This window comes from Xylophilus sp. Leaf220 (genome assembly GCF_001421705.1).
In the GTDB taxonomy this organism is placed as follows: domain Bacteria; phylum Pseudomonadota; class Gammaproteobacteria; order Burkholderiales; family Burkholderiaceae_C; genus Xylophilus.
The window spans coordinates 113,054-168,815 of record NZ_LMKO01000002.1 but is presented as its reverse complement, the minus strand read 5'-3'; the positions used below and the strand labels follow the sequence as shown (position 1 = coordinate 168,815).

The window sequence follows — 55,762 nt, the reverse complement described above, 5'->3', positions numbered from 1 at the left end:
TCTCCACCATGCCTGTCTCCCGTCGTCGTCGCCTGTGTTTCGTGTCCGCTGCGCTGCTGGGGTCGGCCGCAGCGGCATCGGTGTCCTTGCCCGTCTTCGCGGCCGAGCCGTGGCCGTCGCAGTCGCTGAAGATGATCGTCGGTTTCGCGCCGGGGGGCGGCAACGACATCCTGGCGCGCATCCTCGCCCGGGAACTGCAGCAAAGCCTGGGCCAGCCGGTGGTGGTGGAGAACCGCGCCGGCGCGGGCGGCCTGATCGCCGGCGACGTGGTGGCCAAGGCGCCGAAGAACGGCTACACGCTGCTGCTGGGCTCGATCGGCGGCAACACCATCGCGCCGGTGCTGGCCAAGAAGGTCAGCTTTGATCCGCGCAAGGACCTGGCGGCGGTCAGCCTGGTGGCCGAGTCGGGCAACGCGCTGCTGGTCAACGCCAAGCTGCCGTACGCCAACGTCCGGGAGCTGATCGAGGCGGCGCGCAAGGCGCCGGGCACGATCAACTACGGATCGTCCGGCAACGGCTCCACCCTGCACCTGGCCGGCGCCCTGTTCGCCCAGCAGGCGGGGGTGAAGCTCACCCACATCCCGTACAAGGGCAACAGCCAGGCGCTGACCGACGTGGCCGCCGGCCAGATCGAGCTGACTTTTTCGGGCATTCCGCCGGCGATCCAGTCGGCCCGCACCGGCCAGACCCGCATCCTGGCGGTGACCACGCAGCAGCGGGTCAAGTCGCTGCCCGACGTGCCCACGGTCGCCGAGGCCGGCGTGCCGGGCTACGCCTTTGCCTCGTGGTACGGCCTCTTCACCACCGGCGGCACCGATCCGGCCATCGTCGAGCGGCTGGCCCAGGAGGTGAAGAAGATCGTCGCCAAGCCCGAGGTGGCCGCCCAGTTCGCGGCTCAGGGCGTGGAGCCGGTGACGAGCGATCCGAAGCGCTTCACCGCCCAGATCGACCAGGAGCTGACGCGCTGGGAGAAGGACGTGAAGACCTTGGGGATCACCCTGGACTAGCTTTTGGCTCGCCCCCAGGCTCCGCACTTCGTGTCGTCGCCACCCCCCTCGCCGGGGGCGATACCAGTGGCCCGGCAAAGCCGGTTCCACGGTATCCCTGAAATAGGGTTGCTTCATCCGGAACGGCCACCTGCGCAAGAATCCGTTTTCTTTCAAACCGAGACATTCCACGACCATGATCGACTTCAACCACGTCAGTTCGTACTCCTCCATCCGCCTGCCCGTGTTCGCGCGCAACGTGGTCTCCACCTCGCATCCGCTGGCGGCGCAGGCGGGGTTGCGGATGCTATGGAAGGGGGGCAACGCGGTGGATGCGGCGATCGCCGCGGCGGCGGCGATGACGATCGTGGAGCCGGTGAGCAACGGGCTGGGGTCGGATGCGTTCTGCATCCTGTGGGACGGCAAGGAGCTGCACGGCCTGAACGCCTCGGGCCGCGCGCCGCAGGCCTGGACGCCGGAATATTTCAGCCGCAAGTACGGCGCGGGCCAGGCCAACGGGCCGCGGCGGGGCGTGGATTCGATCACCGTGCCGGGCGCGGTGAGCGCCTGGGCGGCGATGTCGGAGCGCTTCGGCAAGCTGCCGTTCGCCGACCTGATGGAGCCCGCCGCCGAGATCGCAGAGCGGGGCTACCTGCTGCCGCCGGTGGTGCAGCAGAAGTGGGCGGCCGGCGCGCCCGAGCTGCAGTCGCAGCCCGGTTTCGCCGAGAGCTTCCTGCCGCGCGGCCGGGCGCCGAAGGTGGGCGAGCTGTTCCAGTTCCCGGCGGCGGCGCGTGCGCTGCGCAGCATCGGCGCCAGCGGGGGCCGCAGCTATTACGAGGGCGAGATCGCCGAGGCCATCGCCGGCTATGTGCAAAAGCACGGCGGCAGCATGACGAAGGCCGACCTGGCCGCGCACCGGCCCGAGTGGGTCAAGCCGCTGGCCAAGGACTACCGCGGCTTCACCCTGCACGAGATCCCGCCCAACGGCCAGGGCATCGCGGCGCAGATCGCGCTCGGCATTCTGGGCAATTTCGACATGGCGAGCCTGCCGGTCGATTCGGTGGCGTCGCAGCATCTGCAGATCGAGGCGATGAAGCTGGCGTTCGCCGACGTCTACCGCTACGTGGCCGAGCCGTCGAGCATGCAGCTGACGGCCGAGCAGATGCTCGACGATGCCTATCTGGCCGAGCGCGCCAAGCTGATCGACCCGAAGCGCGCGCAGGACTTCAAGGCCGGCAACCCGGTCAAGGGCGGCACCATCTACCTCACCGCGGCCGACGAGAGCGGCATGATGGTGAGCTTTATTCAAAGCAACTTCGCCGGCTTCGGCTCGGGCGTGGTGGAGCCGACCTTCGGCATCAGCCTGCAGAACCGTGGCTTCGGTTTCAGCACCGACCCGGCGGGCGCCAACGCCGCCAACCTGGTGGCGCCGGGCAAGCGGCCGTTCCACACCATCATCCCGGCCTTCCTCACCAAGGACGGCCAGCCGGTGATGAGCTTCGGCGTGATGGGCGGCAACATGCAGCCGCAGGGCCACATGCAGACGGTGGTGCGCATGCTCGACTACCAGCAGAACCCGCAGATCGCCTGCGATGCGCCGCGCTGGCGCTTCAACGCCGGGCTGGAGATCAACGCCGAGGCGGCGATGGACCCGGCGACGGTGCAGGGGCTGCAGGGGCTGGGGCACCGGGTCGAGGTGATCGACGATGCGTACCAGGATTTCGGCGCGGGGCAGTTCATCTGGCGGATGGGCGATCCGGCGAAGGAAGGGTATCTGGCGGCTAGCGATCCGCGGCGGGATGGGTTGGCGGCGGGGTTCTAAAGCTGGTTGCGGTGGGCGGTGCGGCCGGTCGAGGGGGCACGACCGACTGCTCGGCTGTCCTGCATGGCTCCCTCTCGCCCTGGGAGAGGGTGGGGTGAGGGCCGCGCCCGGCGGGTCATCCATTGACGGCTGTTTGGCCCGCGCCCGGCTGTCCGGACTTGCTCCCTCTCCCCCTGGGAGAGGGCGGGGGTGAGGGCCGCGCCCGGCTGACAGCCTCAGCTGCTGTCCGGGGAAACACTGCACGTGTTGGGCTCGGAGGCGGGGATTTCGCCCCCGCGGGCGAGTCACTTCTTTTGCTTCGCCAAAAGAAGTAACCAAGAAAAGGCGACCCCGCGTGCTGCGTCCCTCCGCTGCGCTGCGGGCAACCTGCGGTGCTCGCGSCAGGCGGGGTCCGCGCAAACTCGCTGCGCTTGTATGGTCGAAGGTGCTGGGGTGAGGAACGACGCTACGCATCGGCCGTTCACAGCGGACCGACAGTCTCAGGCGGGGTCCGCGCAAACTCGCTGCGCTCAGACATGCGCGGCCCTTTTTCCGCCTGCCGCTGCGCTCCTCGGCGCATCCCGAGGGGCTTGGGAGCGGGGGCCTTCGGCTGCTGCCGGCTGCGCGGCAGTGACGCCTGGGGGCGGAAGCGGCAACGGTATCGGTACCGAGGCGAATGTTTGAATGAAATGTGCTTCTAGCCGGCGTGCAGCGCCGGCTATCAGCTATTGATTCAATAGCGTCGCGGAATATCGGCGCGCCCTCCGTTGGCCGGCCAACCCTCACCCCAGCCCTCTCCCCAGCCCTCTCCCCGCGGGGGAGAGGGAGCAAGACAGTGGAGTCGCGTTGTTGGGGTGCTTGTCGATCACGGCATGCCTGCCGGGCGCGGCCCTCACCCCCGCCCTCTCCCAGAGGGAGAGGGCGTAAGACCCCCAGGCCGAGCGCAGCGATGGCCCGTGTGGACCCCGCTCCTGCACCCCCACCCCTCTGCGGCGTCGAGGAGCGCAGCGTGCGGCGGATCAGGGCCCGCGACTGTTTGAGCGGAGCGCAGCCGCCGCAGCGGGGTCGCCTTTCTTTGGTTCCTTTCTTTGGCGAAGCAAAGAAAGGGACTCGCCCGCGGGGGCGAAATCCCCGCCTCCGGACTTGAAACAGGCAACGCAGCGACAAGCAGCAGCGACACAGAAAAGCCGGGCGCGGCCCTCACCCCCTCCCTCTCCCAGGGGGAGAGGGAGCAAGTCGAGGGAGAGCCCCGCCAGCCGGCCCAGCACCACGCTCACTTCTGCGTCACCACGCCCTTCACGTACCAATCCATCTTCCACAGATCCGCATCCGACAGCACCGCCCCGGCGGCCACCCGCTCCTTGCCTTCCCGGTCGGCCAGCGGCCCCGCATACACCTGCTTGCCCTTCAGCAGCGCGTCCCGCTCGGCCGTGATCAGCGCGGCCTTGTCCTTCGGCACACCCGGCCCGAAGCCGGCGATGTCGGTGCCGCCGTCCTTCATCGAGATGAACGCGCCGTACGGCGCCGGCTTCCAGTTGCCGGCCTCGATGCGCTTCAGTTCGGGGACCAGGAACTTGTCCCAGACCCAGACCGACGAGCACAGCGTCGCCTTCGGCGCGAACTGGCGCAGGTCGCGGTGGTGGCCGGTGCCGTACACGCCGCGCTCCTGGGCGACGAGCTGCGGCGTGGGGCTGTCGACGTGCTGGCCGATCACGTCGGCGCCCTGGTCGATCAGGGCCATCGCGGCGGCGCGCTCTTTCACCGGGTCGTTCCAGGCGCCGGTGTAGATCACCGTCACCGTCGCGGCGGGGTTCATCTTCTGCGCGCCGAGGGCGAAGGCGTTGACGGTCCAGTTCACCACGCCGAACGGGTTGGCCGCGACGAAGCCCAGCTTGCCGCTCTTGCTGGCCGCGCCGGCGGCCATGCCGCAGAGGTACTGGCTCTCGTAGGTGCGGCCGTAGAAGGATTCGAGGTTCGCGCCGTTGGTGGTGCCCGAGCCGTTGAGGAACGCCACCTCGGGGTACTTGGCGGCCAGCTCCTTGAAAGCGTCGGAGTACCCGAACGCGGTGCCGATCACGATGTTGGCGCCGCGCTGGATGAACTTCTCGGCCGCCGGCTTGATGGCGGACGCGTCCTCGGGCACGCTCTCGACGAACTGGATCTTCTGGCCCATCGCGGCCTCGATCTTCGCCCGCGCCTCGTCGAAGGCCTGCGTCCAGCCGCCGTCGTTCTTGGGGCCGAAATAGATCATCGCGATTTTCGGCTTGCCCTTGAGGGTGAAGCCCGGCGCGGCCGCCGCCTGGGCCTGGGCCTGCAACGCGGTACCGAGCAGCGCCAGCGCGGCGCAGACGGCGGTGATCGTACGGGTTAGCTTCATCATCATGAACCTCGGTGGTGGGAGACAGGGAAACGAAAAATAGACAGGCGCGAGGACGGGGCGCGAACGCTCAATGCATCATGAAATTGATGCGGAAGACGTTGCCTTCCGGGTCGAGCAGAACGGCCTGGTACCAGTGGTAGTAGGTCTCGTACGGCGCCTTGACCAGCGTGGCGCCGGCGGCCAGCGCGACGGGCACCATGCGGTCGACGTCGGCCTGCGAATAGACGTCGATGTTGAGCAAAAACTTCACGCCGCGCGTGTCCGCGAAGTCGGCCAGCTGCAGCAGTTCGTAGGCCTCCAGCGCGTTGAATCCCAGACTGCTTTTGCCGGTGTCCAGCCCGCGGAAGATGGGCGAGCGGATCGACTCGATCTCGGCAAAACCGAACACCTGCTGGTAGAAGCCGCTGAGTGCGACGACGTCCTTCGCGAAGACGTTGACGTAGGAGAGGTGCGCCATTTCAGGCGGTCGCCTTCGTGCCACCGAAGGTCGTCTGCTTGACGAACTTCGAGGTCAGGTGGTCGCCCGAGGTGACCGGCGCGTACCTGGGCGACTCGCCCGGCGCGAGGCAGTGCGGCAGGCACTCGACCACCGCGTCGTAGTTGGGCTGGTGGAAGAACACCAGCGACTGGCGGCGGTTGGTGCCGGCCACCTCGAACGGCGGGTTCACCACCCGGTGCAGGGTGGAGACCCACTGGTCGTTGGTCCACTGCATCATCAGGTCGCCGATGTTGACCACCAGCCCGCCCTCGACCTGCGGCACGTCGACCCACTGGCCCGCCTTGTTGAAGACCTGCAGGCCGCGGTCGTCGGGCAGCACGATGGTCAGGCTGCCGTAGTCGCTGTGGGCGCCGGCGCGCAGCTGGCCGGGCAGCGGCGCCTCCTTCTGCGGCGGGTAGCTCAGCACGCGGAACATGCTGATGTGGTCGTCGATCTTGTCGTCGAAGAAGTGCTCGTCGAGCTGCAGGCCCATCGCGAAGATGCGCATCAGCGAGCGGGCCAGGTCGCTCATCGCGGCGAAGTACTCGGTGTACGCGGCCTGGAAGCCCGGCACGTCGGGCCAGGCGTTGGGCTCGAAATGGGCGCCGGCGGCGGGGCCGCGGTGGTAGGCGTCGTCGGGCACGTCGCTCGGGCCGATCGAGAACGACTCCTTCAGGTCGCCCGGTGCCTGCTCTTCCAGGCTGTACGACAGGCCCTCTTCGCCGACCGCGCTGTAGCCGCGCACCGCATCGTCGCGCGGCCGGTCGACCCGGCGCTTGTCGGCCAGCGGCAGCGCGAAGAAGGCGCGCGATGCGGCCGACACCCGCGCCACCAGCGCCGGGTCGATGCCGTGGTGGGTGATCACCAGAAAGCCGATGCTGCGGCAGGCCTCGTCGACCGCGCGGGCCACCGCGGCCTTGCCGTCGGGGTCGCCGGAGAAGTACGGGGCGAGGTCGATGATCGGTACGGACAGCAGCGTCATGTCGCGAATCCTTGGCAAGAAGCGAAAGGGAACGGAGGAAGAGGGGGGCAGGCCCGGCGCCGGGATGCCGCGCGCCTGCAGGTCCGGTATGCAACGTCTGTGCCAGTTGGACCAAATGGACAAACCGTGCGCAATACCCGGATGGAAGCCGCGTGACCGCCCGTCGGCGCGCGGAAAATTGGTGCGCCGGGCCTTACAGTGGTGCGCCGCACCGGGTACGGCCCGTGCAACGCCCGCAGGGCACGCCGGTGCCCGCACCGGCCCGATGGACCGCCAACCGACCACCGCCGACATGCCCAAGACCCCGAGCCTGGCCGCTGCCGGCACCGCCGCGAAACGGCCGCGCCCGGCCACCGCCCCGGCCGCCGCCAAGCCTGCGCGCAAGACGACCCGCACGCCCGCACCGCAAGCCGCGCCGGCACCCCGCAGCACCTCCGCCGCCACCGTCCGCCGCCGCGCCCGCCAGATCGAGGACAAGCGCGCCGCCATCCTGGGCGCTGCGCTGGGCCTGTTCTCGCGCTTCGGCCTGCACGGCACCAGCGTCGACCAGGTCGCCGCGCGGGCCGATGTCTCCAAGAGCAACCTGCTCTACTACTTCGCCAACAAGGAAGAGCTGTACGTCTCGGTGCTGCGCAACCTGCTGGCGGTGTGGCTGGAGCCGCTGCGCGGCTTCAGCGCCGAGCAGGACCCGCGCGCCGCGATCGGCGACTACATCCGCCGCAAGCTCGCCGTCTCGCGCGACAGCCCCGACGCGTCGCGCCTCTTCTGCCTGGAGATGGTGCAGGGCGCTCCGCTGCTGCGCGACGAGCTGGGCCGCGAGCTGCGCGACCTGGTCGAGCGCAAGTCGGAGGTGATCCGCGCCTGGGTGGCCGACGGCCGGCTGGCCCCCGTGGAGCCGCACCACCTGATCTTCGCGCTGTGGGCCACCACCCAGCACTACGCCGATTTCGGGGTGCAGGTGCAGGCGCTCACCGGCCGCACGCTGGACGATCCGGAGTTCTTCGAGGCCGCGGTGCAGAACGTGCAGCGCATCGTGCTCGACGGCATCGCCCGTGCGCCGGGCGCCACGGCCGACTGAAGCCCGATTTGCTATCGAAACCATAGCTGTTGGCCGGCGTGCGACGCCGGCCAGGGCTGCTTTTCTTTCTGATATTGGCAGGCACGACGGGCGCGCCGTCGCGGCGCCCGTCGCCCCGCGCGGGCCCGATTGTTGGCCGGGGGGAAACAGACTGGTGCCGCCCGCCGTCTTGGTCCGGCGCGGCCCCGCGGCCACACTCGGCTGCCCCGCCACCCGCGCCGGGCCCGCGGGCCGTGGCGCACGCTCTCCAGGACGCTCCTCCCATGACCCACGCACCCAGCGCCCATCCCTGCGCCGACCCCTGCCTGTCGCCCGACGCCTTCGCCCCGCCCGCCGCCGCCCCGGGCCGCGCCGCCTGGCTCGCGGTCGGCTCGATCGCCGTCGGCACCTTCGCCACCGTCTCGACCGAGTTCATGCCGATCGGCCTGCTGACCGACATCGCCGCCGGCCTGGACGTCTCGGCCGGCACCGCCGGATTGATGATCACCGTGCCCGGCGTGCTGGCCGCCTTCGCCGGGCCGACGCTGATCGTCGCCTCGGGCAAGCTCGACCGGCGCACGGTGCTGATCGCGCTGTCGGTGCTGCTGATCGCCTCCAACGTGCTGGCGGCCTTCGCGCCCAACTTCGGCACGATGCTGGTCGCGCGGCTGCTGCTGGGCCTGTGCGTCGGCGGCTTCTGGACCTTCGCGCCGGCGGCGGCCACGCAGCTGGTGCCGGCCGCTTCGAAGGCGCGGGCCATGTCGCTGGTGCTGGCGGGGGTCTCGGCGGCCACGGTGCTGGGCGTGCCGGCCGGTGCGTACCTGGGGGCGCTCGCCGGCTGGCGGGCGGCCTTCGCCGTCACCGGCGCGCTGGCCACCGCGGTGCTGCTTGTGCAGCTGTGGCTGCTGCCCGCGCTGCCGCCGGCCCGCGCCATCCGGCCGCGCGACCTGCTCACGCCGCTCACCCGCCGCATGGCGCAGGTCGGGCTGCTGGCGGTGCTGTTCTTCATCGCCGGCCACTTCGCCGCCTACACCTACCTGAAGCCGCTGCTGCAGCAGGTCTTCGGCCTGCCGCCCTCGGCGGTGGCCACGCTGCTGCTGGTCTACGGCGCGGTCGGCTTCGTCGGCACCTTCGTCGGCGGCAGCCTGGTCGCGCGCAGCGTGCGCGGTACCACCCTGCTGGCCGCGCTGATGCTGGCCGCGGCGCTGCTGCTGTCCACCGTGGCCGGCACCGGCATGGTGGCGGGCACCGCGGTGGTCGTCGTCTGGGGCCTGGCCTTCGGCCTGATCCCGGTGGCGCTCACCGGCTGGATGATGGAGGCGGTGCCCGACGCCCCCGAGGCCGGCCAGGCCCTGCTGGTCAGCGGCTTCCAGGTGGCGATCGCGCTGGGCTCGCTGGTCGGCGGCGTGGTGGTCGACGGCTACGGCATCTCGCGCACGATGCTGGTCAGCGGCGCGCTGGTGCTGGCGGCCGCGGCGATCGTGTTCGCCTACGGGCGGATGGTGGCGACGCGGCGGGTGCCGGTGGCCTGAGGGGCGTGGAGGGCCCGGGTCATGGATGGAATCGGGCTCTGGCCGGCGTGCGGCGCCGGCCTGTAGCTATCAAAATAATAGCAATGGATCCGGCGGCAGCCGGGTGCCCGGCGCGACACCCGTGCCGTGCCGCTCAGTGCGCCGCCGCGATCTCGTGGTAGCGCCGGTCGAAGTAGACCAGCCCGTGCGCCGCGTCGCCCACCGCGATGGCCAGCACTTCGCAGAACAGCACGTCGTGGGTGCCGACGCTGGTCCGGCTGCTCACCCGGCAGTCGAACGAGACGGCGGCCGCGTCCAGCATCGGCGCACCGGTGGCGGCGCGGGTCCAGCGTGCGGCGGCGAAGCGCTCGTCCATCGGGGTCTTGCCGCCGAAGAGGTTGGAGATGCCCTGGTGCCCGGCCGCGAGCGCATTGACGCACAGCACGCCGTTGGCCTGGAACGCCGGGTACACCGAGGCGCTGCGGTTGAGGCAGACCAGCAGCGTCGGCGGGGTGTCGGTCACGCTGCAGACCGCCGATGCGGTGAAGCCGGCGCGCCCGCCCGGGCCGTCGGTGGTGATGATGTTGACCGCCGCGCCCAGGCGGGCCATCGCGTTGCGGTAGTCGCCCTGGGTGAGGCCGGCTGCGGTACCGGCCGGAAGCCCGGCGGTGGGCGCCGCGCTGCGGGCGGCGAGGGTGGCGGTGGGGGCGGTCTGCATGGGCCAGGCTCCGGCAAGAAGAGGTGTACGGGCCGCGGTCAGGCCGCGACCGGGGTGGCGGCCACGGTCCGCGCCAGGAACGCGAGCACGCAGTCGTTGAACGGCCCGGGCGCGGTCACGCTGTGGGCATGGCCGCCATGCGGCACCAGGTCGAGCGTGGCGCGCGGCAGGCCTTCGGCCAGGCGGCGCGACATGGTCCAGGGCACCAGGGTGTCGTCCATCGCGGCCATCACCAGTGTGGGCGCGGAGATGTCGGACAGGCGCGCATCGACGTCGAAGGCGCGCAGCGCCGCGATGCGGGTGCGCATCGCAGCCTCGCCGGGGAAATGCGCGAAGGCGTGGTCGACCTCGGCCTGCACCGTCTCGGCGTTCGCGGCGCACCAGGCGGCGGGATACAGGAAGATCGGCTGCGCTTCCACATAGGCCCGCGGGCCGAGCGCGCCCAGCAGCGCCAGCCGCGCATCGAAGCAGCGCGCCGAATGCGGGTTGGGCCGCGACCAGGCGTTGACCAGCACCAGGCTGGCGACGCGCTGCGGCGCATCCAGCGCCAGCTGCAGCCCCACCAGCCCGCCCAGCGCATGGCCCACCAGGTGGCAGCGCGCGGTGCCGGTGGCGTCCAGCACCTCGGCCACGTCCGTGGCCATGTGGGCGATGGAATAGCCGGCCGGCAGCGCGCCGGGGCTGCGGCCGGTGCCGCGCTGGTCGTAGGCCACCACCCGGTAGCCGGCGGCGGCCAGGGCGGGGATCTGCGGCTTCCAGAACGCGGCCGAGCCGCCCAGGCCGGACGACAGCAGCACCGTCTCGGCCGCATCCGACGGGCCGTGCACCTCGTGGTAGAGCGTCATGAAAATCCTTGTACGAAATGCGGTGTGGAGCGACGCGTGTTTTCGCCGGAAGCACCGCGGAGCCGGCTTTGCCGGGCCGCGGGTGCTGCCCCCGTGAAGGGGCGGGCGGAGACACGCAGTGCGCAGCCTGGGGGTCAGCGGCCGATATGCGCGATCGAGGCGATCTCGACCAGCGCGTCCGGCTTCACCAGCCCGCACTGGATGCAGTAGCGCGCCGGCTTCTCGCCGGGGAAGAACTCGGCGTACACCGCGTTGATCTTCGGGTAGTCGGCCCAGTCGCGCAGGAATACGTGGTTGAAGGTCACGTCGTCCATCGTGCCGCCGGCGGCCTCGACCACGCCCTGGATCGTGGTGAGCACATGGCGGGTCTGGGCGGTGGCGTCGCCCACGTGCACCACGTTGTTGTCCTTGTCGAAGGGCAGGGTGCCCGAGACGTAGACGATGCCGTCGGCGAGGGTGCCGGGCACGTAGGGGGCGAGGGGCTTGCCGGTGCCGGGCGGGATGATGGCTGTCTTGGGCATTGAAGGCTCCGAGTGAACCCCCCAGGCTCCCCGCTGCGCGGTCCGCCTTCCCCCTTTTGCTGCGCAAGGGGGGAGGCGCCAGCGGCCGGGCAAAGCCCGTTCCGCGGCGCCCTGGTCAGGCGGGGCGTGCCAGGTCGAATGAGGGTGGGTTGAAAAAGCGTGGAAGGGTGAATCAGGGGGAGACGGTGTCGACGAACGCGTCCACGGTGGACACCCATCCGAAGAAGGTCTCCACGTTGTAGACCGCGGCGGCCTGGATGGCGGGGCCGCCCAGTTCGTGGGTGGCGTCCTCCAGCATCACGCTGAAGTACTCCAGGTGGAAGGCGTCGCGCAGCGTCGATTCGACGCACACGTTGGTGGCGATGCCGGTGAACACCAAGTTGCGGATGCCGCGGGCGCGCAGGGTGCTGTCGAGCGCGCTGTTGAAGAAGCCGCTGTAGCGCGGCTTGGGCACCACGATGTCGCCCGGCTGCGGCGCGATCGCGTCGACCATCTGGTAGTCCCAGCCGCCCTTGGCCAGGAAGCGGCCCTGCAGTTCGGGCTTTTTGCGCATCGTCTTCAGCGCGTTCGACTTGTGCCAGTTGGGCGAGCCGGGGCCGCCGGCCTCGACATACTGCGCGTCCCAGCCGTTCTGCAGGAAGACGACCAGCACGCCGGCCGCGCGGGCCGCCACCACGGCGCGGGCCACGTTGCCGATCACGCCCTGCGCGCCGGAGATGTCGAAGCCGGCGGTATCGACGTAGCCGCCCACCGAGGCATAGGCGTTCTGCATGTCGACCACCACCAGCGCGGTCTGCGCGGCGTGGAAGGCCAGCGGCTCGGGCCGGGCCGGCAGCACATGGGCGCCGCTGCCGGGGCGCAGCGCGTCGGGCGCGCCGGCGGGGCTGGAGGAGGTGAGGGTGGCGTTGGTCTTGGGGGTGGTCATGCGGGTGCCTTTACGCGGCCAGCGCCTGGGTGGCGGCCACCTGCGAGGGCACCGGGCTGTCGGCCTCGGTGCGGCTGGCCATCAGCGGCTGGATGCGCTCGCCGAAGGCCTTCACGCCCTCGACGAAGTGGTCGAAGGTCAGCAGCACGCCTTCGGTGCCGGGCACCTCGGCCATCTCGTCGAGCATGCGGGCCACGCTGGCGTAGGAGCCGACCAGGGTGCCCATGTTGATGTTGACGGCGGAGGTCGGGTCGGCCATCTGGCGCACGTTGGTGTCGGCGCCCGACTTGGTGTCGGCCGCGCCCTGCTGGCCCAGCCAGGCGATCGCCTCCTGGTCGGCGCCGGCCTTGTAGTGCTCCCACTTGGCGCGGGCGGCCTCGTCGGTCTCGTCGGCGATCACCATCACCAGCACGTAGGTGGTGACGTGGCGGCCGGTCCTGGCGGTGGCCTCGATCAGCTTCTCGGCCGCGGGGGCGAAGGCCTTCGGCGTGTTGACGCCCTTGCCGAAGCAGAAGTTGTAGTCGGCGTACTTCGCCGAGAAGTCCATGCCCGCGCCGCTGGAGCCGGCGCAGATGATCTTCATGTCGGCCTGCGGCAGCGGGCTGACGCGGCAGTCCTCCATCGTGAAATGCTGGCCCTGCAGATCGCACCTGCCGGTGCCCCACAGGTCGCGCAGCACCTGGGCGTATTCGGCCAGGTACTCGTAGCGCGAGCCGAAGAATTCGTCGCCCGGCCACATGCCCATCTGCGAATACTCGGGCTTCTGCCAGCCGGTCACCAGGTTGACGCCGAAGCGGCCGCCCGAGATGCTGTCGATGGTGGCCGCCATGCGCGCCACGACGGCCGGCGGCATCACCAGCGAGGCGGCGGTGGCGAAGAGCTTGATCCTGGTGGTGACCGCGGCCAGGCCGGCCATCAGGGTGAAGGATTCGAGGTTGTGGTCCCAGAACTCGGTCTTCCCGCCGAAGCCGCGCAGCTTGATCATCGACAGCACGAAGTCCAGCCCGTAGTGCTCCGCCGTCTGCGTGACTTCCTTGTTGAGCGCGAAGGTGGGCTTGTACTGCGGAGCGTTCTCCGACAGCAGCCAGCCGTTGTTGCCGATGGGGATGAAGATGCCGACTTTCATGGTGATGCGCCCGCGGGGTGGAGATGCCACTGCCTTGCATGCGCTGTGCCAGGTTCGAGAAGTCTTTCTGAATCAAGGGCTTGCGGCCGTTTGGCCGATTTGTTTTGACCAAATGGTCCAAACTGGTTCGTTCGGACGGTGGCGGCGCCACCCATTCGGTGCGGGATGTGCGGTGGCGGTGCATCCGGTCCGACCGGCAACCCGTCCTGCGACAATGCGCGTCGGGCGCGACCCCCTCGCTTGCCGAGGCGCCGGCCCCGGCGGTCGCTGCCCGGCAGCCGATTCGCTCCCGTGCATGCCTTCACCCGGCGGCTCTCGCGCGAAGCCGCCTGCGCCGATACCTCCCTCGTCCATGGTCCTCGATCCCCTCACCCTGCTGGTCCTCACCACGGCCATGGCCGCCGCGTCGGCGCTGTATCTGGTCATGGAATGGAGCAGCGTGCGCGAACGCTCGCTGCTGCTGTGGAGCACCGGGTTCGCGATCATCGCGGTGGGCAGCACGCTGGCCCTGCTGCGGTCCCGTGGCTACGTGCTGTTCGGCATCTGGTTTCCCAACGGCCTGCTGATCGCGGCGCACTGGCTGTTCCTGGTCGGCGTCGCCCGATTCACGCACGCCCGGCTCTCGCACGCCTGGTGGCTGCTGGTCGTCGTCTGGCTGGCGATGCTGTCGCTGCCCGAGGGGCCCTGGTGGTCCAAGGTGATGCTCGGCATCCAGTCGCTGCTCATCTCGGCCGTCACCTTGCGCGCCGCCCTGCTGCTGCGCCCGCAGGGCGGCGCGCTGAGCGTGGGCGCGGCGCAGCTGCGCTCGGTCCTGCTGGCGCACGGCCTGTTCTACCTCGCCAAGGGCGGGTCGGCCCTGGCGCTGGACGCCTTCGTGAACCTGGCCAATTTCCGCGGCGCGGTGATCCTGGTCTCGCTGGTGGAAGGCGCCATGGCGATCATGTTGCTCGCGATGTCGATGATCGGCACGGAGCGCCATCGCCGCGAGGAACATATCGCGCAGATCGCCGCCCGCGATCCGCTCACCTCGCTGGACAACCGCCGCGCGCTCTACCTGCGCGCACCGGAGCTGCTGCAGCAGGCCTCCGTCGCCAGTCCCGGCGCCCTGCTGCTGATCGACATCGACCACTTCAAGCAGGTCAACGACCTGCACGGCCACGATGCCGGCGACCGCCTGCTGGTGACGCTGAGCGACCTCGTCCGCGCCGCGGTGCCCCGGGGAGCGCTGGCCGCGCGGCTGGGCGGGGACGAGTTCGTGATCATGCTGCGCAGCACCTCCGCCGCGGCCGCGCAGGCGCTGGGCCAGGACCTGCGCGAGGCGTTCGCGCAGCAGGCGCGGGCGCTGTACGCGACGCCGGATCCCGTGTCCCTGAGCATCGGCGCGACCCTGTTCGACCAGCCCGGAACGGAGCTGTCGCACTGGCTCAAGCGGGCCGACGAGGCCCTCTACGCATCGAAGCGCAAGGGACGGAACCGAATGGAGCTCGTCCCGTAGCAGCAGGGCAGCCGCACGGCCGATCGCGAGTCGCGCAAGTCCGTCGTGGTCGCGCGATCAGTACCGCGGCAGATCGATCCCGTCGGAGTCGCGAGCGAAGCTGTTGCCGACCATCTTGCGGACGAGCGGCGTACTGGCGATGCGCATGGCGGTACGCATGACGGCCAGGCCCGCTTCCGAGTGCGGCCACAGAAGCCGCGGGAGCAGCTTCGGCACGTTCTGGCCCTCTTCCGCGAAAGGGCGCATCAGCTTCTCGTATGCGGCAAAAGCCGTCACCGGATCGGACACCTTGCTCAGTTCGCCGGCGAGCACATAGCCGCCCACGATGGCGAGCGTGGTGCCGATGCCGGACAGCGAAGTCGGGCACCAGGCGGCGTCGCCGGTCAGCACGACGCGGCCATCGGACCACCGGTCCATGCGGACCTGGCGCAGGACATCGAAATAGAAGTCGTCGACGCCTTGCAGCTCTTGCAGGATGCGAGGGAATTCCCATCCGTCGTGGGCGAATTGCTCGGCGATGTAGCGCCGCTGCCGGTCGACGTCCCATTCATGCTCACCCTCCGGCGGCTTCTGAATCCCCATGTAGACGCCCACCTTGCCATCGCGCGAGGGCTTGAGCGTGGCTCCGCGGCCGTCGACGGTGTTGTACTGGCGGGCGTAGGCACTGTCCCCCGGCTGGCTCGGGATGCTGAAGTAGGCGATGGTCATGTCCATCCACCGCGGGCGGTTCTCGCCGGGAAATAGCAGTTCCCGGGTATGGGAGCCGACACCCTCGGCCACGACCACGGCGTCGTAGCGTTCGCAGCGGCCACTGGCGAACCGGACGTCGGCACCGTCGCCGTCCTGCCGGACATCGGCGATGCTGTCTCCGAAACGGAAGTTCGCGCGTGCGGCCACCGCGTCGTAGATGATCCGGGCGATGTCTCCCCGCCGGATCTCCATCTCGGCGGTCGGTCCCCGATCCGCGCCCGAGTCGCCGGCCTCGAATCGGGCGATGACGCTGTCGTCTTCCGCAACCCAGTCGGTGCCGAGCTCCCGCGTGCTGCGCGCGAAGGCGGCGTCTTCCAGGCCCATGCGGCGCAGCACCTCGCGCGCCGCGCCGCGCACGTCGACATTCTGTCCGCCGTCGCGAAAGGAGGATGCCCTCTCGACGACGTCCACTGAAAAACCGTGCCGGGCCAGCCACCAGGCCGCAGTGGTTCCGGCCACGCTGGCGCCGGTCACCAGAATTCGACGAGACATGGTGCAACTCCTTAAAATTGCATCATGCATGATATTTAAGATGCGGTCGAGTTTTCCAGGTTGGAGATCATCCGGGTGAGCAGCCGAACCACCGCTGCGGCTTCCTTCTCGGAGAACCCCGTCGTACCCACCGCATTGACCTCGAGCAGGATCTCGCGGCCGATGCCGGCAGCCGCCTCGCCCGCGGCGGTGAGGTGGACCGTCGATGCGCGCTTGTCGGCAGGCGTGACCTCGCGCACGATGAGGCCCGACGACTCGAGCTTGTCGAGAAGGGCGACCATGGCGGGTTGCTTGACGGCCGAGAACTGCACCAGATCCTTCTGGAGCATCGACCCTTTCCAGGACAGCAGAAGGAGCGGACCGATCAGGGCCAGCGTCAGGCCATGGTCGCGCAGCTTCGCATCCACCAGCCGATTGAACACGCGTGCGGCGTGGTTCGCCAGGTAGCCCGGTGCGACCGCAGCCTGAGGATGAATGCTTGGATGCATGGGCCGAGCATAGAGCGTGCCGCGGTCGACGAAGGGGCTGCGAGCCGTGTCGCCCGCGCGGTGCGCGAACTACATCGCGAAGATCTTTCCCGGGTTCATGATGTTCTTCGGGTCCAGCGCGCGCTTCAGGGTGCGCATCATGTCCACCGCGCCGGCGCCGGCCTCGTCCACCAGGAAACCCATCTTGTGCAGCCCGATGCCGTGCTCGCCGGTGCAGGTGCCTTCCAGCCGCAGGGCACGCTCGACCAGGGTGTGGTTCAGCCGCTCGGCCGTCGCGCGTTCCTCCACGCTGTCGGGGTCGATCAGGTAGCCGAAATGGAAGTTGCCGTCGCCCACGTGGCCCACCAGGAAGTACGGGATGCCGCTCGCATCGGCCTCGGTGATCGAGTCGAGCAGGCAGTCGGCGAGGCGCGAGATCGGCACGCAGGTGTCGGTGGAGATGGCGCGGCAGCCGGGCCGCGACTGGATCGCGGCGAAGTAGGCGTTGTGCCGGGCCGTCCAGAGCCGGGTGCGCTCTTCGGGCGTGCTGGCCCATTCGAAGGCGTTGCCGCCGAACTCGGCCGCGATCTCCTGCACCGTCTCGGCTTGCTCCTTCACGCTGGCGGGCGAGCCGTGGAACTCCATCAGCAGCATCGGCTCTTCGCGCAGCGTGGTGCGCGAATGGGCGTTGACCATGCGCACCGTGTTGGCGTCGATCAGCTCGACCCGGGCGATCGGCACGCCGATCTGGATCGTCTGGATGGTGGTGCGCACCGCGGCCTCGATGCTCGGGAACGAGCAGACCGCGGCCGACACCGCCTCGGGCAGCGGGTACAGGCGCAGCGTGACCTCGGTGATGACGCCCAGCGTGCCTTCGCTGCCGACGAAGAGCCGCGTCAGGTCGTAGCCCGCGGCCGACTTGCGGGCGCGGGTGCCGGTGCGGATCGCCTCGCCCTGGGCGGTGACCACCTCCAGCGCCAGCACGTTCTCGCGCATGGTGCCGTAGCGCACCGCGTTGGTCCCGCTGGCGCGGGTGGCGGCCATGCCGCCGATGGAGGCGTCGGCCCCGGGGTCGATCGGAAAGAACAGGCCGGTGTCCTTGATCTGCTCGTTGAGCTGCTTGCGGCTGATGCCCGGCTGCACGGTGACGGTGAGGTCTTCAGCATCGAGCCGCAGCACCCGGTTCATCCGCGACACGTCGACGCTGATGCCGCCCTGCACCGCCAGCAGATGACCTTCGAGCGACGATCCGCTGCCGAAGGCGATCACCGGCACCGCATGCGCGTCGGCGATGCGCAGGGCATCGGCCACGTCCTGCGTGCTTTCAGCGAACACGACGGCCGCAGGCGGCGGGGCGATGAAGGACGATTCGTCGCGGCCATGCTGCTCGCGCACCGCCGCGGCGAAGGAGCATTGGGCGCCGAAGCGGGTCGACAGGGCGTCGAGCATGGCGGGCGGCACGTCGCGCAGGGCCAGCGCGGGCAGGAGCTGGGACGACGACAGCGGGGCATTCATGGGGCAGGTCTCCGGTTCTGGATGGCAGCCCCCGATTCTGCGCCGCACGGCAGAAGGGGACAGCGGCGCAACCCCTATCCCCTGCATCTCGTTGCCGTATGCGCGACCCGCGCCTGCAGGCCGGCTCTGTAGCCGAAGCGGCCGCCTAGACGTGGGCCAGCGCGACGAAGCGCTGCGTCGCCAGCAGGCCGGCCGGCATCCAGTGGCGCGACGGGGCCATCTCCGCCACCAGCAGGCGGGCGAGCGTCTGGCTGTCGGGCGCCTGGGCCATCTGGACCTGCAGCGCGTCGACGTCCACGTCCAGCATCGATTCGGGCGACGGCGCGGCCGCGGCGCTCGCATTGCGGGCACTGTCGAGCCGCTGCTGCGCACGGAAGCTGCGGGGGCGTCGCAGCGGCGTCGTCCCTTCGGGAGCGACCGGTGCGGCAGAGGGGGGCACCAGCGCTGCGCCGTCGGCGCTGGCGTCGCCGCGCAGCCAGTCCTGGATCACCTGCAGTTCGTAGGTGCTGAACACGCCGAACATCTCGGCATGGTCGCCGTCGAGCAGGCGCCAGAAGCGGCTCTCCTGCGGCGGGGCGTTGCGCACGATCCAGCCGCTCTGCTCCAGCGCCTGCAGGAAGCCCGGAATCTGCGACGGCTCCGACAGCCAGTCGTTCACGCTGCGGCCCGCCACGCGGCAGTAGTCCGAATGCGCGCCGTGGCCGGCCACGCTCTTGCGCTGGAAGATGCGCTCTACCTCGTCCTGGATGTCGAAGCCGCCGATCACGCTGTTGGTGCTGGCACCCAGCTCGTTGAGCCGGAAGCCGTTGCGCACCCGCTGCCAGAAGGCGTCGGGGTCGCCCACCCGCGGCATCGCGGCCTGCACTGCCTGCACCGCGCGCAGGGCGTGGCCGGTGTCGGCGTTGTCGACGGTGACATGCAGCGTGAAGTAGTACGGGTCGATACCCAGCTCGTTCAGTTCGTACGCGGTGATCGGCAGGTGCAGCGGCAACTGTTCGTAGCCCAGGTTGAAGCCGATCACCTCGGGCAGCAGCGCATCGGTATGGGCCGCCAACGCGAGCTGGATCGCACCTTGGGTGTAGTGGTCGTCCGGCAGGTCCTGCCAGTGCTCCAGGCCGTGGGTGGCCAGCAACTGGCGGAACAGCAGCACGTGGTTGCGGTCGGCCCGGCCATCGCCGAGTTCTTCGATGTAGGTGCGCACTAGGTCGGCATAGCGCGGGTTCTGCCAGTGGCGCAGCACGCCGTAGAGCCAGGCGCCGTCGACCATCTTGGTAGGCGCCACGCCGCGCAGGAACGCGAGGGCGTGCGAGCGGTTTTGGAAGAAGCGTCGCGGTGCGCCGGCCTTTCGTTCGGCCAGGTACTCCTGGTAGCGCGCGCCGACCGACGCGGTGCTGGATTCCATCCAGGCGGCCAGGCCGTCGATGCTGTCGGGCAGGGCGCATTCGACCCGCGACGCATCCACCAGCCGGGCATCGAGCCAGGCACGCGACGCGGCCAGGGCCTGTGCGTCCTCCGGGTGGTTCCAGAGGGATTCGTAGTGGGCGCGGTCGGTCCGGGCGGCCGGGTCGTTGGCGGGTGCCTGGCCTGCGCCGGCCTGCCAGGGCGCAGCGCCGTTCGCATGCAGGGCGGGATGCGCGGCGGACGCGGTTTCGGCAGGGTGGGAGAGTGCAAGCATGTGGACCTCGGGGGCGCCCCGGGGGCGCAGATGTGCGGGATTCGTCAACGAAATGCGACTCTCGTGGCCGGGGCACCACCGCTCTATCGGTCCGGGGCCGGTACCCCCGTGGGAAGTCTCCTACGGCTGGGAAAATGCCCAGTAGTCCATGCCATCCATGCGCCGCATCGGCCAAAAAAAAAGCGCCCCGCAGGGCGCTCGTCGCATCGTCGCAGGCCGCACGTTCCGTGCAGCCTCGGGGCTCAGGCCGCCAGCAAGGGCCGGCCCGCCATCGGCACCGCGGGTGCGGCGCTGGCGCCGCGGCGCAGCGGATCCTGGCCTGCGGTCTGCAGGCGCATCGCCTGCACCGCGCCGTCTTCCAGGCGGAACTGCCGCACCACCTCGGCCAGCCGTGCCGCCTGCTCGCGCAGGGATTCGGCGGCGGCGGCCGACTCTTCCACCAGGGCCGCGTTCTGCTGCGTCATGTGGTCGATGTCGGTGACCGACTGGCTGACCTCGCCGATGCCGGCCGACTGCTCGGCCGCGGCCGCGGTGATCTCGCTGATCACGTCGCTCACCCGCTGCACGCTGCCGACGATCTCCTTCATCGCCGAGCCGGCTTCTTCCACCAGGCGCACGCCGCCGTCGACCGCCGACACGCTGTTCTTGATCAGGCCCTTGATCTCGCTGGCCGCCTCGGCCGAGCGCTGGGCCAGGCCCCGCACTTCCGACGCCACCACCGCGAAGCCGCGGCCCTGCTCGCCGGCGCGGGCGGCCTCCACCGCCGCATTCAGCGCCAGGATGTTGGTCTGGAAGGCGATCGAGTCGATCAGGCCGATGATGTCGTTGATCTTGCGGCTGGAAGAGGCGATCTCCTGCATGCTGGCGACGGCCTGCTGCACCACGCTGCCGCCGCGGGTGGCGGCGGTCGATGCGGTCGAGGCCAGCTGGTTGGCCAGCTGCGCGGACGACGCGGTCTGCTGCACGTTGCCGCTGAGCTCGGAGATCGAGGACACGGTCTGCTGCACGTTGCCGGCGGTCTGCTCGGTACGGCCCGACAGGTCCTGGTTGCCGGTGGCGATCTCCTGGCTGGCGGTGGCGATGTTCTCGCTGGAGTCGCGCACCTGCGCCACCATCGCGCCCAGGCCCTGCTGCATGCCGGCCAGCGCGCGCTGCAGGTCGGCCAGTTCGTCCTTGCCCTCGACGGCCATGTGCTGCGACAGGTCGCCGCCGGCGATCGCCTCGGCCGAGCGGCGGGCCACTTCGAGCGGGCCGCAGATCGAGCGCATGTTGAGCACCGTCAGCGGCACCACGGTGAGCACCATCAGGGCGACGATGCCGGCGAAGAGCATCAGCGTCTGCTGGGCCACCTGGCGCTGCTCGGCCAGCGCGTTGTCGAGCTGCTGGCGCTGGCCGGCCTCGAGGGCGGCCAGCTGCTTCTCGGCAGCGTCGTACTCGGCCACCGCGCGGGTGCTCATCCGGCTGGCGGTGGTGGCGGATTCGTAGCCGCTGCTCTCCAGCTGGTTGGCCACGCCGGTGAACATCTGGCGGTAGGCGCCCAGCTTCTGCAGCAGGCCGTTCATCAGCGCGGCGTCCTCGGCGCTGCGGCCTTCGATGAAGGCCTTGCCGACCTTCTCGGCGCGGTCCTGCGCCTCGATCCACTTGGCGCGCTGGGCCTTCACCGCCTCGGCACGCTCGTACTGGATGATCATTTCCTTCTCGGTGATCCGCACCGCCGCCATCGCGCTGCGCAGCTCGGCCATCTGCTCGGTGGCGCGGGCCGCGGCGCCCATGGTCGTCTCGCCCATCTGCTGGATGCGCAGCATCCCGATGGCCCCGGCCCCGCCCAGCAGGCACAGCAGGACGAGCACGACGCCGATGGCGCCATACATGCGAAACCGGATGGTGTACCGGCGCAGCGAAAGAAAACCCATGTTCGACACTCCCTGGAAACGGCTGGCTCCCCCGGCGCGACCGCTCGTGCGATCGACCGCGATATCTTCAAAGACGCCGCAGAGGCGTGGGGATATGTAAAAGGCGTGAAGAGTTTGCCAGCGCTCAGGTGTTTTCGACCGGATGTTGTCCGACTGAATCCCGATTTCGTGAAAATCGCCACGCAGGCGCCTAGGGCTTACCCTCGGTTTCGGCCGTACGGGCCGGCGTCCAGCGGCGCAGCAGCAGCGCGTTGGCCAGCACGCTGACCGAACTGAGCGCCATCGCAGCGCCCGCCACCACCGGGCTCAGCAGGCCGAAGGCCGCCAGCGGGATGCCGGCCAGGTTGTAGACGAAGGCCCAGAACAGGTTCTGCCGGATCTTCGCCACCGTGCGCCGGGCGATGTCGAGCGCCGCGCCCACCAGCGCAGGGTCGGGCCGCATCAGGGTGATGCCGGCGGCCTGCATCGCCACGTCGGTGCCGCTCCCGATGGCGATGCCCACGTCGGCCGCGGCCAGCGCCGGCGCGTCGTTGATGCCGTCGCCGACCATCGCCACCTTGCGGCCTTCCTGCTGCAGCGCGCGCACCGCCTCGGCCTTGCCTGCGGGCAGCACCTCGGCCTGCACCTCGTCGGCGGCCAGGCCCAGGCGCGCGGCCATCGCCAGGGCGGCGTCGCGGTTGTCGCCCGACAGCAGCACCAGCCGCACCGGCCGCGCCCGCAGGACCTGCAGTGCGGCGCGCGCACCGGGCCGCGGCGCATCGCCGAAGGCCAGCAGGCCCAGCAGCCGGGGCGCGGCCCGGCCGGGCAGGCGCTCGGCCAGGGCCGAGACGGTGTGGCCCCCGGCCTGCAGCGCGGCGGCGCGGCGGGCGAGGGCGGCGGCCGGCGCGTCGTCGGCCGCGCGGGCATCGGTGGCGGGCCGCATCGCGCCTTCCGCCTCCATCCAGCGCAGGCTGCCCAGCAGCAACGGCCGGCCTTCGACCGTGCCCTCGGTGCCGCGGCCCGGCACCGCGCGGGCGCCGTCCAGCGCCGGCAGCGCTAGGCCCTGCGCCTCGGCGGCGGCCACCACCGCGCGGGCCAGCGGATGCTCGCTGCCCGCCTGCAGGCCGGCCGCCAGGCGCAGCAGTTCGGAGCCTTCCATCGCCGGTGTGTCGGCGGCCGCGGCGGCCGCCTCCAGCGCCACGAGCTTCGGCCGGCCGACGGTGAGGGTGCCGGTCTTGTCGAAGACGACGGTATCGACCTTCTGCGCCCGCTCCAGCGCCTCGGCGTCGCGGATCAGGATGCCGTGGCGGGCCGCCACGCCGGTGCCGGCCATCAGCGCGGCGGGCGTGGCCAGGCCCAGCGCGCAGGGGCAGGCGATCACCAGCACCGCCACCGCATGCACCAGCGCCACCTCGATGCCGTGGCCGGCCAGCCACCAGCCGGCCACCGTCAGCACCGCGATGGCCAGCACCACCGGCACGAACACCGCGGCCACCCGGTCGACGGTGCGCTGGATCGGCGCCTTGGCCGCCTGCGCGTCCTCCACCAGCCGGATGATCCGGGCCAGCACCGATTCGGCGCCGGTCGCCGAGACCTGCATCACCAGCCGGCCGTCGCCGTTGACCGCGCCGCCGGTGAGGGTGTCGCCGGGCGCCTTGTCCACCGGCAGCGGCTCGCCGGTCAGCATCGATTCGTCGGCCTGCGAGCGGCCCTCCAGCACCCGGCCGTCGGCCGGGATGCGCTCGCCGGGGCGCACCGCCAGCCGGTCGCCGGCCAGCAGCTCGGCCACCGGCAGGTCGACCTCGCGGGCGCCGCGCAGCACATGGGCGGTGACGGGCCGCAGCGCCTGCAGCGCCCGGATCGCGGCGGTGGTCTGGCGCTTGGCACGGGCCTCCAGCCACTTGCCGAGCAGTACCAGGGTGATGACCACCGCCGAGGCTTCGAAATACAGGTGCGGCATCTCGCCCGGCGCGGCCCGCCACCACAGCCAGAGCGACAGGCCGAACGCGGCCGAGGTGCCCAGCGCCACCAGCAGGTCCATGTTGCCGGCGCCCGCCCGCACCGCATGCCAGCCGGCCCGGTAGAAGCGGGCCCCCAGCCAGAACTGCACCGGTGCCGCCAGCAGCAGCTGCACCCAGGCCGGCAGCATCCAGTGACCGTCCAGCGCGCCGGCCGCCATCGGCAGCACCAGCGGCGCCGACAGCGCGATACCCGCGGCCACCGGCCCGAAGCCGGCCCACGGCGACCCGTCGGCGGCGGCGGCCGCCTCGGCCGCTTCGGCGGTGCGCGGCTCGTAGCCCGCGTCCCGCACCGCGCGGCGCAGCCGCGCCTGCCAGTCGGCCGCGTCCACGTCCGCACCCTCCGGCCCACCGGTGACGCGGGCGGATTCGGTCGCAAGGTTCACCGCCGCGTCCTGCACGCCCGGCACCGCCTTCAACGCCTTTTCCACCCGCGCGACGCAGGAGGCACAGCTCATTCCACCGATCGCGAGATCGACCGGCAGCACGGTGACGGGGGAGGAAGAGACGGGAGGGACGGTGGTGCGCATGCCGCAAGGCTAAGGCTTGCCACCGTGGCAAGGTCAAGCGGCCCGGACCCTGCAACCTTTATTGATAATGCAATATCGTTTAAGCTGGCGACCTGTCCATTTCTTCGGAGCGTCCCCATGCAGGTCCTGTCGTCCCTCAAGGAAGCCAAGCAGCGCCACCGCGACTGCCAGGTGGTCACGCGGCGGGGCCGCACCTACGTGATCTGCAAGTCCAACCCCCGGTTCAAGGCGCGCCAGGGCGGCGCCAAGAACCGCCACAAGCGCTGACCGGTGCGCACCGCCACCCCCCGGCGCACGGCCGACAGGCGCCTTCCGGTCACGGTACTGTCGGGCTTTCTCGGCGCCGGCAAGACCACGCTGCTCAACCACATCCTGCACAACCGCGAGGGGCGGCGGGTGGCGGTGATCGTCAACGATATGTCCGAGGTCAACATCGACGCGGCCATGGTGCGCCAGGGCGGCGCCGAGCTGTCCCCCACCGACGAGCGGCTGGTCGAGATGAGCAACGGCTGCATCTGCTGCACCTTGCGCGAAGACCTGCTGCTGGAGGTGGGCCGCCTGGCCGCCGAGGGCCGGTTCGACCAGCTGGTGATCGAATCGACCGGCATCTCCGAGCCGCTGCCGGTGGCCGAGACCTTCACCTTCCTCGGCGAGGACGGCCGCAGCCTGGGCGACGTCGCCCGGCTCGACACCATGGTCACCGTGGTCGACGCCTGCAACTTCCTGCGCGACTACGGCTCGCGCGACAGCCTGCAGTCGCGCGGCCAGTCGATGGGCGACGAGGACGGCCGCACCGTGGTCGACCTGCTGGTCGAGCAGATCGAGTTCTGCGACGTGCTGGTGCTCAACAAGGTGGACCTGGTGACGCCCGCCGAGCGCGACCGTCTGGTGGAAGTGCTCCATGCGCTCAACCCGCGGGCGCGGGTGCAGCTGGCCGCCTTCGGCCAGGTGGCGCTGGCCGGCGTCCTCGACACCGGCCTGTTCGACTTCGAGGAGGCGGCCCGCGCGCCCGGCTGGCTGCGCGAGCTGCGCGGCCAGCACCTGCCCGAGACCACCGCCTACGGCATCGCCAGCTTCGTCTACCGGGCGCGCCGGCCGTTCCACCCGCAGCGCTTCTTCGCGCTGGTGGAAAGCGAATGGCCGGGCGTGGTGCGATCCAAGGGCTTCTTCTGGCTGGCCAGCCGGCCGACGTTCGCCGGCAACTGGTCGCAGGCCGGCAGCGTCTGCCGGCACGGGCCCGCAGGCCTGTGGTGGGCCGCCGTGCCCGATGCCGAATGGCCGCAGGATCCGCAGTCGCAGGCCCTGATCCGCGAACACTGGCAGGACGGCGTGGGCGATGCGCGCCAGGAACTGGTGCTGATCGGCATCGAGATGGACGAGCCCGCCTTGCGCCGCCGGCTCGATGCCTGCCTGCTGACCGACGCCGAGATGGCCCGGGGCCCGCGCGCTTGGCTGGCGTATGACGATCCGTTTCCGATCTGGGAAGGCGCCGGATGATCCCGGCCGATTTCGCGCAGTGGCGCCACTGCATCGTGGCCGAGTGCGGCATCCCGCTCACGCCGGCCTTCGTGGCCGCGCGCCTGGCTGTGTGGCAGGACATCCGGGCCGAAGAGACGGTGCGCTTTCGCCGGCTCTACGGCGATACGCACTGGCAGCGGGTGGTCGGCTGGTTCGAGCAGGCACGGGCGCAGCTGGCCTGAAGCCGCAGGCCGTTCAAAATACCGCGCTGACCCGCGGCCGCACCAGATGCTTCCGCCCCGGCCGTCCGCCATCTCGAGCTCGATGCCCCCATGCCGCTGTCACTTTCCTGCGCGCAGCGCCTGCTGCGCATGTCCCTTCCCGCCGCCCTGCTGCTGGCCCTGCCCGCGCCCTGGGCCCAGGCGCCGGCGCAGCATGCGCATGAGCATGGCCGCGCCCGGCTCGATCTGGCGGTCGAGGGCGACACCCTCACGCTGGCGCTGGAGTCCCCGCTGGACAGTCTGGTGGGTTTCGAGCGCGCGCCGCGCACCGAGGCCGAGCGCCAGCGCGTGGCGCAGATGGTGGCGCGGCTGCGTGCGGCCGATGCGCTGTTCGCCGTGGACCCGGCCGCCGGATGCACCCTGGCCGAGGTGCAGCTGGAATCCGCTGCGCTGGGCCTGGGCGCGGCGACCGCAGCGGCGCAGCAGGACCGGAACGCCGGCGCGGCCGCGCATGCCGATCTCGACGCCACCCTCCGCTTCCAGTGCCGGCAGGCCGACCGCGCCCGCTTCGTCGATATAGGGCTGTTCGCGGCTTTTCCCGGGCTGCGCGCGGTGGAAGTGCAGGCCGCCACGCCGCAGGGCCAGTTCAGGCGCACGCTCACGCCGCGTGCGCCGCGGCTCGGCTGGGGGCGCTGAGGCGATGGCGCCGGCCCTGCTGGAACTCTCGGACGTGCGTTTCGCCTGGCCGCGCAGCGCGCAGGACTGCCTGGACATCCCGTCGCTGGTGGTGGCCGCGGGCGAGACGCTCTTCCTGCACGGCCCCAGCGGCTGCGGCAAGAGCACCCTGCTGTCGCTGATGGCCGGCGTGCTGCTGCCGCAGGCCGGCACGGTGCGGCTGCAGGGCCGGGACTGGCGCGCGCTGGGCGCGGCCCGGCGCGACCGCCACCGGGTCGACCACCTCGGGCTGATCTTCCAGCAGTTCAACCTGCTGCCCTACCTGAGCGTGCTCGACAACGTGCTGCTGCCCTGCCGCTTCTCCGCCGCCCGTACGGCCGCGGCCACCGCGCGCGCCGGCTCGGCCACGGCCGACGCGCAGGCCTGGCTGGAGGGCATGGGGCTGCCGCAGGCGCTCTGGGGACGGCCGGCCCGCAGCCTGTCGGTCGGCCAGCAGCAACGGGTGGCGGCGGCCCGCGCGCTGGTGGGCCCGCCGGCCCTGGTCATCGCCGACGAGCCCACCAGCGCGCTCGACGAAGACCTGCGCAACGCTTTCCTCGACCGGCTGCTGGCCGCATGCGCCGCGGCCGGCAGCGCCCTGGTCTTCGTGAGCCACGACCGGCGCATCGCGCAGCGCTTCGGCCGCACGGTGGCGCTGCCCGAGCTCAACCGCGCGGCCGGAGGCGGCGCATGAGAGCCGGCTTCCTGCTGGCGCTCGCCGCGCGCAGCGCCTGGAACCGCCGCTTCACGCTGGGCCTGGTGGCGGCCTCGATCGCGCTCTCTACCTTCATGCTGCTGGGCGTGGAGCGGATCCGCACCGACCTGCGCGACAGCTTCACCTCGGCCATCTCGGGCACCGACCTGGTGGTGGGCGCGCGCACCGGGCCGGTCCAGCTGCTGCTCTATGCCGTGTTCCACATCGGCTCGGCCACCAACAACATCCGCTGGAGCAGCGTCGAGGCCCTGCAGCGGCAGCCGCGCGTGGCCTGGGTGGTGCCGCTGTCGCTGGGCGATTCGCACCACGGATTCCCGGTGCTGGCGACCACGCCGGCCTACTTCACCCACATGCGCTACGGCGAGCGCCAGCCGCTGCGGCTGGCCGAGGGCACGCCCTTCTCCGACCTGTTCGACGCGGTGGTCGGGGCCGAGGTGGCCGAGCGGCTGGGCTACCGCACGGGCCAGCGCATCGTGCTGGCCCACGGCAGCGGCGAGCTCGACGGCGCCGAGCATGCCGACAAGCCCTTCACCGTCGTCGGCGTGCTGGCCCGCACCGGCACGCCGGTCGACCGCACGGTGCACATCGGCCTGGAGGCGATGGAGGCGCTGCACCTCGACTGGATGGGTGGCCTGCCGCCGTCGGCGGCGCGGGCCGCGGCGGCGCCCGATGTCCGCGGCCGCGACCTGCGGCCCCGCGCCGTCACCGCGGCGCTGGTGGGGCTCGACAACCGTGCAGCCGTCTTTTCGGTGCAGCGCCGCGTCAACACCTTCGCCGACGAGCCGCTGATGGCGGTGCTGCCCGGCGTGGCGCTCGACGAACTGTGGGAGGTGGTGGGCGCGGGCGAGCGCGGCCTGCTGCTGATGTCGGGCCTGGTGGCCGCGGTGAGCATGGCCGGCCTGGTGGCGGTGGTGCTGGCCGGCCTGCAGGAGCGCCGGCGCGAACTGGCGGTGCTGCGCGCCGTCGGCGCCACGCCGGCGCATTTGGTGGCGCTGCTGGCGGTCGAGGGCATGCTGGTCACGGGAGCCGGCATCCTGGCGGGCGCGGGCCTGCTGCTGGCCGCGGCGGTGGCGCTGGCGCCCTGGCTGCAGTCGGCCTACGGCCTGTCGCTGCAGTGGCGGCAGCCCACCGCCCTGCAGGCCTGGCTGGCGGGCGGCCTGCTCGCCGCGGGCATGCTGGCGGGCCTGCTGCCCGGCTGGCGCGCCTACCGGCTGTCGCTGGCAGACGGGTTGTCGCCGCGGCACTAGGAGGCCATTTCCGGTGAGCGCGCATGACGTTTCGGCGACGTACCGACCCTATCTGGACCGGTGGGAGCTGCTGCCCGACGGCGCACCGGTCGCCACGCGCGACGCCTGCCTGCTGCCCGTCGTGGCGTGCGGCGCGCCGGCCATGCTCAGGCTTGAGGCCGGACCGGACGGGCGGCGGAGCGGCGCGCTCATGGCCTGGTGGGACGGCTGCGGCGCGGCGCGGGTGCTGCGGCAGGAAGGGGACGCGGTGCTGATGGAGCGTGCCACCGGCACCCGGTCGCTCGCCGGGATGGCCCATGCGGGGCGGGATGTCGAAGCGTGCCGGATCCTGTGCGCCGTGGCCGCGCAGCTGCATGCGGATCGCGCCACGCCGCCGCCCGCGCTGGTGCCGCTGAAGCACTGGTTCTCCGACCTCGCGCCCACGGCGGCCGCACAGGGCGGCATCCTGGTCCGTTGCGCGAATGCGGCGCGTGTCCTGCAGGACGGCCCGCGCGAGGTCGGCGTGCTGCACGGCGACCTGCACCACGGCAACGTGCTCGACTTCGGGCCGCGCGGCTGGCTGGCGATCGATCCCGCGGGCCTGCACGGCGAGCGGGGATTCGATTTCGCCAACATCTTCACCAACCCCGACCTGGCCGATCCGGCGCGGCCGCTGGCGACCGATCCGGCGCGGTTCGGGCGGCGCCTGGATGCCGTGTCCGACGCGGCTGGGCTGGACCGCGGGCGCCTGCTGCTCTGGATCCTGGCCTGGTCCGGCCTGTCGGCCTCCTGGTGCATCGCCGAGGGCGATCCGCTCGCGGCCGTCCCCCTCCGGGTCGCGGCGCTGGCGGCCCACGCGCTGGACGGATGACGGCCGGGCCCGTCCCACGGAAAATCGCACCCATGCCCCACGCCACCCCCCACGACCCGCGCCGCCGCCTGCTGCTGCAGGCCGCTGCCGCCGGCCTTCTCGCCACCGCCGCCACCGCCCGCGCCGCCGACCCGTTCAAGCCGATCGCGTGGGACGACCTGGTGCCGCCGGACTGGGACCCGATGAAGTCCTTCCAGGACCTGCAGAACCTCTCGTCCGCGCCCGATTCCGACCCGCGGGTGCAGAAGCTCTACGAGCGGATGCGCAAGGTCTGGGACGAGGCGCCGACCGTGGCCGCGATGGACGGGCGGCGGGTGCGGATGCCGGGCTACGTCGTGCCGCTGGAAGAGGGCCGGCAGGGGCTGTCCGAATTCCTGCTGGTGCCGTATTTCGGCGCCTGCATCCACACCCCGCCGCCGCCGGCCAACCAGATCGTGCTGGTGAAGATCGACCCGCCCGCCAAGGGCTTCCGCAGCATGGACGCGGTCTGGGTCAACGGCACGCTGGGCCTCGCGCGCGGCAGCTCCGACATGGGCGCCAGCGCCTATTCCATGGTGGCCGACAGTGTGACCCGTTACCGTAAAAAATGAGGGCCCGGGCCGCGCGTGCTTGCGGCCCGTTCCCCACCCTTCTTCCGCGAGGTTTCCATGAGCCAGAAATTCGAAGTCCAGGGCATGAGCTGCGCCCACTGTTCCCAGGCCGTCCAGAACGCGGTGCAGGCGATCGACCCGCAGGCGCAGGTGACGGTCGACCTGCCCACCGGCCATGTCGACGTGCTGAGCGAGCATCCGCGCGAGAGCCTGCGCCTGGCGATCGAGAACGCCGGCTACCGGGCGGCATGAACGTGGTGCGGGCGGCAGTGCCGGGCCCGAACTCCGGCCCCGGGGCCACCATCGGCGAGGCGGCGCGGCAGGCCGGCCTGTCGGCCCGCATGGTGCGCCACTACGAGGCGCTGGGCCTGCTGCCGGCGGTGGCCCGCAGCGACGGCGGCTACCGACTCTACGGCGAGGCCGAGGTGCACACGCTGCGCTTCGTGAAACGCTCCCGCGACCTGGGCTTCTCGATGGCCGAGATCGCCGCCCTGGTCGGCCTGTGGCAGGACCGCGGCCGGGCGAGCGCCCAGGTGCGGCAGATCGCCCAGCGCCACATCGACGACCTGGCGCGCCGGGTGGCCGAGATGCAGGCGATGCAGCGCAGCCTCGAAGCCCTGGTGGCGTGCTGCCACGGCGACGCGCGGCCGGAGTGCCCGATCCTGGACGATCTGGCACGGGCCTGATGCGGGAGGAAAAGAGGCGGCTGTCGGCGCCGTCTGCCGGCCGGCTGCCATGCATCTTGCAGCGCAACGAAGACGGCAGCAGGCCGCAGAAGCCCCAGTCTTTCAAAATCGATAGCACGCGGTCGGCAGCCAGCATGCGTTTCAGGCACGAAAGGCCCTGAAACGGTTGATTCACATCGGCCACGCGCTACTGATTTCGTAGCTCGTGGGCCGATGCTTCAGCCGCTCAGCAACCGGCAGCGCGGAAGACGGGAAAGAACCGCACCGGCCTCTCGGCCGACGTCTCAGCGCGAGCGGGTCACCGCCGCATCCACCGTGCCGAACACCGTCATGCCGCTGCCGCCGGTCCCGGCGGCGTTGGGGTCGCCGGCCGTGCGGCTGCCGCCGCCGGAGACCACGTTGCAGCCCGCCAGCGCGGCGCACAGCAGCGCCGCGGCCAGCGCACGGCCTGCCAGCCGCTGCAGCGCGGGAGCCCGCCGCGCGCTCATGCGGCGCTCGCCAGGTGCTTGCCGACGATGCCGGCCAGCTCGAACATCGTGACCTGCGGCTTGCCGAAGACGGCCAGCAGCCTGTCGTCGGCGTTGATCGCGCGCTTGTCCTTGGCGTCCTGCAAATTGTTCGCCTTGATGTAGTCCCACAGCTTCTTGATCACCTCGGTGCGGGCGACCGGCTCGGTGCCGATCACCGCGGCCAGCGCGGCGCTCGGGACCAGGCCGGTGCCGGGCGTCGTCTTGCGCGGCGCCTTGGGGGCGGCCCCGGCCTTCTTGGCGGCCGGCGTCTTGGCGGCGGCGGTCTTTTTGGCGGTGGCGGACTTGGCGGCGGTCTTGGCCGTGGCCTTCACCGCCTTCGCGCCCGCGGCCGGCGCTGCGCCCCGGCTGCCTGCTGCGGTTTTGGTAGCGGCGCCCGGCCGCGGCGGGAACTTGCTGGCGCGCGGCTCGAACTCGAAGTTGACCTTGCCGGCGGCGGCGTCCCAGGCCAGGAAGGCCTTGAACGGGCGGCGCGTCTTGTTGCTGATGAACTTGTCGAGCAGGTCGGTCTTGCCGGTCTCCAGCAGCTTCTGCACCTGCTCGCGCGAGATCGGCTGCTGCAGGATGATCTTGCCGACCTTGAAGGCGCTGGTGGGCGTCGGGTGCTCGGCGGTGGGCACGGCGCGCTCGCTGACGTAGTTGCTGCCGTGCTCGTAGACCATGCCGTCGTCGCAGGGCGATTTGCCGAGCGGCTCCTGGCCGGTGAAATCGACGATCTCGCCGCTCTCCTCGCCCTTCCGGTCGTCGCCGAAGTCGAACTCCAGCTTCCAGTTCTTCGCCTCTTCGTCGAATTTCAGCACGATCTCGGAAGTGAACGGCCAGCCCGCCTTGGAGCGGAAGCCCTCCAGCGGCCCGATCTTGTGCTCGCGCAGCAGCGCATCGGCCTCGGCGATCTCGAAGGTGCGGCCGGCGGGCGACTTGCCGAACGAGAAGCCGCAGCCCTCGGTGCCGGCGTCGCGGCTGCTGCCGTGGCCGTCGGCCGCGCCGGCGGGCCGGCCGATGCAGCTGTAGCGCCGGTAGTTCTCGCGCACGATGCCGCCGCAGTTGGGGCAGGGCGTGGCGAGCGTCGCGTAGTCGCCGGGCACGGTGTCGCGGTCGTATTCCTTGGCCTTCTTGACGATGTGCTCGGTCATCGCCGCGATCTCGGCCATGAAGGCCTCGCGGCTCAGCAGGCCCTTCTCCATCTGCGAGAGCTTGTACTCCCACTCGCCGGTGAGCTCGGCCTTGGAGAGCTCTTCCACGCCCAGGCCGCGCAGCAGCGTCATCAGCTGGAAGGCCTTGGCGGTGGGGATCAGCTCGCGGCCGTCGCGCAGCATGTACTTCTCTGTCAGCAGGCCTTCGATGATGGCGGCGCGGGTGGCGGGCGTGCCCAGGCCCTTCTCCTGCATCGCGGCGCGCAGTTCCTCGTCGTCGATCGTCTTGCCGGCGCCTTCCATCGCGCCGAGCAGGGTGGCTTCGCTGTAGCGGGCGGGCGGCTTGGTCTTGAGGGCCTTGGGGTCGACCTGGGTGGCGACCGGCTTCTCGCCGGGGCGCACCGGCACCAGGCGCTTGCCGGCGTCCTTGCCGTCCTTGGCTTCCTTGTCGCCCTCGGCCTCTTCGTCCTGCGCTTCCTTGCCGTAGATCGCCAGCCAGCCGGGCTTGACCAGCACCTTGCCGTCGCTGCGGAAGGGGTAGCGCTTGCCTTCGTGCTCCACCGTGCTGATGCGGGTGGTGATCTGGTACTCGGCGCTCGGGAAGAAGACCGAGAGGAAGCGGCGCACGACGAAGTCGTAGAGCTTCTGCTCGGCGTCGGAGAGGCCGCTGGGCGCCTGCAGCGTGGGGATGATCGCGAAGTGGTCCGACACCTTGGCGTTGTCGAAGATGCGCTTGCTGGGCTTGACGTAGCCGCCGTCGAGCGCCTGCTGCGCATAGGGGGCCAGGTGGCGCATGCCGCTGCCGGCCAGCATGCCCATGGTCTGCTTGGCGACCGCCAGGTAGTCCTCGGGCAGGGCGCGCGAATCGGTCCGCGGGTAGGTCAGGGCCTTGTGGCGCTCGTAGAGGCTCTGGGCCAGCGAGAGCGTGGTCTTGGCCGAGAAGCCGAAGCGGCCGTTGGCCTCGCGCTGCAGGCTGGTCAGGTCGAACAGCAGCGGGCTGGCCTGGGTGCTGGGCTTGCTGTCCTCGGTCACGGTGGCGGCCTTGCCGCGGGCGGCGGCGGCGATCGCGTCGGCCTGGGCGCGCGCCCAGACGCGGTCGGCACGCTGCTCGGGGTCGGCGTCGCCGGCGCGGGCGGTGCCCGAGCTGATGCCGGCCTGCAGCAGCGGCGCGTTGGCCTTCTTCCAGTCGGGGTCGAACCACTTGCCGGGGTAGGGGCCGGCCTCGGCCTGGAAGCTGGCATGCACCTCCCAGTAGTCGCGGCTGACGAAGCGGCGGATCTGCTCCTCGCGCTCCACCACCACCGACAGCGTGGGCGTCTGCACCCGGCCGACGGTGGTCAGGAAGAAGCCGCCGTCGCGCGAGTTGAACGCGGTCATGGCGCGGGTGCCGTTGATGCCGACCAGCCAGTCGGCCTCGGAGCGGCTGCGCGCCGCGTTGGCCAGGCCCTGCATCTGCTGCTCGCTGCGCAGCTGGTCGAAGCCGTCGCGGATCGCCTGCGGCGTCATCGACTGCAGCCAGAGCCGGCGCACCGGCTTGTTGAGCGGCTTCGAGCCGCCCGCGTACTGCTCGATCAGCCGGAAGATCAGCTCGCCCTCGCGGCCCGCGTCGCAGGCGTTGACCAGGGCCGAGACGTCCTTGCGCTTGGCCTGGCGCACCACCGCGTTCAGCCGCGTCTTGGTCTTGTCGACCGGCTTCAGGTCGAAGTAGGGCGGGATCACCGGCAGGTGGGCGAAGCTCCACTTGCCGCGCTTCACGTCGAATTCTTCGGGCGCCTGGATCTCCACCAGGTGGCCCACGGCGCTGGTCACCACGTACTTCTCGCTCTCGAAGTAGTCGTCGTGCTTGTCGAACTTGCCGGCCACGGGCGTCAGTGCGCGCACGATGTCCTGCGCTACCGAAGGCTTTTCCGCGATCACCAGTGTCTTCGTCATGCTCTCTCTCGTACCTTGTGTTCTGTCGGGGGGTGGGGGTGGGTGCGCGCCGGCCTCGGCGGCTCCCTACAATCGCAAGTTCTCGCGCGCCTGCACGCGCTGGCGTGCACGCATACGTGCCTATTCAAGTTAACAGAGTTTTGGCCATGGCTCCCAATCCCCCCGTTTCAGGCCGCCGGATCCAGACCCGCCGCTCCGGCGTGCACGGCAAGGGCGTCTTCGCGGTGCAGGACATCGCCGAGGGCGAGCGCATCGTCGAATACGTGGGCGAGATCATCGGCTGGGACGAGGCGCAGGACCGCCATCCGCACGACCTGAGCCAGCCCAACCACACCTTCTATTTCCACATCGACGCCGACCGGGTGATCGACGCCAAGTACGGCGGCAACTCGTCCCGCTGGATCAACCACAGCTGCGACCCGAACTGCGAGGCCGACGAGCAGGCCGGCCGGATCTTCATCCGCGCGCTGCGCAACATCGCGGCCGGCGAAGAGCTCAACTACGACTACGGCCTGATCATCGAAGAGCGATATACCAGGAAGCTCAAGGCCGAATACCCCTGTTGGTGCGGTGCCGACCGCTGCCGCGGCACGCTGCTGGCGCCCAAGCGGGGCTTTCGCCGGTGAGCCTGGTCCCGCCGATCCGCTGGCCGGCCGAGGACATCTGGCAGGCGGTGTCGCCGTCGATTCCCGATTTCTCGGTCGAGATCGTGCCCACCATCGACTCGACCAGCACCGAGCTGATGCGCCGCGCCCGCGCAGGCCGCACCGAGCCGGTGCTGCTGGTGGCCGAGCGCCAGACCGCCGGCCGCGGCCGGCTGGGCCGCGGCTGGCAGAGCGATGCGGGCGAGGCCGGCGACACGCTCACTTTCTCGCTCGGCATGCCGCTGGCGCCGGCCGACTGGTCGGGCCTGTCGCTGGCCGTCGGCGTGGCGGTGGCCGAGGCGCTGCATCCGCGCATCGGCCTGAAGTGGCCCAACGACCTCTGGTGGCAGGACCGCAAGCTGGGCGGCATCCTGGTCGAGACGGCCGGCGTGCCGGGCGAGGGCGGCGGCCCGGCCCCGCGCTACGCGGTGGTGGGCGTGGGCCTGAACATCGCCACCCCGGCCGCCGACGGCATGCGCACCCCGCCCGCCGGCCTGCGCGAACTGGAGCCGGGCCTGACGGCCGCGCTGGCGCTCGGCCGGGTGGCCGCGCCGCTGGTGGCCGCGCTGCAGGCATTCGCGCTCGGCGGTTTCGGCCCCTGGCGCGCGCGCTTCGACCGGCGCGACGTGCTGGCCCGCCGCGCGGTGCAGCTCAGCGACGGCGTACAGGGCACCGCCTGCGGCGTCGATGCCGACGGCGCGCTGCTGGTGGAAACCGCGCCCGGCGTGCGCCAGGCGGTCCGCAGCGCCGAGATCAGCGTCCGGCCGGCCATGCAGCCGGTGCGCGGCTGAACCCTTTCGATCCCCATTCCCCACCATGCTGCGCATCGCCGCCCTGCTCCTCGTGCTGGCCAACGGCCTCTACTACGCCTGGGCGCACGGCGCGTTGCAATCGTGGGGCCTGGCGCCGGTGCCGCAGTCCGAGCCGCAGCGCATGTCCCAGCAGATCCGGCCCGACCTGCTGCGGGTGGTGACGGCCGACGACGTGCGCCGCAGCGCCGCCGCACCGCCGCCGCCGCCCCCTGCCACCGAATGCCTGCAGGCCGGCCTGTTCGGCGAGGCCGAGGCGGCGGTGATCCGGGAGCGCGCCTCCACCCTGCTGCCCACCGGCCGCTGGGCGCTGGAGCCGGGCACCGCGCCGGCCCGCTGGATCGTCTACATGGGCCGCTATGCCGACGCCGACCAGTTGACCAAGAAGCGCGCCGAGCTGCGGGCGCGGCGGGTGTCGTTCGAGGTGCTGACCAGTTCCTCGCTGGAGCCGGGCCTGTCGCTCGGCAGCTTCCCGACCCAGGAGGCCGCTACCGAGGAGCTGGCCGCCCTGTCGCAGCGGGGCGTGCGCACCGCCCGGGTGGTGCAGGAGCGCGCCGAGGTGCGCGGCCAGGTGCTGCGCCTGCCGACGGTCGACGAGGCGCTGCGCCCGGCGGTGTCGGCGCTGGCCACCTCGCTGGCCGGCAAGCCGTTGCGTAGCTGCGACTGAGGGCCCCGCGGCGCATCGCCGCAGCCCGCGCGCGCTTGCCTGCGCGGGCGGTTGCTTCCTACACTCGTACGTTTTCCAACAAATCCTTACGCTCTGGCACGGCTTCTGCTGCACGTGGGGACCCTCATTGCGCCTCACGGAGATCCCCCATGACGTTCAAAACCCTTCGGCGTGCCGGATGGCTGGCCTGCGTGGCCGCCCTCGGTGCCGGTGCCGCCACCGCGGGCCAGCTCGACAAGATCCGCGAAAGCCGCCAGATCGTGATCGCCCACCGCGACGCGTCGGTGCCCTTCTCCTACGTGGCGGGCGACGACAAGAAGCCGATGGGCTACGCGGTGGAGATCTGCCAGAGGATCGCCGAGGCGGTGCGCAAGGAGCTGAAGCTGCCGGCACTCGAGGTGCGCTACCTGTCGGTCACCGGCGCCAACCGCATCCCGGCCATCGTCGAAGGCAAGGCGGCGATGGAATGCGGCTCCACCACCAACACCGCGGCGCGGCGCCAGCAGGTGGATTTCACCATCGCGCACTTCATCGCGGCCTCGCGCTTCCTCACCCGCAGCTCCACGCCGGGCAGCACCATCGGCGACCTGGCCGGCAAGACGGTGGTGTCGACCGCCGGCACCACCAACATCGAGACGCTGCGCCGGCTCGACCGCGAGCAGGGCCTGAAGATGAAGATCGTCGAGGCGCGCGACCACGCCGAGGCGTTCTCGATGGTCGAGAAGGCCACCGCCGACGCCTTCGCGATGGACGACGTGCTGCTCTACAGCCTGCGCGCCACCTCCGGCAAGCCGGCCGATTTCCAGGTGATCGGCAAGCCGATGACCATCGAGCCCTACGCGATGATGCTGCCCAAGGGCGACGCCGAGTTCAAGCGGGTGGTCGACACCGAGATGCGCCGGCTGATCCAGGGCGGCGAGATCTACGAGATCTACCGCAAGTGGTTCCAGGCCCCGATCCCGCCCAAGGGCACCAACCTGGAGCTGCCGGTACCGGCCATCCTGCGCGACAGCTTCAAGTACCCGAGCGACAAGGTCGGCGACGTCGGCATCTGACCGCCGCCGCCCCCCGGCCGGCGGTTGCTATCGATTTCGTAGCTGGAGGCCGGCGTCCGGTGCCGGCCGCGGCACCGAACGGCTAGATCTCCACCGCCAGCAGCAGCTCCACCATGCCGCGCAGGTCGCGCTGCAGCCGGGCGAAGCCGTCGGGCAGCGGCGCCAGCGTCCGCTCGTCCATGTAGAGCCGGCGGTTGATCTCCACCTGGATGCTGTGCCGGCCGGCGGCCGGATCGCCGTAGCGGCGCACCAGCTCCACTCCCTTGTACGGATGGTTGTAGTCGACGCTGTAGCCGCAGCCGCGCAGGTAGTCGCACAGCGCCTGCGACAGCGCCGGGCTCGCGGTGCTGCCGTCGCGGTCGCCGATCACGAAGTCGGCATGCACCAGGCCCGGGTAGTCGGTCGCGTGGCTGGCCGCCACCGCCGGCATCGAGTGGCAGTTGATGTGGATGCTGCGGCCGTGCCGCGCATGGGCCGCGTCGATCGCCGCGGCCACCGCCGCGTGGTAGGGCCGCCAGCAGCGGTCGATGCGGGCCTGCACCTCGTCCACGCCCAGCAGGCGGTCGTAGATCGGCAGGCCCTCGTCGGTGAATTTCCAGATGAGGCCCTTGCCGAGCCGCACCTTGGAGAGCACCACCGGATCGGTCGCGACCGGCCCGGGCCAGGGCGCGTCGAGCAGCGCCACGTCCAGCTCCAGCGTGTCGCGGTTGGCGTCGAGGTAGCTGCGCGGGAAGTGCGCCTCGATCCAGGCCACGCCGAGCGAGGGCGCGAAGCCGTAGAGCTTCTCGACGTGGGTGTCCTCGGCGCGGCGCAGCGTCGGCAGGTCGCAGACCGGGCGGAAGTCGGCCGGGTAGAAGGTGCCGCTGTGCGGCGAGTCCAGCACCAACCGGGTGGTGCCCGGCGTGGCGCTGACCATCGGCGGCGGTGGCGACGCCACCGTGCCGTCGGGCCCGGCACCGCCTGCGGCGCCCGGCTCGGCCTGTCGGTAGCGGTCGGTGATCAGTTTGAGAGCGGCATGCATAGGCGAAATCTCGTTCAGTCGAGTTGGATCTTGGCGAAGGCGGCGACCTTCTTCATCTTGTCGATCTCGGAGGCGATCTGGCGGGTGAAGGCCGCCGGCGTGGTGCCCGAGGGGTACAGGCCCTGGCCGGCCAGCCGTTCGGCCACGCCCGGCGACTTCAGCGCGGCGGCCACCGCCTGCTGGAGCTGCGCCACCAGGGCCGGCGGCGTGCCGGCCGGCGCCACCAGGCCGAACCACGACGGATCGTTGATCGCCGGAAAGCCCAGCTCGGCATAGGTGGGGACGTCCGGCAATACATCCAGCCGGCTGCCCCAGGACACCGCCAGCGCCTTCAGCTTGCCGGTCTTCACGTACGACAGCGACGAGGCCACCTGGTCGAAGTAGACCCCCACCTGGCCCGCCAGCACGTCGTTGAGCGCCGGACCGGCACCGCGGTAGGGAATATGCACCATCGACGTGCCGGTGCTGTTCTTGAACAGCTCGCCCCACATGTGGCCGATGGTGCCGTTGCCCGGCGACGCGTACGACACCTTGCCCGGGTTGGCCTTCAGGAAGCGCACCAGCTCGGCGAAGGTCTGCACCGGCACCTCCTTGGGGTTGATCACGAGCACCCCGGGCGCCTTGACGATCTCGGTCACGCCCACGAAGTCCTTGATCGGGTCGTAGGGCAGCTTCTGGAACACCGCCGGGTTCACACCGTGGGTGGAGAGCGTGGCCACGCACAGCGTCAGGCCGTCGGGTGCCGCGCGCGCCACCTCGGCCATGCCGATCGAGCCGCCGGCGCCGGCGCGGTTGTCGATCACCACCGGCTGCTGCAGCAGGCGCGACAGCGGCTCCTGCAGGGCGCGGCCGGTAATGTCGGTGGCGCCTCCCGGCGGGAAGGGCACCACGATGCGGATCGGCTTGCCCTGGGCGAAAGACATTCCAGGAAGTACAGAAGCTGCGGCAAGGGCAGAGAGGAGGTGGCGGCGCTGCATGGGGATTTCCTTAAGGCGGTAGACGAAGGTTACTGAATAGACTCCTGCTTTAAAAGCAATTGCTGTACCTGATAACATTCCAATCGAGAATATTCCTATCGCAAACCCTATGTCCCTGCGCCGCCTGAATCCGCCGGTCCACCTGTTGCGGGCCTTCTCTACCGTGGTCCGGTTCGGCGGCGTGTCCCGCGCGGCCGAGGCCTTGCACCTGACCCAGAGCGCGGTGAGCAAGCAGGTGCAGGAGCTGGAGCGCTGGGTGGGCGTGCCGCTCTTCGAGCGGACCCGCAAGCGCCTGGCGCTGACCCCGGCCGGCGAGCGCTACGAGAAGGCGGTGCGCGCCCTGCTGGCCCAGCTGGAAGACGCCACGCTGGAGCTGATCACCAGCGGCGACGGCGGCGGCGCGCTGCACCTCTCCACCCTGCCCACCTTCGGCGCCAAGTGGCTGATCCCCAAGCTGCCCGATTTCCAGCACCGGCATCCCCAGACGACGATCCATTTCGTGCCCTTCGTGCACGGCTACGACTTCCAGCGGCCGGAGCTGGATTGCTCCATCCTCTTCGGCGACGGCCACTGGCCCGGCGCCCGCTCGCACTACCTGGCCGGCCACGACGTGGCCCTGATCGCGCCCCGCGCGTCGCTGGCCGAGGTGCCGATCCGCACCCCGCGCGACGTGGCCCGCTGCACCCTGCTGCGCCACGTCACCGTGCCGCAGGCCTGGCTGCACTGGAGCGACACCCACGGCGTGGCCGGCATCGACCCGCTGGCCGGCCCGCAGTTCGACCAGTTCCAGACCATGATCCGCGCGGTGATGGCCGGCATGGGCGTGGCCCTGGTCCCGCGCTGCCTGGTGGCCGACGAGATCGCCGCCGGCCTGGTGGAGGAGCCGCTGACCGCGTTCGCCGGCGGCGGCTACCGCAGCACCCTGGGCTACTGGTTCTGTTATCCCGAGGCCCGCGCGCAGCTGGCGACCCTCGACGGTTTCCGGCGCTGGCTGCTGCCGCTGGCCGAGGCGGTGCCGGGTGCGGCGGCCGCGCCGCCCGCCTGAGGCGCCAACCCACAATCGCCCGATGGAATACGCCAAGACGCTGCTGCTCTTCGTCCTCACCGCGCTCGCCGAGATCGTCGGCTGCTACCTGCCGTGGCTGTGGCTGCGGCAGGGCGGCAGCGCCTGGCTGCTGGTGCCCACCGCAGCGAGCCTGGCGCTCTTCGTCTGGCTGCTGACGCTGCATCCCGCCGCGGCCGGCCGGGTGTACGCGGCATACGGCGGCGTCTACATCGGCGTGGCCTTGCTGTGGCTCTGGAAGGTGGACGGCATCGCGCCGCGGGCGACCGACTGGGCCGGCATCGCGCTGTGCGTGGCCGGGGCGGCGGTGATCATGGTGGGGGGGCGGGAGGCGTGAGGGGCCCGGTGGGATGCGGGATTTACCGGGTGGCGGGTGCCGTGGTCCGGGCTCGCGCCGATGGCGTGCTCTGCTCCGCGACTGTCCCCCGGCCTGCGGCCTCCTCCTTGATGTCGCTGTGCAGAGCACGCCATCGTCACGATCCCTGTGGGATGCTTGATTGGACGTGGTGGGGCGGGCGCCTGCGATGGGCGCGGATTCCTTCGCAGCAGCCGGTCGGCATGTCCGGCCTTGGCCGACACCCGCCCCGTGCCGCGTCCGACCGGGGGGGGCGGCACCGCGGCCCGAAGGTAGCCGGCCCACCCGACACAGGAGACCCCATGGCCGCATCCGCGCCACCGCCGGCCGCACCCCGCGCCGGCTTCGTCAGCGTGCGCGGCGCGCGCGAGCACAACCTGCAGAACGTCGACCTCGACATCCCGCGCGACGCGCTGGTGGTGTTCACCGGCGTCTCGGGCTCGGGCAAGTCGTCGCTCGCCTTCGGCACGCTGTACGCCGAGGCGCAGCGCCGGTATTTCGAATCGGTCGCGCCCTATGCGCGGCGGTTGATCGACCAGGTCGGCGTGCCGCAGGTCGACCGGATCGACGGCCTGCCGCCCGCCGTCGCCCTGCAGCAGCAGCGCGGCACGCCCACCGCGCGCTCCTCGGTCGGCAGCGTCACCACCATCGGCAGCCTGGTGCGCATGCTGTACTCCCGCGCCGGCCGCTACCCGCCCGAGCAGCCGATGCTCTACGCCGAGGATTTCTCCCCCAACACCGCCGAGGGCGCCTGCCCCGAATGCCACGGCCTCGGCCGCATCTACTCGGTGACCGAGCAGTCGATGGTGCCCGACCCTACGCTCACCATCCGCGAGCGCGCCGTCGCCGCCTGGCCCACCGCCTGGCAGGGCCAGAACCTGCGCGACATCCTCACCACCCTGGGCCACGACGTCGACCTGCCCTGGCAGGACCTGCCGAAGAAGACGCGCGACTGGATCCTCTTCACCGACGAGCAGCCCACCGTGCCGGTCTACGCCGGCTTCGACCGCGCCGAGGTGCGCGCCGCCGTCAAGGCCAAGATGGCGCCGAGCTACATGGGCACCTTCACCGGCGCCCGCCGCTACGTGCTGCAGACCTTCGCCACCAGCCAGAGCGCGCTGATGAAGAAGCGGGTGTCGCAGTTCATGGTCGGCACCGTCTGCCCGGTGTGCGAGGGCAAGCGCCTGAAGCGCGCCGCGCTGTCGGTCACTTTCTGCGGCCACGACATCGGCGCGCTGCAGCAGATGCCGCTCGACGCCCTGGCCGAGGTGCTGCAGCCCGCCGCCGAAGGCCGATTCGCCGACGAGGACGCGGTGCGGGCACAAGGCGCCGGCACCCGCTCCAAGGCCGCGCACCGCGCGCATACCGACAAGCGCGTGGCCGCCGGCGGCGCCTCCCATGCCGCCGCGCCCGACGTGCGCCGCACCCCGCACCTCTCGCCCGAGAAACGCATCGCCGCCCAGCGCATTGCGGCCGAGCTGCTGGGCCGGGTGCGGCAGCTCACCGACCTGGGGCTCGGGTACCTCTCGCTCGACCGGGCCACGCCCACGCTCTCGCCCGGCGAGCTGCAGCGGCTGCGGCTGGCGACGCAGCTGGCCTCTCAGCTCTTCGGCGTGGTCTACGTGCTGGACGAGCCGTCGGCCGGCCTGCACCCGGCTGACGGCGAGGCGCTGCTGACCGCGCTGCAGCGGCTGAAGGCGGCCGGCAATTCGCTCTTCGTGGTCGAGCACGACATCGCCACCATGCGCCGCGCCGACTGGCTGGTCGACGTGGGCCCCGAGGCGGGCTCGCGCGGCGGCCGCGTGCTCTACAGCGGCCCGCCGGCGGGGTTGGCGGATGTGGCCGAATCGCAGACACGGCGCTATCTTTTCGGTAGCGACACGTCGGCGCCCCGCGCCGGCCTGGAGCCGAAAGCGTGGTTGACGCTGGAAGGCGTCACCCGCCACAACCTGCGCGGCGTGGACGCGGCTTTCCCGCTGGGCCGCCTCACGGCGGTGACCGGCGTGTCGGGCTCGGGCAAGTCCAGCCTGGTCAGCCAGGCGCTGCTGGAACTGGTCGCCGCGGCCCTGGGCCAGCCGGTCGGCACGGACGCGCCGGCCGACGACGGCCCGCCCGATGCCGCCGCCGGCGACGACGACCCCGGCGCCGGCAGCGGCCCCGCCGCGCCCGCCGAGCGCACGGCAGGCCGCATCGCGGGCGGCATGGAGCGCATCCGCCGGCTGGTGCAGGTCGACCAGAAGCCGATCGGCCGCACCCCGCGCTCCAACCTCGCCACCTACACCGGTTTGTTCGACGCGGTGCGCAAGCTCTTCGCCGCCACGCCCGCCGCGCGGCGCCACCGCTACGACGCCGGCCGTTTCTCGTTCAACGTGGCCAAGGGCCGCTGCCCGACCTGCGAGGGCGAGGGCTTCGTCAGCGTCGAGCTGCTGTTCCTGCCCAGCGTCTACGCGCCGTGCCCCGCCTGCCACGGCGCCCGCTACAACCCCGAGACGCTGCGCATCGCCTGGAACGGCCTCTCCATCGCCGACGTGCTGGGCCTGACGGTGGAAGCCGCCTGCGACGCCTTCGCCGACGAGCCCGCCGTGCTGCGCCCGCTGGCGGTGCTGCGCGACATCGGCCTGGGCTACCTGCGCCTGGGGCAGCCCGCGACCGAACTCAGCGGCGGCGAGGCCCAGCGGATCAAGCTGGCCACCGAGCTGCAGCGCACCCAGAAGGGCGACACGCTCTACGTGCTGGACGAGCCCACCACCGGCCTGCACCCGGCCGACGTCGACCGGCTGCTGCTGCAGCTCGACCGGCTGGTGCAGGCCGGCAACACGGTGGTGGTGGTCGAGCACGAGATGCGCGTGGTGGCCGCCGCCGACTGGGTGATCGACATCGGCCCCGGCGCCGGCCAGGCGGGCGGCCGCATCGTCGCCTGCGGCACGCCGCGGCAGGTGGCCGCGGCCGCGGGCAGCCGCACCGCGCCCTACTTGGCGGAGGCTTTGCGGCTGCAGGCCTGATGCTATTGTTTCGATAGCTGGTGGCCGGCTTAAGGCGCCGGCTGCAGGCCTATTCCATTCGCAAGCGGGCGCCGAGGGGCCGCACGACAATCACAGCGCCATGCACGTCTACTACGCCGACCATTTCGTCCTGCCGCTGCCGGCCGGCCACCGGTTCCCGATGAGCAAGTACGGCGCGCTGCGCGACCGGCTGGTCGCCACCTGGCCCGAGGCGATCCGGCTGCGGGAAGCGCCCGAGGCCACCACCGGACAGCTGGCGATGGCGCACACGCCGGCCTACATCGCCGCGGTCGCCGACGGCAGCCTGACCGCCGCGCAGCAGCGCGAGATCGGATTCCCCTGGTCGCCCGCGATGGCGGCCCGCGCCCGGCGCTCGGTGGGCGCCACGCTGGCCGCGCTGCGCATCGCCCGGCAGGAGGGCGTGGCCGCCAACATCGCGGGTGGCACCCACCACGCCACCGCCGACCGGGGCGGCGGCTTCTGCGTCTTCAACGACATGGCGGTCGCCGCCCGGGTGGTGCAGGCCGAATGGGGCCGCACCCGGCGCCGCGCCTGCCAGGTGGCGGTGATCGACCTGGACGTGCACCAGGGCAACGGCACCGCGAAGATCTGCCGCAGCGACCCGACCATCTTCACCCTGTCGCTGCACGGCGCGCGCAACTACCCCTTCCAGAAAGAGCCGGGCGACCTCGACGTTGAACTGCCCGACGGCTGCGAGGACGGCGACTACCTGCAGGCGCTCGACACCGCGCTGGCGGTGCTGGACGACCATTTCGTGCCCGACCTGGTGCTGTACCTGGCCGGCGCCGACCCGCACGAGGGCGACCGCCTGGGCCGGCTGCGCCTCACCGATGCCGGCATGCGGGCGCGCGACCGCCGGGTGTTCGACTGGGCCTGGCAGCGCCGCCTGCCCCTGGCCTTCGCCATGGGCGGCGGCTACGGCCGCGACATGGAGAGCACGCTGCGGGTGCAGATGCAGACCTACGAGGAGGCGCTGGCCGCGCATGCCCGCTGGGCCGGGGCGGGCGGGCCGGCGGCCGGTGCCGCCGCGCCCCGCGCTTGAAAAACCGGCCGCACCCACCCAGCTACGAGGTCTTCGTCACCCCGCAAAGCGCGCCATGGCCCTGATGCTGCTCTCCTTTCTGGCCCTGGCCTGCCTGTCGGCCCTGCTGATGCCCCCGGTGTGGACCGCGCTGCGCCGTGCCCGGCTGCGGCGCCGGCCGTTTCCCGAGGCGTGGCGGCTCGTCCTGCGGCGGCGGGTGCCCGGTTTCCGGCGGCTGCCGGCCGACCTGCAGCTGCAGCTCAAGCGCCATGTCCAGGTGTTCCTGGCCGAGAAGCCCTTCATCGGCTGCGGCGGCCTGGCGGTCACCGACGAGATGCGGGTCACCGTCGCCGCCCAGGCCTGCCTGCTGCTGCTGAACCGGCGCGACCACTACTTCCCGAACCTGCGCCAGATCCTGCTCTACCCCGGCGCCTTCGTGGTCGACCGGGCGCAGGCCGACGGCAGCGGCCTGGTGCAGGACCGGCGCCGCGCGCTGGCGGGCGAATCCTGGAGCGAGGGCCAGGTGGTCCTGTCGTGGAGCGACGTGCTGGCGGGCGCCGCCGATCCGGCCGACGGCCACAACGTGGTGGTGCACGAGTTCGCCCACCAGTGGGACCAGGAAAAGGGCCGGGCCAACGGCGCGCCGCCCCTGTCCGGCCGGGCCCGCCGCGCCCGCTGGGCGGCGGTGCTGGGCGCCAGCTTCCTGCTGCTGCAGGCCCAGGTGGCGCGCGCCGAGCCCACCCTGCTCGACCCCTACGGCGCCACCGACCCGGCCGAGTTCTTCGCCGTGGCCAGCGAGACCTTCTTCGAGCGCCCCGAGCAGCTGGCCGCCGAGCAGCCGGCCCTGTTCGGCGAGCTGGGAAGGTTCTACCGGGTGAATCCGCTGAGCTGGTAAGGCAGTGCCGTTGCTATTGTTTCAATAGCGCGTCGCCGGCGCTTATCGCCGACCGCAGGCACTTTTCGTCGCTATTGACGGCTGGTGATCAGGCCGAATCCCGGTCGCGGGCGGCCACCACGCCCACCCGGCGCTGCACCCCCCAGCGCCGCCGACGGGTGAGGAACGACACCCAGCCCAACGCGGCACCGGTATGGCGCAGCAGCTGGAAGGTGAAGGGCTCGGCCAGCGCCGCCAGCAGACCCTGCGCCAGGCTGGCCGGCGCGGTGCTGCCCACCCAGCGGCGGTAGAGGCGGATCGACCACAGGTGGAAGGCCAGGTCGATCGCCAGCTTGAGGCCGATCACGCTGGCTGCCGCGCCCAGCGGGCTCAGTTGGCCCGCGGCCAGGTAGTAGGCCAGCAGGAAGAACGCGGTGAGACCGTAGAGCGGCTGCAGCGTATCGAAGGCCTTGACCGGCAGCATCGCCACGCCCAACCAGCCGTAGCGCCGGTCGCCCACCATGTCGCGGTAGTGCCACTGCGTCTGCAGGAAGCCGCCGAACCAGCGGCGCCGCTGGCCGAGGAAGGCGCCGATGCTGCCGGGCGCGTCGGTGCGGGCGCAGGCGGTGCCCAGCACCCGCACCGTCCAGGGCAGGCGGTGGGCCACCGCGTGGCGGCGCAGGCGGTGGGTCAGCTCGTAGTCCTCGACCATGCTGTCGGGGTCGAAGCCGCCCACGGCCAGCAGCGCGCTGCGGCGGTAGCCGGCGAAGGCGCCCGAGACCAGCAGCAGGCTGTCCATCCGCATCCAGGCATGGCGCGAGAGGAAGTTGCGGATGTACTCGTACGTCTGGAACCACTGGAACATCCGGCCCGAGAACGACGGCCCGCACACCGGCACGATGACGCCGGTGGCCGCCACCAGCCCCGGCTCGGTTGCGAAGGCCTGGCGCATCGCGGCCAGCGCGGTGGGCGCCAGCAGGGTGTCGCCGTCGACCGTCAGCACCACGTCGGTTCCGGCGCGCGGCAGGGCGGCGTTGAGGGCCCGGGCCTTGCCGCCGTGCGGCAGGGCGAGCCAGCGCAGGCTCGGGTAGGCGATGCTGGGCGGCCCCACCGTGCCGGGCGCCGGCAGGGCCAGGCCGTAGTGGCGCACCAGCAGGTCGGCCGTGCCGTCGGTGGAGCCGTCGTCGACCACCATGATCTGCTCGGGCGGATCGGTCTGCGCCAGCAGCGCGGCGATGGTGAGCGGCAGGGCGCCGGCCTCGTTGTGCGCGGCGACCAGCACGCAGACGCTGGTGCGCACCGCGGCCGGCGCTGCGGCATCGGCATCGGCGTGCGCCGCCGCCGGCCGCAGCAGGTCCCAGGTGCGCCAGCCGACGAAGGCGAGCAGCACCGTGTCGTAGACCACGTACACCACGCCCACCGACCAGGCCAGCACCCCGCCCACCGCGAACGCCATGCAGAACAGGATGCCCCACAGCACCAGCGCCCCGCCGTGGATCAGCACGCTCGGCAGCGGCGTGCGCCAACCCGGCAGGTACGGCGTGGCCCGCAGGCGGGCGTCGTGCAGGGAGGAATCGGACGGCATCTCGGTGCTGGGCGTGGGTGGAGGGCGGTTGGACGGATAAGGGCGGGAACGGAAGTGCACCGGCGAAAGTGCAGGTGCCTGCCGGGACAGGGCCGGTCGGGGGCGCGACGCCCTGCATGCACTACGCAGGGCAGGGCCGGGCGGATGTCGCACCCCTGCGGCCGTGCGGCGCCGCGTCCCGACCAAGCCGGCACCGCAGCCGATCGTAGCCACCGCATGTCAAGCGCGTGTAATGCCGCGGCCCGCAGGGCCGGGCTCGTCAAGCCGCGGCGCAGGCCCTATATTGCCGAGCCATGAACTCCCGCACCTCCGACCCGGCATCGGCGCCCGCTGCCGCCCCTGCGCAGCGCTACACCCGCGTCGCCATCGTCCTGCACTGGCTGATCGCGCTGCTGATGCTGGTCAACGTCGCGCTGATGCTGACGGTGGAATGGTTTCCCGACGCACTGGTGCGCCCGGTGTTCGACACCCACAAGTCGATCGGCGTGACGGTGCTCGGCCTGGTGCTGCTGCGGCTGCTGTGGCGCCTGTCGCACCCCGCGCCGCCGCTGCCGGCCGCCTACCCGCGCTGGGAGCGGTGGTCGGCCCATGCGGTGCATGTGCTGCTCTACGGCGTGATGCTGTGGATGCCGCTCTCGGGCTGGCTGCACGATTCGGCCTGGAAGGACGCCGCGGCGCACCCGATGTACTGGTTCGGCACCTTCGAATGGCCGCGCATCGACTTCGTCGCGCAGAAGGTGGCCGCCGCCGACGACAAGGAGGCGCTGCACGACCTCTTCGGCTGGATGCACAGCGCTGGCGCCTATGTGCTGTACGCGCTGTTCTTCCTGCATGTGGCGGGCGCGCTCAAGCACCAGTTCTTCGACAAGGAGCCGGTGCTGCGGCGCATGCTGCCCTGAGCTGCTGGCAGGCGCTGCAGGATCAGGGAAGGGCCAGCAGCGTCCGTGCCCACGCCGGCAAGGGCGCATCCACCAGGGTGACACCCGCCACCGTCCGCACGGCGACCAGGCGCGGGCCGCCATCGGCCACGTCGCGTGCGTCGTACAGGTAGGCTGCGTCGGCGACTTTCACCGCATCGGCCAGATGCGCCATCGTCCGCGTGTAGCGCGCCAGAATGCGCTCGGCCGGCACGTCGTGGCCGCCTTCCCGCACCCGTTGCGCCACCCGGCCCAGCAGGCGCTGAGGGTCGTCGAGCGCCACGATGTACAGGGCCACGGTGTAGCCCCGGAGCCGGGCCTGCCGCAGCAGTTCGATCTTGGAGGGATGCGAGAACACGGTTTCGCTGGCGAAGGATGCACCGTCGTCCAGCAACTGTGCGCGGCGCGCGTCGGCCCAGGCGCGCGCGGCTTCGGAGCGCGATTGCGGATCGTCGATGTGCTGCAGGTGATCACGCTCGTGCAGGTCCGCGTTCACGAATTCGAGCCGTGAGCCCAGAATGCCCTCGCGTACCAGGGCACGGTACAGGCTGGACTTGCCGGCGCCGTTGGGGCCGGCCAGCAGGTGGAACCAGCGGGGTGACGTTCCGCTGGACGACGCCATGGGCGTGCTCAGCCGACGCGTGCGCTGTTGTCCTGCACGACTTCGCGTACCCGCTGGGCCAGCGAACCCCGTGCTTGCGCCGCCAGCAGGCGGGCCGTCAATGCATCCACCGACGGCGGTGGCGATGCTTCTGCGGCACCGCCCCTTTCGTATTGCTCGATGGCGGCCCGGGCTTCCTGCACGCTCAGGCCGGTGTGTTCCACCACCTGCCCCAGCGTCGCCCAGTACTCGATCTGGCTGGCGACGGAGCGGCGCATGGGCTGGGCGGCCTGACGGGCCTTCTCGACCAGGGTGCCGGGCAGCTTGACGGACGAAAACGCAGTGGATGGCATGGCGAATCTCCTGAAAGGCGCATTTTGCGCCAATCGGGATTTATCCGGTAGAGGCTGGGCTTTTTCCACGCCAGGAAGTCCACAACGAAAAATACCCGGAAGGCCAAAAGTCATTCCGGGTATCGCACGAAGAAAGCGACGATTACTTCGCGTCGCCCTTGTCGGCCTCGTCGGCCGGCTCCTCGTGGTGCAGCGCCGGCTTCTGCCCGGGCTGCGGTGCGTGGATCGCGCCGGGCGCGATGTCCTCGCCGTGGTTCTTCTTTTCCTGCTGCACTTTTTTGTCGTGCGCGACATTGCGTGGATCGGTCATGGACACACCATGGCCGCGCGCGGACAGGCATCGGGTCGGACACGGCCGTGCAAGGGCCGAGGAGCCGGCCTACCCGCGTCACTTCGCCCGCAGGAACTCCCCGACCTCCAGCAGCACCATCTCGTTATCGTCCGCCTTGTTCGGTTCGCGGCTGGTGGAGAACGGCAGGTTGTTGTCGTTGCCGACGACGATGTGGGTCGCGTCCACCACGTCGACGTTCTCGATGGTGAAGAACGGAAACTTCAGCACGCCGTCGTTGAGCGGCTTGCGGGCGCGCTTCTGCGGGTCCTGGATGGCCAGCAGGTCGATGTAGCCGATCTTGCGCACCGCGCCGCCCGCGTTGGCGTCGGTCATCTCGATCTTGTAGACGCGCTTGAATTTCGCGATGTCGTGGAAGCAATCCGTGCGCTTCTCGCCGGCGGGGCAGGCCCGGTCGGCGGTGCCTTCGCCGTTGTCGCGCTCGATCACCAGGCCGGTGGTGGCGTCGACCATGTTGAAGTCGCCGATCGCGTGGCCGTTGGCCTCCAGCGGGTACTTCCACGAGCGGCCGGTCCACTGTCCGGCACGGGTGTCGAACTCCATCACGCGCAAGGCCTCCTTGCCGTCGATGCGCTCGTAGTCCTTGGCCTCGGCGTTCCACACCGGGCCTTCGAGCAGGGCGTAGAGCCTGCTGCCGTCGGGCGAGGCGGCCATGCCCTCGAAGCCCTTGCTGCGCTTGATGTCGAAGCGGTTGGACAGCGCGGGCGTCGCGTCCGGCGCGCCGAGCGTGGTTACCGCGGGATGGTCGGGCGAGCGGATCGGCTTGCCGTCGACCAGCGTGTCGAACACCGCCAGCACCTTGCCCTGCAGGTCGGCCTTGACCAGGAACGGGCCGAATTCGTCGCCGATCCAGAGTGCGCCGCCGGCGAACTGGAAGCTCTCGGGATCGAAGTCGCTGCCGGTCAGGTAGCGCTGCGCGGTGCCTTCCTGGACGATGCGGAACGGCACCTTCTTGTCGGAGTCGTGCAGGAAGACGGTGTGCAGCCGCTGGATGCTGCCGGCCTGGAAATCCATCGCGTAATGGTTGAGGTACAGCATGAAGTCGGGCGAATTGGCCTTGGCGCCGGCGCCGTTGTCGGTCAGCACCCAGAAGCTGCCGTCGGCCATGCGCTTGATGCCCGAATGGCCCTGCAGCGGCTGGCCCTGGAACGGCAGCGACACGCCGGTCTTGCGGCCGTAGGAGTCGCCCTCGACGCTGCCGATCCGTTCGATCCGCTTGCCGGTGGTGAACTTGCCGCTGGTCTGCAGGTCGGCCGGCGCATCCTTCGGTGCGGCGACCATGCTGTTGGCGGGCAGCACCGCGTGGCCGGCGAGCGTGGCGGGAAAGGCGGGCGCGGCAGCGGGCTGGGCGTGCGCCTGCACGGACCAGGCGGCGGCGGTGACGGCCAGGATGCGGACCAGGGAGGAGAGCGAGCGCGGGGGATGGGCGTGCATGGCGGTAGCGGATGGAAGTGCCGATACGATGCACGCCGGGCATGACGCGGGCGTGACGTGGCGGACCTCGTCGTCGAATCCCCGAGAATCCGACCCGCGAGCCGAAGACGCCGATATGCGGAAGTCGAGGTATTGAGAACAACGACCGCTTCGGGAAGAAGCCGCGAGAGGACATAGACAGGGTGGAGAGCAAAACCATTTTCGCGGCGCAGCACTACGGCGTGCTGCTGCTGTTCCTGCTGGTGAACTGGGGCTACGGCCGGCTGCTCGGCAGGGGGACGTCGCTGGCCACCCTGCCGGATGCCGCCATGCGGCGCGCGCTGCAGCTGGCGCTGGGAACCGGCGTCGTCATCTGCCTGTTGCAGGTATGCGGCGCGGTGGGAATCCTGAGGCCGGCGCTGGTCTATGCCATCGGGGCCGGTGGATTGGTGCTGGCGGTGTGGCCGCTGAAGACGACGCGCCGCGCGCCGTGGGCCTGGCCGCACTGGAGCAGCTGGCTGGTGCTGGTGCTGGCGACCTCCACCGTGGTCTACCCCCTGCGCATACCGCTAGCGTGGGACGAGCTGGCCTACCACCTGCCCCATGCGCGCGAATGGGCCGAGCAGGGGCGGCTGCAGATCAACGAGTGGGTGCGCTACCCCTGGTTTCCGTACAACTACGACCTGCTCTACGCCGCGGCGCTGAGCGTCTACGACGACGTGATGCCGCACCTGCTGCATGCGTACGCGGGCTGGTGGGTCGCCGTCGTCGTGCACCGCTGGACCTTGTCGGTGGCGGGGCGGGCGAGTGCCTGCATCGCCAGCGTGCTGTGGCTGACGCTGGCGCAGCCGGAGTTCGCGACGGCCTATGTGGACATGGGCGTGGCGATGTACGTATGCGCGGCATTCGTCGTGCTGCACCTGTGGCGCGAATCGGCCGGCGAGAACCGGCTGCTGTACCTGGCCGCTTTCCTGCTGGGCGTGGCGGTGGGGTCCAAGTACCAGGCGCTCACCTTCCTGCCGCTGTTCGCCGTGGTCGTGGCGTTCACGGACCGGCGGATCGGGACCTGGTGGCGCTGCGCGCTGGCCCTGGCCGTTCCGTGCATCTACTGGTATGCCCGCAACGCGGTCATGACGGGCGACCCGTTCAATCCGCTGGGCGGCAAGATCTTCGGTTTCCACGACTGGAACGCGGTCGACCATGCACTGCAGTTCAGCGACATCAAGGCCAACTTCGGCTGGCCCCCGCCGTATCTGCTGCTCGCCGCCGCCGCACCGCTGCTCGCATGGCGCACGGCCGGCAGCGGCCGGGTGTGGGCGACTGCCGTGTTCTCGGCCTATGCGGTGGCGGTGTGGGCCTTCACCTCCCACTATCCGCGCTACCTGCTGCCCGCCTACCCGGCGCTGTGCGTGCTGACCGCGGCGGTGGCCTGGACCAGCGTGGAACGGGCTTGGGAGCAGGCCGCGCGGGGCCGGCTGGCCGTCTTCGGCCGCGGGGCCGCATGGCGGCTCGTGCAGGTCGTTCTCGTGGTGGCCGTGGTCGCCTTCGCGGGGCGCCGGTACCACGTCTACAGCGGCTACGAATGGTCGCTGGTGTCGCCCACCGCCGCCGAACGCGACGCCGCGCTGAAGGGTGCGCTGCCCCGCCACGCCGGTGCCATCTTCTACCTGCGGGACCATCCCGCGTCCCGCATCTACCAGATGAACCTGGAGGCTGCGCTGTACTACCTGCCCAAGCCGGTGTGGGGCGACTATCTCGGCCCGTGGCGCTACAGCGAGTATTCGATACTGTCCCCGCACGCGCTGGCCGAACGCCTGCAGCGCGAAGGCTTCGATACGCTGGTGGTCAGCCTGTTCGAGAACGCCGCCCTGCTCAACCAGGACATGTCGCGCGATTTCGAGCGCGTCTATGCCGATTCCCACATGCACATCTACAAGATCCGCCCCCATGCACGCTGACCCTCACGCTCCGGTCTCCGCACCGCTGCCCGGCCCTTCGTTCGGCACCGCGGCCCCCTCCATCGCGGTCATCCTTCCCTGCTACAACGAGGCCGGCGGCATCGGCATGGTCGTCGACCAGTTCCGGCAGGCCCTGCCCGAAGCGGCGATCCACGTCTTCGACAACGCATCGACCGACGGCACCGCCGCCGAGGCCGCGGCACATGGCGCGACGGTGCACCGGGTGGCGCTGCGCGGCAAGGGCAACGTGGTGCGCCGCATGTTCGCCGACGTCGAGGCCGACGTCTACGTGATGACCGACGGCGATGCGACCTACGACGTCTCGAACATCCGCGACCTGATCGCCGGCGTGTGGCAGGGCGGCTGCGACATGGTGGTGGGCGTGCGGGTGGACGACGGCAGCAACGCCGCCACCTACCGGCCCGGGCACCGCCTGGGCAACCAGATGCTCACCGGCTCGGTTGCCGCGATCTTCGGCGGGCGCTTCACCGACATGCTGTCGGGCCACCGTGTGTTCTCGCGCCGCTACGCCAAGACCTTTCCTGCGATGGCACACGGCTTCGAGACCGAGACCGAGCTGACGGTGCATGCGCTGGAATTGCGGATGCCCACCATGGAGCTGCCGGTGTCCTACGGATCGCGGCCCGAAGGCACGGCCAGCAAGCTGTCGACCTACCGCGACGGCTGGCGCATCCTGCGCACCATCGTGCGTCTGTTCACCAGCGAACGGCCGATGGCATTCTTCGGCCTGCTGGCGACGTTCCTGGTCCTGGTGGCGCTGGGGCTGGCCGCGCCGCTCGTCGCCACCTATCTGCACACCGGTGCGGTGCCCCGGTTCCCGACCGCCATCCTGGTCACCGGCCTGATGCTGAGCGCCTTCATCTCGTTCGTCTGCGGCATCGTGCTGCACAACGTCGCGCTGGGCCGCAAGGAACTGAAGCACCTGGCCTACCTGGCCGTGCCGTTCCGGAGGGCCGGCTAAGGCCGCCGGGGTCATCGGACTGCGACGGGCGGCTCAGCCCGCCGCGTCGGCCCGCACCCAGGCGGCGGCCTTCTCGGCCATCATCAGCGTGGGGCTGTTGGTGTTGCCGCTGGTGATCGTCGGCATCGCGCCGGCATCGACCACCCGCAGGCCGGCGATCAGGCTGCCGCGGCCGTCGCGCACCCGCATCCGCGCGTCCAGCACCGCCATCGGGTCGCCGTCGGCGCCCATCTTGGTGGTGCCGACCGGGTGGAAGATGGTGGTGGCGATGTCGCCCGCCAGGCGGGCCAGGTCCTCGTCGGTCTGGTACTGCGGGCCGGGCTTGTACTCCTCGGGCCGGTAGGCGGCCAGCGCCGGCTGGGCGACGATGCGGCGGGTGACCCGCAGCGAGTCGGCCGCGACCTGGCGGTCTTCGGCGGTGGCCAGGTAGCGCGGCGCCACGGCCGGTGCGTCCTGGAAGCTGGCGCTCTTGATCCGCACCGTGCCGCGGCTCGTCGGGTTGAGGTTGCAGACGCTGGCGGTGAAGGCCGGGAACGCGTGCAGCGGATCGCCGAAGGCATCGAGCGACAGGGGCTGCACGTGGTACTCGATGTTGGGCCACGGCTGGGCCGGATCGCTGCGGGTGAAGGCGCCCAGCTGCGAAGGCGCCATGCTCATCGGCCCGCTGCGCGACAGCAGGTACTGCAGCCCGATCTTCGCCTTGCCCCAGGCGGTCGAGGCCAGCACGTTGAGGGTGGGCGCACCGGCGATCTTGTAGACCGCGCGGATCTGCAGGTGGTCCTGCAGGTTGGCGCCCACGCCGGGCAGGTCGGCCACCACCGGAATGCCGTGCTGCGCCAGCAGGTCGGCCGGGCCGACGCCCGAGAGCTGCAGGATCTGCGGCGAGCCGATGCTGCCGGCGCACAGCAGCACTTCGGTGCCGGCGGTGACGGTGACGCGCTCGGTGCCGTTCCACACCTCGGCGCCGGTGCAGCGCTGGCCGCCGCCCGGCTGCGGCGCGAAGGTCAGGCGCATCACCTGGGCGCCGGTCCACAACTCGAAGTTGGGCCGCCCGTAGCAGGTGGGCCGCAGGAAGGCCTTGGCGGTGTTCCAGCGGAAGCCGTTCTTCTGGTTGACCTGGAAGTAGCCCACGCCTTCGTTGTCGCCGCGGTTGAAGTCGGTGGAATGGGGCACGCCCGCCTGCTGCGCCGCCTGCGCGAAGGCGTCGAGGATGTCCCAGCGCAGCCGCTGCTTCTCGACCCGCCATTCGCCGCCGCCGCGGTGGAAGCGGGCGAAGTCGGCGTCCAGCCCCGGGGTGCCGGCCATGTAGTGGTCTTCGTGCTGGCGGAACGCCGGCAGCACGTTGTCCCAGCGCCAGGTGTCGTCGCCGGTGGCGGCGGCCCAGCCGTCGTAGTCGCGGGCCTGGCCGCGCATGTAGATCATCCCGTTGATGCTGCTGCTGCCGCCGAGCGTCTTGCCGCGCGGATAGCGCAGCACCCGGCCGTTCAGGCCCGGATCGGGCTCGGTGCTGTAGAGCCAGTCGGTGCGTGGGTTGCCGATGCAGTACAGGTAGCCGACCGGGATGTGGATCCAGTGGTAGTCGTCGCGCGGGCCGGCCTCGACCAGCAGCACCCGCTTGCGGGTCTCGGCCGAGAGGCGGTTGGCCATCAGTGCGCCGGCGGTGCCGCCGCCGATGACCAGGTAGTCGAAATGGGGCTCTGCCATGGGTCGTGTGTCTCCGTTGCTGCGCGGTGCGCTGTTGTCGCTTACGAGTGTGGCCAACCCGCGGCCCGCGCGCCAGTGAATTTTTTGCACGGCGGCTCTACAAACTGCAAAGCGTCCCCCCGTTCGCCGCGTTACCCTGCAGTTCCCTTCCGCC

General features: G+C 71.1%; 50 protein-coding genes and 1 pseudogene. 27 read left to right on the top strand and 24 right to left on the bottom strand.

All coding sequences use genetic code 11. The annotated features are described in order from the left end of the window. The first annotated feature begins 8 nt into the window (after positions 1–8). The gene (locus ASE76_RS05635; protein WP_055836055.1) at positions 9–1,007 is read left to right on the top strand and encodes a tripartite tricarboxylate transporter substrate binding protein; all 999 of its coding nucleotides are present in this window, start codon (positions 9–11) and stop codon (positions 1,005–1,007) included. A 175-nt stretch (positions 1,008–1,182) separates the two neighbouring features. Beyond that, positions 1,183–2,808 (top strand): gamma-glutamyltransferase family protein, encoded by a 1,626-nt coding sequence (locus ASE76_RS05630; RefSeq protein WP_055836052.1) that lies wholly within the window; start codon positions 1,183–1,185, stop codon positions 2,806–2,808. Positions 2,809–4,060: 1,252 nt separating this feature from the next. Here the strand turns inward: ASE76_RS05630 and ASE76_RS05625 are convergent. The 3 genes from ASE76_RS05625 to ASE76_RS05615 form a co-directional block, all read right to left on the bottom strand. After that, entirely contained in the window at positions 4,061–5,167 is a 1,107-nt protein-coding gene (locus ASE76_RS05625) for a BMP family ABC transporter substrate-binding protein (protein ID WP_369793374.1), read from the bottom strand. Positions 5,168–5,234: 67 nt separating this feature from the next. Next, positions 5,235–5,624, bottom strand: coding sequence for a VOC family protein (locus ASE76_RS05620; RefSeq protein ID WP_055836046.1), 390 nt, complete (start codon positions 5,622–5,624; stop codon positions 5,235–5,237). A gap of 1 nt (position 5,625) precedes the next feature. Then, positions 5,626–6,627 carry an isopenicillin N synthase family oxygenase gene (locus ASE76_RS05615; protein WP_055836043.1) on the bottom strand — a complete coding sequence of 334 codons (1,002 nt, stop codon included), beginning with the start codon at positions 6,625–6,627 and terminating at the stop codon, positions 5,626–5,628. A gap of 292 nt (positions 6,628–6,919) precedes the next feature. Here ASE76_RS05615 and rutR point away from each other — a divergent pair, with 292 nt between their 5' ends. Beyond that, positions 6,920–7,705: an HTH-type transcriptional regulator RutR gene (rutR, locus tag ASE76_RS05610; protein WP_055836241.1), complete on the top strand. Its 786-nt coding sequence runs from the start codon at positions 6,920–6,922 to the stop codon at positions 7,703–7,705. Between the two features lie 263 nt (positions 7,706–7,968). Further along, a complete protein-coding gene (locus ASE76_RS05605; RefSeq protein ID WP_082448038.1) occupies positions 7,969–9,216 on the top strand; it encodes an MFS transporter in 1,248 nt (415 codons plus the stop codon). Positions 9,217–9,349: 133 nt separating this feature from the next. On the opposite strand, the gene rutF is transcribed toward ASE76_RS05605, so the two are convergent. The 5 genes from rutF to rutA form a co-directional block, all read right to left on the bottom strand. Next, positions 9,350–9,913 (bottom strand): NADH-dependent FMN reductase RutF, encoded by a 564-nt coding sequence (gene rutF, locus ASE76_RS05600; protein WP_055836040.1) that lies wholly within the window; start codon positions 9,911–9,913, stop codon positions 9,350–9,352. Between the two features lie 38 nt (positions 9,914–9,951). Further along, a complete protein-coding gene (rutD, locus tag ASE76_RS05595; RefSeq protein WP_055836037.1) occupies positions 9,952–10,758 on the bottom strand; it encodes a pyrimidine utilization protein D in 807 nt (268 codons plus the stop codon). A gap of 134 nt (positions 10,759–10,892) precedes the next feature. Then, complete coding sequence (gene rutC, locus ASE76_RS05590; RefSeq protein ID WP_055836035.1) at positions 10,893–11,279, bottom strand: pyrimidine utilization protein C; 387 nt, start codon at positions 11,277–11,279, stop codon at positions 10,893–10,895. A gap of 172 nt (positions 11,280–11,451) precedes the next feature. Further along, positions 11,452–12,204, bottom strand: a complete 753-nt coding sequence (gene rutB, locus ASE76_RS05585) for a pyrimidine utilization protein B (protein WP_082448036.1) — start codon at positions 12,202–12,204, stop codon at positions 11,452–11,454. A gap of 10 nt (positions 12,205–12,214) precedes the next feature. After that, a complete protein-coding gene (rutA, locus tag ASE76_RS05580; protein WP_055836033.1) occupies positions 12,215–13,330 on the bottom strand; it encodes a pyrimidine utilization protein A in 1,116 nt (371 codons plus the stop codon). Positions 13,331–13,682: 352 nt separating this feature from the next. On the opposite strand from rutA, the pseudogene ASE76_RS05575 reads away from it, so the two are divergent. Continuing rightward, positions 13,683–14,822, top strand: a pseudogene (locus tag ASE76_RS05575) (GGDEF domain-containing protein); the annotation flags it as partial. 60 nt (positions 14,823–14,882) lie between these two features. On the opposite strand, the gene ASE76_RS05570 reads toward ASE76_RS05575, so the two are convergent. From ASE76_RS05570 to ASE76_RS05545, 6 genes are all read right to left on the bottom strand, one after another. Continuing rightward, a complete protein-coding gene (locus ASE76_RS05570) occupies positions 14,883–16,067 on the bottom strand; it encodes an FAD-dependent monooxygenase (protein ID WP_055836027.1) in 1,185 nt (394 codons plus the stop codon). A 35-nt stretch (positions 16,068–16,102) separates the two neighbouring features. Next, positions 16,103–16,555, bottom strand: a complete 453-nt coding sequence (locus ASE76_RS05565) for a MarR family winged helix-turn-helix transcriptional regulator (RefSeq protein WP_055836025.1) — start codon at positions 16,553–16,555, stop codon at positions 16,103–16,105. Positions 16,556–16,624: 69 nt separating this feature from the next. Next, a complete protein-coding gene (locus tag ASE76_RS05560; RefSeq protein WP_055836022.1) occupies positions 16,625–18,049 on the bottom strand; it encodes an FAD-binding oxidoreductase in 1,425 nt (474 codons plus the stop codon). Positions 18,050–18,194: 145 nt separating this feature from the next. Continuing rightward, positions 18,195–19,724 carry an iron-containing redox enzyme family protein gene (locus tag ASE76_RS05555; protein ID WP_082448035.1) on the bottom strand — a complete coding sequence of 510 codons (1,530 nt, stop codon included), beginning with the start codon at positions 19,722–19,724 and terminating at the stop codon, positions 18,195–18,197. A 242-nt stretch (positions 19,725–19,966) separates the two neighbouring features. Then, complete coding sequence (locus ASE76_RS05550) at positions 19,967–21,637, bottom strand: methyl-accepting chemotaxis protein (RefSeq protein ID WP_055836019.1); 1,671 nt, start codon at positions 21,635–21,637, stop codon at positions 19,967–19,969. Between the two features lie 190 nt (positions 21,638–21,827). Continuing rightward, the gene (locus ASE76_RS05545; protein WP_055836018.1) at positions 21,828–24,164 is read right to left on the bottom strand and encodes a cation-translocating P-type ATPase; all 2,337 of its coding nucleotides are present in this window, start codon (positions 24,162–24,164) and stop codon (positions 21,828–21,830) included. Between the two features lie 117 nt (positions 24,165–24,281). Here ASE76_RS05545 and ykgO point away from each other — a divergent pair, with 117 nt between their 5' ends. From ykgO to cueR, 10 genes are all read left to right on the top strand, one after another. Next, complete coding sequence (ykgO, locus tag ASE76_RS05540; RefSeq protein WP_055836016.1) at positions 24,282–24,431, top strand: type B 50S ribosomal protein L36; 150 nt, start codon at positions 24,282–24,284, stop codon at positions 24,429–24,431. A 3-nt stretch (positions 24,432–24,434) separates the two neighbouring features. Then, complete coding sequence (gene zigA, locus ASE76_RS05535) at positions 24,435–25,661, top strand: zinc metallochaperone GTPase ZigA (RefSeq protein ID WP_055836013.1); 1,227 nt, start codon at positions 24,435–24,437, stop codon at positions 25,659–25,661. Continuing rightward, complete coding sequence (locus ASE76_RS05530; protein ID WP_055836008.1) at positions 25,658–25,864, top strand: hypothetical protein; 207 nt, start codon at positions 25,658–25,660, stop codon at positions 25,862–25,864. The genes zigA and ASE76_RS05530 overlap by 4 nt, the downstream gene beginning before the upstream one ends. 90 nt (positions 25,865–25,954) lie before the next feature. Next, on the top strand, positions 25,955–26,539 hold the full coding sequence (locus tag ASE76_RS05525; protein ID WP_236698346.1) for a DUF2796 domain-containing protein: 585 nt from the start codon (positions 25,955–25,957) through the stop codon (positions 26,537–26,539). 4 nt (positions 26,540–26,543) lie between these two features. Beyond that, positions 26,544–27,251, top strand: a complete 708-nt coding sequence (locus tag ASE76_RS05520; protein WP_055836005.1) for an ATP-binding cassette domain-containing protein — start codon at positions 26,544–26,546, stop codon at positions 27,249–27,251. Then, complete coding sequence (locus ASE76_RS05515) at positions 27,248–28,519, top strand: ABC transporter permease (protein ID WP_055836003.1); 1,272 nt, start codon at positions 27,248–27,250, stop codon at positions 28,517–28,519. The genes ASE76_RS05520 and ASE76_RS05515 overlap by 4 nt, the downstream gene beginning before the upstream one ends. Positions 28,520–28,532: 13 nt before the next feature. Then, entirely contained in the window at positions 28,533–29,369 is an 837-nt protein-coding gene (locus ASE76_RS05510; protein ID WP_055836000.1) for an aminoglycoside phosphotransferase family protein, read from the top strand. Between the two features lie 32 nt (positions 29,370–29,401). Continuing rightward, a complete protein-coding gene (locus tag ASE76_RS05505; protein ID WP_055835997.1) occupies positions 29,402–29,959 on the top strand; it encodes a DUF3299 domain-containing protein in 558 nt (185 codons plus the stop codon). Positions 29,960–30,016: 57 nt separating this feature from the next. Further along, positions 30,017–30,211, top strand: a complete 195-nt coding sequence (locus ASE76_RS05500) for a heavy-metal-associated domain-containing protein (RefSeq protein ID WP_055835994.1) — start codon at positions 30,017–30,019, stop codon at positions 30,209–30,211. After that, complete coding sequence (gene cueR / locus ASE76_RS05495; protein ID WP_055835990.1) at positions 30,208–30,645, top strand: Cu(I)-responsive transcriptional regulator; 438 nt, start codon at positions 30,208–30,210, stop codon at positions 30,643–30,645. The genes ASE76_RS05500 and cueR overlap by 4 nt, the downstream gene beginning before the upstream one ends. Before the next feature lie 284 nt (positions 30,646–30,929). Here cueR and ASE76_RS05490 read toward each other — a convergent pair whose 3' ends face one another. Then, on the bottom strand, positions 30,930–31,133 hold the full coding sequence (locus ASE76_RS05490) for a hypothetical protein (RefSeq protein ID WP_055835987.1): 204 nt from the start codon (positions 31,131–31,133) through the stop codon (positions 30,930–30,932). Continuing rightward, positions 31,130–34,237 carry a DNA topoisomerase III gene (locus ASE76_RS05485; protein ID WP_055835984.1) on the bottom strand — a complete coding sequence of 1,036 codons (3,108 nt, stop codon included), beginning with the start codon at positions 34,235–34,237 and terminating at the stop codon, positions 31,130–31,132. Before ASE76_RS05485 ends, ASE76_RS05490 begins: the two co-directional genes overlap by 4 nt. Before the next feature lie 146 nt (positions 34,238–34,383). Here ASE76_RS05485 and ASE76_RS05480 point away from each other — a divergent pair, with 146 nt between their 5' ends. From ASE76_RS05480 to ASE76_RS05465, 4 genes are all read left to right on the top strand, one after another. Further along, positions 34,384–34,863 (top strand): SET domain-containing protein, encoded by a 480-nt coding sequence (locus tag ASE76_RS05480; RefSeq protein ID WP_055835981.1) that lies wholly within the window; start codon positions 34,384–34,386, stop codon positions 34,861–34,863. Next, positions 34,860–35,672, top strand: coding sequence for a biotin--[acetyl-CoA-carboxylase] ligase (locus ASE76_RS05475; protein ID WP_055835978.1), 813 nt, complete (start codon positions 34,860–34,862; stop codon positions 35,670–35,672). The genes ASE76_RS05480 and ASE76_RS05475 overlap by 4 nt, the downstream gene beginning before the upstream one ends. A gap of 25 nt (positions 35,673–35,697) precedes the next feature. Next, positions 35,698–36,357 carry a hypothetical protein gene (locus tag ASE76_RS05470; RefSeq protein ID WP_055835975.1) on the top strand — a complete coding sequence of 220 codons (660 nt, stop codon included), beginning with the start codon at positions 35,698–35,700 and terminating at the stop codon, positions 36,355–36,357. 149 nt (positions 36,358–36,506) lie between these two features. Then, on the top strand, positions 36,507–37,412 hold the full coding sequence (locus ASE76_RS05465; RefSeq protein ID WP_055835972.1) for an amino acid ABC transporter substrate-binding protein: 906 nt from the start codon (positions 36,507–36,509) through the stop codon (positions 37,410–37,412). A gap of 82 nt (positions 37,413–37,494) precedes the next feature. Here the strand turns inward: ASE76_RS05465 and ASE76_RS05460 are convergent, their stop codons facing one another. Both ASE76_RS05460 and ASE76_RS05455 read right to left on the bottom strand, forming a co-directional pair. Next, positions 37,495–38,433 carry an N-formylglutamate amidohydrolase gene (locus tag ASE76_RS05460; protein WP_055835970.1) on the bottom strand — a complete coding sequence of 313 codons (939 nt, stop codon included), beginning with the start codon at positions 38,431–38,433 and terminating at the stop codon, positions 37,495–37,497. Between the two features lie 14 nt (positions 38,434–38,447). Continuing rightward, complete coding sequence (locus ASE76_RS05455) at positions 38,448–39,410, bottom strand: tripartite tricarboxylate transporter substrate binding protein (protein WP_055835967.1); 963 nt, start codon at positions 39,408–39,410, stop codon at positions 38,448–38,450. A 109-nt stretch (positions 39,411–39,519) separates the two neighbouring features. On the opposite strand from ASE76_RS05455, the gene ASE76_RS05450 reads away from it, so the two are divergent. The 5 genes from ASE76_RS05450 (at position 39,520) to ASE76_RS05430 (ending at position 45,767) form a co-directional block, all read left to right on the top strand. Next, positions 39,520–40,455 carry a LysR substrate-binding domain-containing protein gene (locus tag ASE76_RS05450; protein ID WP_055835964.1) on the top strand — a complete coding sequence of 312 codons (936 nt, stop codon included), beginning with the start codon at positions 39,520–39,522 and terminating at the stop codon, positions 40,453–40,455. 22 nt (positions 40,456–40,477) lie between these two features. Continuing rightward, positions 40,478–40,810 carry a YnfA family protein gene (locus ASE76_RS05445; protein ID WP_055835961.1) on the top strand — a complete coding sequence of 111 codons (333 nt, stop codon included), beginning with the start codon at positions 40,478–40,480 and terminating at the stop codon, positions 40,808–40,810. A 320-nt stretch (positions 40,811–41,130) separates the two neighbouring features. After that, entirely contained in the window at positions 41,131–43,830 is a 2,700-nt protein-coding gene (locus tag ASE76_RS05440; RefSeq protein ID WP_055835958.1) for an excinuclease ABC subunit UvrA, read from the top strand. 100 nt (positions 43,831–43,930) lie between these two features. Next, positions 43,931–44,893, top strand: coding sequence for a histone deacetylase (locus tag ASE76_RS05435; protein WP_055835954.1), 963 nt, complete (start codon positions 43,931–43,933; stop codon positions 44,891–44,893). Between the two features lie 55 nt (positions 44,894–44,948). Further along, on the top strand, positions 44,949–45,767 hold the full coding sequence (locus tag ASE76_RS05430) for a zinc-dependent peptidase (RefSeq protein ID WP_055835950.1): 819 nt from the start codon (positions 44,949–44,951) through the stop codon (positions 45,765–45,767). 88 nt (positions 45,768–45,855) lie between these two features. Here ASE76_RS05430 and ASE76_RS05425 read toward each other — a convergent pair whose 3' ends face one another. Beyond that, positions 45,856–47,331: a glycosyltransferase family 2 protein gene (locus ASE76_RS05425; protein WP_055835948.1), complete on the bottom strand. Its 1,476-nt coding sequence runs from the start codon at positions 47,329–47,331 to the stop codon at positions 45,856–45,858. Between the two features lie 293 nt (positions 47,332–47,624). Between ASE76_RS05425 and ASE76_RS05420 the strand changes: the two genes are divergently transcribed. Beyond that, positions 47,625–48,230, top strand: coding sequence for a cytochrome b (locus ASE76_RS05420; protein WP_055835944.1), 606 nt, complete (start codon positions 47,625–47,627; stop codon positions 48,228–48,230). 22 nt (positions 48,231–48,252) lie between these two features. Here the strand turns inward: ASE76_RS05420 and ASE76_RS05415 are convergent, their stop codons facing one another. From ASE76_RS05415 to ASE76_RS05405, 4 genes are all read right to left on the bottom strand, one after another. Further along, on the bottom strand, positions 48,253–48,870 hold the full coding sequence (locus ASE76_RS05415) for a zeta toxin family protein (protein ID WP_055835939.1): 618 nt from the start codon (positions 48,868–48,870) through the stop codon (positions 48,253–48,255). A gap of 8 nt (positions 48,871–48,878) precedes the next feature. After that, positions 48,879–49,202, bottom strand: a complete 324-nt coding sequence (locus ASE76_RS05410) for a hypothetical protein (protein ID WP_055835937.1) — start codon at positions 49,200–49,202, stop codon at positions 48,879–48,881. Positions 49,203–49,344: 142 nt separating this feature from the next. Further along, complete coding sequence (locus ASE76_RS20425; RefSeq protein WP_156362527.1) at positions 49,345–49,512, bottom strand: hypothetical protein; 168 nt, start codon at positions 49,510–49,512, stop codon at positions 49,345–49,347. Positions 49,513–49,590: 78 nt separating this feature from the next. Beyond that, positions 49,591–50,985 (bottom strand): esterase-like activity of phytase family protein, encoded by a 1,395-nt coding sequence (locus tag ASE76_RS05405; protein ID WP_082448033.1) that lies wholly within the window; start codon positions 50,983–50,985, stop codon positions 49,591–49,593. A 182-nt stretch (positions 50,986–51,167) separates the two neighbouring features. Here ASE76_RS05405 and ASE76_RS05400 point away from each other — a divergent pair, with 182 nt between their 5' ends. Both ASE76_RS05400 and ASE76_RS05395 read left to right on the top strand, forming a co-directional pair. Beyond that, entirely contained in the window at positions 51,168–52,922 is a 1,755-nt protein-coding gene (locus ASE76_RS05400) for a hypothetical protein (protein WP_055835936.1), read from the top strand. Further along, on the top strand, positions 52,912–53,904 hold the full coding sequence (locus ASE76_RS05395) for a glycosyltransferase family 2 protein (RefSeq protein WP_082448031.1): 993 nt from the start codon (positions 52,912–52,914) through the stop codon (positions 53,902–53,904). The genes ASE76_RS05400 and ASE76_RS05395 overlap by 11 nt, the downstream gene beginning before the upstream one ends. A gap of 33 nt (positions 53,905–53,937) precedes the next feature. On the opposite strand, the gene ASE76_RS05390 is transcribed toward ASE76_RS05395, so the two are convergent. Continuing rightward, entirely contained in the window at positions 53,938–55,608 is a 1,671-nt protein-coding gene (locus ASE76_RS05390; protein ID WP_055835934.1) for a GMC family oxidoreductase, read from the bottom strand. Between the last annotated feature and the right edge of the window lie 154 nt (positions 55,609–55,762).

Coding starts and splice junctions, on each gene's coding strand:
- ASE76_RS05635 (WP_055836055.1), top strand. CDS start 9: ATGCCTGTCTCCCGTCGTCGTCGCCTGTGTTTCGTGTCCGCTGCGCTG.
- ASE76_RS05630 (WP_055836052.1), top strand. CDS start 1,183: ATGATCGACTTCAACCACGTCAGTTCGTACTCCTCCATCCGCCTGCCC.
- ASE76_RS05625 (WP_369793374.1), bottom strand. CDS start 5,167: ATGATGAAGCTAACCCGTACGATCACCGCCGTCTGCGCCGCGCTGGCG.
- ASE76_RS05620 (WP_055836046.1), bottom strand. CDS start 5,624: ATGGCGCACCTCTCCTACGTCAACGTCTTCGCGAAGGACGTCGTCGCA.
- ASE76_RS05615 (WP_055836043.1), bottom strand. CDS start 6,627: ATGACGCTGCTGTCCGTACCGATCATCGACCTCGCCCCGTACTTCTCC.
- rutR (WP_055836241.1), top strand. CDS start 6,920: ATGCCCAAGACCCCGAGCCTGGCCGCTGCCGGCACCGCCGCGAAACGG.
- ASE76_RS05605 (WP_082448038.1), top strand. CDS start 7,969: ATGACCCACGCACCCAGCGCCCATCCCTGCGCCGACCCCTGCCTGTCG.
- rutF (WP_055836040.1), bottom strand. CDS start 9,913: ATGCAGACCGCCCCCACCGCCACCCTCGCCGCCCGCAGCGCGGCGCCC.
- rutD (WP_055836037.1), bottom strand. CDS start 10,758: ATGACGCTCTACCACGAGGTGCACGGCCCGTCGGATGCGGCCGAGACG.
- rutC (WP_055836035.1), bottom strand. CDS start 11,279: ATGCCCAAGACAGCCATCATCCCGCCCGGCACCGGCAAGCCCCTCGCC.
- rutB (WP_082448036.1), bottom strand. CDS start 12,204: ATGACCACCCCCAAGACCAACGCCACCCTCACCTCCTCCAGCCCCGCC.
- rutA (WP_055836033.1), bottom strand. CDS start 13,330: ATGAAAGTCGGCATCTTCATCCCCATCGGCAACAACGGCTGGCTGCTG.
- ASE76_RS05570 (WP_055836027.1), bottom strand. CDS start 16,067: ATGTCTCGTCGAATTCTGGTGACCGGCGCCAGCGTGGCCGGAACCACT.
- ASE76_RS05565 (WP_055836025.1), bottom strand. CDS start 16,555: ATGCATCCAAGCATTCATCCTCAGGCTGCGGTCGCACCGGGCTACCTG.
- ASE76_RS05560 (WP_055836022.1), bottom strand. CDS start 18,049: ATGAATGCCCCGCTGTCGTCGTCCCAGCTCCTGCCCGCGCTGGCCCTG.
- ASE76_RS05555 (WP_082448035.1), bottom strand. CDS start 19,724: ATGCTTGCACTCTCCCACCCTGCCGAAACCGCGTCCGCCGCGCATCCC.
- ASE76_RS05550 (WP_055836019.1), bottom strand. CDS start 21,637: ATGGGTTTTCTTTCGCTGCGCCGGTACACCATCCGGTTTCGCATGTAT.
- ASE76_RS05545 (WP_055836018.1), bottom strand. CDS start 24,164: ATGCGCACCACCGTCCCTCCCGTCTCTTCCTCCCCCGTCACCGTGCTG.
- ykgO (WP_055836016.1), top strand. CDS start 24,282: ATGCAGGTCCTGTCGTCCCTCAAGGAAGCCAAGCAGCGCCACCGCGAC.
- ASE76_RS05530 (WP_055836008.1), top strand. CDS start 25,658: ATGATCCCGGCCGATTTCGCGCAGTGGCGCCACTGCATCGTGGCCGAG.
- ASE76_RS05525 (WP_236698346.1), top strand. CDS start 25,955: ATGCCGCTGTCACTTTCCTGCGCGCAGCGCCTGCTGCGCATGTCCCTT.
- ASE76_RS05520 (WP_055836005.1), top strand. CDS start 26,544: ATGGCGCCGGCCCTGCTGGAACTCTCGGACGTGCGTTTCGCCTGGCCG.
- ASE76_RS05515 (WP_055836003.1), top strand. CDS start 27,248: ATGAGAGCCGGCTTCCTGCTGGCGCTCGCCGCGCGCAGCGCCTGGAAC.
- ASE76_RS05505 (WP_055835997.1), top strand. CDS start 29,402: ATGCCCCACGCCACCCCCCACGACCCGCGCCGCCGCCTGCTGCTGCAG.
- ASE76_RS05500 (WP_055835994.1), top strand. CDS start 30,017: ATGAGCCAGAAATTCGAAGTCCAGGGCATGAGCTGCGCCCACTGTTCC.
- cueR (WP_055835990.1), top strand. CDS start 30,208: ATGAACGTGGTGCGGGCGGCAGTGCCGGGCCCGAACTCCGGCCCCGGG.
- ASE76_RS05490 (WP_055835987.1), bottom strand. CDS start 31,133: ATGAGCGCGCGGCGGGCTCCCGCGCTGCAGCGGCTGGCAGGCCGTGCG.
- ASE76_RS05485 (WP_055835984.1), bottom strand. CDS start 34,237: ATGACGAAGACACTGGTGATCGCGGAAAAGCCTTCGGTAGCGCAGGAC.
- ASE76_RS05480 (WP_055835981.1), top strand. CDS start 34,384: ATGGCTCCCAATCCCCCCGTTTCAGGCCGCCGGATCCAGACCCGCCGC.
- ASE76_RS05470 (WP_055835975.1), top strand. CDS start 35,698: ATGCTGCGCATCGCCGCCCTGCTCCTCGTGCTGGCCAACGGCCTCTAC.
- ASE76_RS05465 (WP_055835972.1), top strand. CDS start 36,507: ATGACGTTCAAAACCCTTCGGCGTGCCGGATGGCTGGCCTGCGTGGCC.
- ASE76_RS05460 (WP_055835970.1), bottom strand. CDS start 38,433: ATGCATGCCGCTCTCAAACTGATCACCGACCGCTACCGACAGGCCGAG.
- ASE76_RS05455 (WP_055835967.1), bottom strand. CDS start 39,410: ATGCAGCGCCGCCACCTCCTCTCTGCCCTTGCCGCAGCTTCTGTACTT.
- ASE76_RS05450 (WP_055835964.1), top strand. CDS start 39,520: ATGTCCCTGCGCCGCCTGAATCCGCCGGTCCACCTGTTGCGGGCCTTC.
- ASE76_RS05445 (WP_055835961.1), top strand. CDS start 40,478: ATGGAATACGCCAAGACGCTGCTGCTCTTCGTCCTCACCGCGCTCGCC.
- ASE76_RS05440 (WP_055835958.1), top strand. CDS start 41,131: ATGGCCGCATCCGCGCCACCGCCGGCCGCACCCCGCGCCGGCTTCGTC.
- ASE76_RS05435 (WP_055835954.1), top strand. CDS start 43,931: ATGCACGTCTACTACGCCGACCATTTCGTCCTGCCGCTGCCGGCCGGC.
- ASE76_RS05430 (WP_055835950.1), top strand. CDS start 44,949: ATGGCCCTGATGCTGCTCTCCTTTCTGGCCCTGGCCTGCCTGTCGGCC.
- ASE76_RS05425 (WP_055835948.1), bottom strand. CDS start 47,331: ATGCCGTCCGATTCCTCCCTGCACGACGCCCGCCTGCGGGCCACGCCG.
- ASE76_RS05420 (WP_055835944.1), top strand. CDS start 47,625: ATGAACTCCCGCACCTCCGACCCGGCATCGGCGCCCGCTGCCGCCCCT.
- ASE76_RS05415 (WP_055835939.1), bottom strand. CDS start 48,870: ATGGCGTCGTCCAGCGGAACGTCACCCCGCTGGTTCCACCTGCTGGCC.
- ASE76_RS05410 (WP_055835937.1), bottom strand. CDS start 49,202: ATGCCATCCACTGCGTTTTCGTCCGTCAAGCTGCCCGGCACCCTGGTC.
- ASE76_RS20425 (WP_156362527.1), bottom strand. CDS start 49,512: ATGACCGATCCACGCAATGTCGCGCACGACAAAAAAGTGCAGCAGGAA.
- ASE76_RS05405 (WP_082448033.1), bottom strand. CDS start 50,985: ATGCACGCCCATCCCCCGCGCTCGCTCTCCTCCCTGGTCCGCATCCTG.
- ASE76_RS05395 (WP_082448031.1), top strand. CDS start 52,912: ATGCACGCTGACCCTCACGCTCCGGTCTCCGCACCGCTGCCCGGCCCT.
- ASE76_RS05390 (WP_055835934.1), bottom strand. CDS start 55,608: ATGGCAGAGCCCCATTTCGACTACCTGGTCATCGGCGGCGGCACCGCC.